Source organism: Pseudarthrobacter sp. S9, assembly GCF_050156545.1.
Taxonomy (GTDB): Bacteria; Actinomycetota; Actinomycetes; order Actinomycetales; family Micrococcaceae; genus Arthrobacter.
Genome location: NZ_CP189576.1, coordinates 1,925,607 through 1,983,277 on the forward strand (window position 1 = coordinate 1,925,607; position 57,671 = coordinate 1,983,277).

Annotated in this window: 47 protein-coding genes and 5 pseudogenes (2 of these 52 cut by a window edge); 24 read left to right on the forward strand and 28 right to left on the reverse strand. The window is 64.5% G+C overall.

The window, feature by feature from the left end; translation table 11 throughout:
- Positions 1–157, forward strand: partial view of a ParB/RepB/Spo0J family partition protein gene (locus ACQCSY_RS09135; protein WP_427135032.1) — the end only. 1,079 nt of this gene lie to the left of the window's left edge; 157 of the gene's 1,236 nt are visible here — the last part of the coding sequence; the start codon falls outside the window, past its left edge; it ends in the stop codon at positions 155–157.
- A gap of 2,011 nt (positions 158–2,168) precedes the next feature.
- On the opposite strand, the pseudogene ACQCSY_RS09140 reads toward ACQCSY_RS09135, so the two are convergent.
- The 6 genes and pseudogenes from ACQCSY_RS09140 to ACQCSY_RS09165 all read right to left on the reverse strand — a co-directional run.
- Positions 2,169–2,992 (reverse strand): annotated as a pseudogene (locus ACQCSY_RS09140) (transposase); the annotation flags it as partial.
- A 3,940-nt stretch (positions 2,993–6,932) separates the two neighbouring features.
- Positions 6,933–7,259, reverse strand: coding sequence for a thioredoxin (trxA, locus tag ACQCSY_RS09145; protein WP_427135034.1), 327 nt, complete (start codon positions 7,257–7,259; stop codon positions 6,933–6,935).
- Between the two features lie 36 nt (positions 7,260–7,295).
- On the reverse strand, positions 7,296–8,252 hold the full coding sequence (gene trxB, locus ACQCSY_RS09150) for a thioredoxin-disulfide reductase (protein WP_427135036.1): 957 nt from the start codon (positions 8,250–8,252) through the stop codon (positions 7,296–7,298).
- A 177-nt stretch (positions 8,253–8,429) separates the two neighbouring features.
- Positions 8,430–10,001: an ABC transporter substrate-binding protein gene (locus ACQCSY_RS09155; RefSeq protein WP_427135038.1), complete on the reverse strand. Its 1,572-nt coding sequence runs from the start codon at positions 9,999–10,001 to the stop codon at positions 8,430–8,432.
- A gap of 172 nt (positions 10,002–10,173) precedes the next feature.
- Entirely contained in the window at positions 10,174–12,216 is a 2,043-nt protein-coding gene (gene murJ, locus ACQCSY_RS09160) for a murein biosynthesis integral membrane protein MurJ (protein ID WP_427135040.1), read from the reverse strand.
- 82 nt (positions 12,217–12,298) lie between these two features.
- Positions 12,299–12,847 (reverse strand): NUDIX hydrolase, encoded by a 549-nt coding sequence (locus tag ACQCSY_RS09165; RefSeq protein WP_427135042.1) that lies wholly within the window; start codon positions 12,845–12,847, stop codon positions 12,299–12,301.
- A 194-nt stretch (positions 12,848–13,041) separates the two neighbouring features.
- On the opposite strand from ACQCSY_RS09165, the gene ACQCSY_RS09170 reads away from it, so the two are divergent.
- The 5 genes from ACQCSY_RS09170 (at position 13,042) to ACQCSY_RS09190 (ending at position 19,183) form a co-directional block, all read left to right on the forward strand.
- Complete coding sequence (locus ACQCSY_RS09170) at positions 13,042–14,568, forward strand: CCA tRNA nucleotidyltransferase (RefSeq protein ID WP_427135043.1); 1,527 nt, start codon at positions 13,042–13,044, stop codon at positions 14,566–14,568.
- Entirely contained in the window at positions 14,569–15,153 is a 585-nt protein-coding gene (locus ACQCSY_RS09175) for a histidine phosphatase family protein (protein WP_427135045.1), read from the forward strand.
- 717 nt (positions 15,154–15,870) lie between these two features.
- Positions 15,871–16,041, forward strand: coding sequence for a hypothetical protein (locus tag ACQCSY_RS09180; RefSeq protein ID WP_427135047.1), 171 nt, complete (start codon positions 15,871–15,873; stop codon positions 16,039–16,041).
- A gap of 243 nt (positions 16,042–16,284) precedes the next feature.
- Positions 16,285–17,751, forward strand: coding sequence for a glycosyltransferase family 87 protein (locus tag ACQCSY_RS09185; RefSeq protein ID WP_427135049.1), 1,467 nt, complete (start codon positions 16,285–16,287; stop codon positions 17,749–17,751).
- Positions 17,744–19,183, forward strand: a complete 1,440-nt coding sequence (locus tag ACQCSY_RS09190; RefSeq protein WP_427135050.1) for a phytoene desaturase family protein — start codon at positions 17,744–17,746, stop codon at positions 19,181–19,183. The genes ACQCSY_RS09185 and ACQCSY_RS09190 overlap by 8 nt, the downstream gene beginning before the upstream one ends.
- A gap of 75 nt (positions 19,184–19,258) precedes the next feature.
- Here the strand turns inward: ACQCSY_RS09190 and ACQCSY_RS09195 are convergent, their stop codons facing one another.
- Entirely contained in the window at positions 19,259–19,960 is a 702-nt protein-coding gene (locus ACQCSY_RS09195; protein WP_427135052.1) for an ABC transporter ATP-binding protein, read from the reverse strand.
- A gap of 69 nt (positions 19,961–20,029) precedes the next feature.
- Entirely contained in the window at positions 20,030–21,127 is a 1,098-nt protein-coding gene (locus ACQCSY_RS09200) for an FtsX-like permease family protein (RefSeq protein ID WP_427135054.1), read from the reverse strand.
- Between the two features lie 186 nt (positions 21,128–21,313).
- Between ACQCSY_RS09200 and ACQCSY_RS09205 the strand changes: the two genes are divergently transcribed.
- The 5 genes and pseudogenes from ACQCSY_RS09205 to ACQCSY_RS09225 all read left to right on the forward strand — a co-directional run bounded on the left by ACQCSY_RS09205 (position 21,314) and on the right by ACQCSY_RS09225 (position 26,922).
- The gene (locus tag ACQCSY_RS09205; RefSeq protein ID WP_427135056.1) at positions 21,314–22,639 is read left to right on the forward strand and encodes a sensor histidine kinase; all 1,326 of its coding nucleotides are present in this window, start codon (positions 21,314–21,316) and stop codon (positions 22,637–22,639) included.
- Entirely contained in the window at positions 22,636–23,292 is a 657-nt protein-coding gene (locus ACQCSY_RS09210; protein WP_427135058.1) for a response regulator, read from the forward strand. The genes ACQCSY_RS09205 and ACQCSY_RS09210 overlap by 4 nt, the downstream gene beginning before the upstream one ends.
- A gap of 129 nt (positions 23,293–23,421) precedes the next feature.
- Positions 23,422–25,420 (forward strand): annotated as a pseudogene (locus ACQCSY_RS09215) (penicillin-binding transpeptidase domain-containing protein).
- A 727-nt stretch (positions 25,421–26,147) separates the two neighbouring features.
- Positions 26,148–26,465: an ABC transporter substrate-binding protein gene (locus tag ACQCSY_RS09220; protein WP_427135060.1), complete on the forward strand. Its 318-nt coding sequence runs from the start codon at positions 26,148–26,150 to the stop codon at positions 26,463–26,465.
- Complete coding sequence (locus ACQCSY_RS09225) at positions 26,419–26,922, forward strand: amidase family protein (protein WP_427135062.1); 504 nt, start codon at positions 26,419–26,421, stop codon at positions 26,920–26,922. The genes ACQCSY_RS09220 and ACQCSY_RS09225 overlap by 47 nt, the downstream gene beginning before the upstream one ends.
- Positions 26,923–26,949: 27 nt before the next feature.
- Here the strand turns inward: ACQCSY_RS09225 and ACQCSY_RS09230 are convergent, their stop codons facing one another.
- Positions 26,950–27,141, reverse strand: a complete 192-nt coding sequence (locus tag ACQCSY_RS09230; RefSeq protein WP_427135759.1) for a hypothetical protein — start codon at positions 27,139–27,141, stop codon at positions 26,950–26,952.
- A 102-nt stretch (positions 27,142–27,243) separates the two neighbouring features.
- On the opposite strand from ACQCSY_RS09230, the gene ACQCSY_RS09235 reads away from it, so the two are divergent.
- From ACQCSY_RS09235 to ACQCSY_RS09245, 3 genes are all read left to right on the forward strand, one after another.
- Positions 27,244–28,515 (forward strand): DUF3100 domain-containing protein, encoded by a 1,272-nt coding sequence (locus ACQCSY_RS09235; RefSeq protein ID WP_427135064.1) that lies wholly within the window; start codon positions 27,244–27,246, stop codon positions 28,513–28,515.
- A gap of 106 nt (positions 28,516–28,621) precedes the next feature.
- Positions 28,622–30,304, forward strand: a complete 1,683-nt coding sequence (locus ACQCSY_RS09240) for an ABC-F family ATP-binding cassette domain-containing protein (RefSeq protein ID WP_427135066.1) — start codon at positions 28,622–28,624, stop codon at positions 30,302–30,304.
- A gap of 74 nt (positions 30,305–30,378) precedes the next feature.
- Positions 30,379–31,575, forward strand: coding sequence for an MFS transporter (locus ACQCSY_RS09245; RefSeq protein ID WP_427135068.1), 1,197 nt, complete (start codon positions 30,379–30,381; stop codon positions 31,573–31,575).
- 97 nt (positions 31,576–31,672) lie between these two features.
- On the opposite strand, the pseudogene ACQCSY_RS09250 reads toward ACQCSY_RS09245, so the two are convergent.
- Positions 31,673–31,987 (reverse strand): annotated as a pseudogene (locus tag ACQCSY_RS09250) (IS3 family transposase); the annotation flags it as partial.
- An 807-nt stretch (positions 31,988–32,794) separates the two neighbouring features.
- On the opposite strand from ACQCSY_RS09250, the gene ACQCSY_RS09255 reads away from it, so the two are divergent.
- Genes ACQCSY_RS09255 through ACQCSY_RS09265 form a run of 3 tightly spaced genes read left to right on the forward strand, consistent with a single transcriptional unit; the run spans position 32,795 to position 35,372 of the window.
- Entirely contained in the window at positions 32,795–33,367 is a 573-nt protein-coding gene (locus ACQCSY_RS09255) for a tyrosine-type recombinase/integrase (RefSeq protein ID WP_427135070.1), read from the forward strand.
- Positions 33,364–34,323 (forward strand): tyrosine-type recombinase/integrase, encoded by a 960-nt coding sequence (locus tag ACQCSY_RS09260; RefSeq protein ID WP_427131104.1) that lies wholly within the window; start codon positions 33,364–33,366, stop codon positions 34,321–34,323. Before ACQCSY_RS09255 ends, ACQCSY_RS09260 begins: the two co-directional genes overlap by 4 nt.
- Positions 34,320–35,372, forward strand: coding sequence for a tyrosine-type recombinase/integrase (locus tag ACQCSY_RS09265; protein WP_427135071.1), 1,053 nt, complete (start codon positions 34,320–34,322; stop codon positions 35,370–35,372). Before ACQCSY_RS09260 ends, ACQCSY_RS09265 begins: the two co-directional genes overlap by 4 nt.
- On the opposite strand, the gene ACQCSY_RS09270 is transcribed toward ACQCSY_RS09265, so the two are convergent.
- From ACQCSY_RS09270 to ACQCSY_RS09280, 3 genes are read right to left on the reverse strand one after another with little or no spacing between them, the layout of a single operon-like run.
- A complete protein-coding gene (locus ACQCSY_RS09270) occupies positions 35,369–36,040 on the reverse strand; it encodes an IS3 family transposase (RefSeq protein WP_427135760.1) in 672 nt (223 codons plus the stop codon). The genes ACQCSY_RS09265 and ACQCSY_RS09270 overlap by 4 nt on opposite strands.
- A 17-nt stretch (positions 36,041–36,057) precedes the next feature.
- Complete coding sequence (locus ACQCSY_RS09275; protein WP_427135073.1) at positions 36,058–36,354, reverse strand: transposase; 297 nt, start codon at positions 36,352–36,354, stop codon at positions 36,058–36,060.
- A gap of 27 nt (positions 36,355–36,381) precedes the next feature.
- The gene (locus ACQCSY_RS09280; protein ID WP_427135075.1) at positions 36,382–36,567 is read right to left on the reverse strand and encodes a hypothetical protein; all 186 of its coding nucleotides are present in this window, start codon (positions 36,565–36,567) and stop codon (positions 36,382–36,384) included.
- Positions 36,568–36,645: 78 nt separating this feature from the next.
- Between ACQCSY_RS09280 and ACQCSY_RS09285 the strand changes: the two are divergent.
- Positions 36,646–37,131 (forward strand): annotated as a pseudogene (locus tag ACQCSY_RS09285) (AMP-binding enzyme); the annotation flags it as partial.
- A gap of 155 nt (positions 37,132–37,286) precedes the next feature.
- On the opposite strand, the gene ACQCSY_RS09290 reads toward ACQCSY_RS09285, so the two are convergent.
- The 5 genes from ACQCSY_RS09290 to exaC form a co-directional block, all read right to left on the reverse strand.
- A complete protein-coding gene (locus tag ACQCSY_RS09290; protein ID WP_427135077.1) occupies positions 37,287–37,568 on the reverse strand; it encodes a hypothetical protein in 282 nt (93 codons plus the stop codon).
- Between the two features lie 61 nt (positions 37,569–37,629).
- Positions 37,630–39,264: a malate synthase A gene (aceB, locus tag ACQCSY_RS09295; RefSeq protein ID WP_427135079.1), complete on the reverse strand. Its 1,635-nt coding sequence runs from the start codon at positions 39,262–39,264 to the stop codon at positions 37,630–37,632.
- A 123-nt stretch (positions 39,265–39,387) separates the two neighbouring features.
- Positions 39,388–40,719 (reverse strand): isocitrate lyase, encoded by a 1,332-nt coding sequence (aceA, locus tag ACQCSY_RS09300; RefSeq protein WP_427135081.1) that lies wholly within the window; start codon positions 40,717–40,719, stop codon positions 39,388–39,390.
- A 114-nt stretch (positions 40,720–40,833) separates the two neighbouring features.
- The gene (adhP, locus tag ACQCSY_RS09305; protein WP_427135762.1) at positions 40,834–41,871 is read right to left on the reverse strand and encodes an alcohol dehydrogenase AdhP; all 1,038 of its coding nucleotides are present in this window, start codon (positions 41,869–41,871) and stop codon (positions 40,834–40,836) included.
- Positions 41,872–41,956: 85 nt separating this feature from the next.
- On the reverse strand, positions 41,957–43,480 hold the full coding sequence (gene exaC, locus ACQCSY_RS09310; protein ID WP_427135083.1) for an acetaldehyde dehydrogenase ExaC: 1,524 nt from the start codon (positions 43,478–43,480) through the stop codon (positions 41,957–41,959).
- 96 nt (positions 43,481–43,576) lie between these two features.
- Here exaC and ACQCSY_RS09315 point away from each other — a divergent pair, with 96 nt between their 5' ends.
- Both ACQCSY_RS09315 and ACQCSY_RS09320 read left to right on the forward strand, forming a co-directional pair.
- Positions 43,577–43,729 (forward strand): hypothetical protein, encoded by a 153-nt coding sequence (locus ACQCSY_RS09315; RefSeq protein WP_427135085.1) that lies wholly within the window; start codon positions 43,577–43,579, stop codon positions 43,727–43,729.
- Positions 43,730–43,968: 239 nt separating this feature from the next.
- On the forward strand, positions 43,969–45,471 hold the full coding sequence (locus ACQCSY_RS09320) for an esterase/lipase family protein (RefSeq protein WP_427135086.1): 1,503 nt from the start codon (positions 43,969–43,971) through the stop codon (positions 45,469–45,471).
- A 24-nt stretch (positions 45,472–45,495) separates the two neighbouring features.
- Here ACQCSY_RS09320 and ACQCSY_RS09325 read toward each other — a convergent pair whose 3' ends face one another.
- Both ACQCSY_RS09325 and ACQCSY_RS09330 read right to left on the reverse strand, forming a co-directional pair.
- Positions 45,496–47,112: a S53 family peptidase gene (locus ACQCSY_RS09325; RefSeq protein ID WP_427135088.1), complete on the reverse strand. Its 1,617-nt coding sequence runs from the start codon at positions 47,110–47,112 to the stop codon at positions 45,496–45,498.
- A gap of 58 nt (positions 47,113–47,170) precedes the next feature.
- Entirely contained in the window at positions 47,171–47,572 is a 402-nt protein-coding gene (locus ACQCSY_RS09330; protein WP_427135090.1) for a hypothetical protein, read from the reverse strand.
- Between the two features lie 339 nt (positions 47,573–47,911).
- On the opposite strand from ACQCSY_RS09330, the gene ACQCSY_RS09335 reads away from it, so the two are divergent.
- The gene (locus tag ACQCSY_RS09335) at positions 47,912–48,106 is read left to right on the forward strand and encodes a hypothetical protein (RefSeq protein ID WP_427135092.1); all 195 of its coding nucleotides are present in this window, start codon (positions 47,912–47,914) and stop codon (positions 48,104–48,106) included.
- Positions 48,107–48,851: 745 nt separating this feature from the next.
- Here the strand turns inward: ACQCSY_RS09335 and ACQCSY_RS09340 are convergent.
- Together ACQCSY_RS09340 and ACQCSY_RS09345 are read right to left on the reverse strand one after the other, a co-directional pair.
- The gene (locus tag ACQCSY_RS09340) at positions 48,852–50,078 is read right to left on the reverse strand and encodes an FAD-dependent monooxygenase (protein ID WP_427135094.1); all 1,227 of its coding nucleotides are present in this window, start codon (positions 50,076–50,078) and stop codon (positions 48,852–48,854) included.
- 13 nt (positions 50,079–50,091) lie between these two features.
- Entirely contained in the window at positions 50,092–51,156 is a 1,065-nt protein-coding gene (locus ACQCSY_RS09345) for a hypothetical protein (protein ID WP_427135095.1), read from the reverse strand.
- Between the two features lie 248 nt (positions 51,157–51,404).
- Between ACQCSY_RS09345 and ACQCSY_RS09350 the strand changes: the two genes are divergently transcribed.
- A complete protein-coding gene (locus tag ACQCSY_RS09350) occupies positions 51,405–51,863 on the forward strand; it encodes a histone-like nucleoid-structuring protein Lsr2 (protein WP_427135096.1) in 459 nt (152 codons plus the stop codon).
- Positions 51,864–52,321: 458 nt separating this feature from the next.
- Here ACQCSY_RS09350 and ACQCSY_RS09355 read toward each other — a convergent pair whose 3' ends face one another.
- The 3 genes from ACQCSY_RS09355 to hxlB form a co-directional block, all read right to left on the reverse strand.
- Complete coding sequence (locus ACQCSY_RS09355; RefSeq protein ID WP_427135098.1) at positions 52,322–52,582, reverse strand: hypothetical protein; 261 nt, start codon at positions 52,580–52,582, stop codon at positions 52,322–52,324.
- A 407-nt stretch (positions 52,583–52,989) separates the two neighbouring features.
- Complete coding sequence (locus ACQCSY_RS09360) at positions 52,990–54,072, reverse strand: IS630 family transposase (protein WP_427134940.1); 1,083 nt, start codon at positions 54,070–54,072, stop codon at positions 52,990–52,992.
- Positions 54,073–54,166: 94 nt separating this feature from the next.
- Positions 54,167–54,733 carry a 6-phospho-3-hexuloisomerase gene (gene hxlB, locus ACQCSY_RS09365; RefSeq protein ID WP_427135764.1) on the reverse strand — a complete coding sequence of 189 codons (567 nt, stop codon included), beginning with the start codon at positions 54,731–54,733 and terminating at the stop codon, positions 54,167–54,169.
- A 178-nt stretch (positions 54,734–54,911) separates the two neighbouring features.
- On the opposite strand from hxlB, the gene ACQCSY_RS09370 reads away from it, so the two are divergent.
- A complete protein-coding gene (locus ACQCSY_RS09370; RefSeq protein ID WP_427135100.1) occupies positions 54,912–56,219 on the forward strand; it encodes a helix-turn-helix transcriptional regulator in 1,308 nt (435 codons plus the stop codon).
- 104 nt (positions 56,220–56,323) lie between these two features.
- Positions 56,324–56,644: a DUF6221 family protein gene (locus ACQCSY_RS09375; RefSeq protein WP_427135101.1), complete on the forward strand. Its 321-nt coding sequence runs from the start codon at positions 56,324–56,326 to the stop codon at positions 56,642–56,644.
- A gap of 75 nt (positions 56,645–56,719) precedes the next feature.
- On the opposite strand, the pseudogene ACQCSY_RS09380 reads toward ACQCSY_RS09375, so the two are convergent.
- From ACQCSY_RS09380 to ACQCSY_RS09390, 3 genes and pseudogenes are all read right to left on the reverse strand, one after another.
- Positions 56,720–57,014: pseudogene (locus ACQCSY_RS09380) on the reverse strand (hypothetical protein); the annotation flags it as partial.
- Between the two features lie 30 nt (positions 57,015–57,044).
- Entirely contained in the window at positions 57,045–57,221 is a 177-nt protein-coding gene (locus ACQCSY_RS09385) for a CsbD family protein (protein WP_427135103.1), read from the reverse strand.
- A gap of 258 nt (positions 57,222–57,479) precedes the next feature.
- A protein-coding gene (locus tag ACQCSY_RS09390) for an Hsp20/alpha crystallin family protein (protein WP_427135104.1) crosses the window boundary here: on the reverse strand, positions 57,480–57,671 show its 3' portion. 366 nt of this gene lie beyond the right edge of the window; only the last 192 of its 558 coding nucleotides appear in the window; its start codon lies beyond the right edge, outside the window; the stop codon is at positions 57,480–57,482.

Sequence of the window (57,671 nt, forward strand, 5' to 3'; positions counted from 1 at the left end):
GCGTCTCGACTACCTGGCGTCGTCGCTGTCTGATCGCCTGGATACGAACGTGAAGATCTCGCTGGGTGCTCGTAAGGGGCGGGTCAGCATTGAATTCGCCAGCGTTGAAGATCTGAACCGCATCATGGATGTCCTGACACCCGGAGCTTCCAGCTAGATCGGCGTTCAAACCGTACTTCCCACTGAGGGCCTGTTTCACGTGAAACAGGCCCTCCGTGCATCTGGCGAGCCGCCTGGTTCTGCGACGGGGCCCTGGTGGTCCACGGACGAAGGCCGCTCCCGGCTCGCCGCGTCCGACCGTGCAGTCGATGATGTGTCATGCGCGTCTAATTCCAGCCAAGCTGTCTCTCCTAAGCGGTGTTGGCGGCATGATGCGCCGCGGATTTTCGGGGTTGAGGCTACTCAGTGGTTGACAGTCTCTCCAAGAGCTGCCGGGACTCGCCCAGCAAGACGTGGGAGCGCCATTGAACTTCCACGTTTCGCGCCCGCTCGCCCTCACAGCTGTAGCGTGTCTCGGGCAACGGGATGCCGCAGGCATCTCGTTGGCCGAAGTGTTCCTGCCTATCTTCAACTCCTGCGCCATCCCTGCAGGAAAATATGTTAGCGAACACCGATGCGCCGACGAACCAATGGCAGTTGGCAACGAGCGCGGTTTTAGCGTTTCACGTGGAACACCGTGCCGGTCGGTCGCGTAGTTGCTGTGCTCTTTGAGGTGCTGCGGGACGAAATCCGCCTCACCAACGAGGGCTGCCACCCGCAATTGAATGATGGGAGCCGACAATTAGACGTGGTCATCTGGTTCAGTTAGTCGGCACCGACTCGGGCAGCAGGCAGATTTCCGAGATTTTCTCGCACCAAGTAGCGGAATCAAGCGGTGCCTCTGGACGATCCGGTGGCACTCGGTCCTAAGCACCAGACCGGCCGGTGCATATTTTCCTCTCCTCCGGAGCTGGCAGCGTGGTGTTTCACGTGAAACAGAGAATCGGGTTTCGCGGAGCGCAGCTTGGAAGGATCACTCTTCCGGGGACTCGTACCGGCTCCCATGGGCTGCGAGTGTGTCGTCCAATGATCCTGCTTGTCCGGGGATGTCACGGGTTCTGGGATCAGTCCAGGCGACCAGCAAGTCTCTGCCACTCCGCCAGAAGTAAGCCGCCGGGACGAATTCGCACGCTGACAGGCAGCGCCGGTGGGCCGGGAAGTGACTGGTCCGACGCCGGGGACGTCCATCAGCCCCGGCGCCAGGGCGTCCACGATTTCGGCCAACGACGTCCGGTTGCGCTCCAGTTCGCCGGTGCGGTGAACGATGGCCAGTGCGAGGCGCCGCGCTTCGGCTCGGGCGACCTTGGCGGCGCGGTCGTCCCGGGTCCGTCCACGGCAGGAGCGGACGGCGTGGATCTGGGTGTCCGTCAGCGCTTTGCGGGCGTCTGCGGGGTGGGCGCACGTCGCAGACAGCGGTGCGGGCGCCCCGAAGTGCACCGGTCAGCCCGGCACTGTACGAGCCTGCTCCTTCGACGGAGACCAGGACCTGTCCGCCGCCGGCACGCCCGTACATCCAGGTGATGGTCCGGCTGATGCCCGGCGGGCTGGCCGGAAACGTCGCCGTGCCGGCAATCTGTCCGGTCACCGACGCCACGATTGCGTAGGTGTGGGTCTTGGCATGCGTGTCCACCCCGACAACATGGGCATATTCTTCGGCCACGATGGTCATTTCCCTCTTTTCCTTCCCGGTGGGTCCCGTGCAGGCGCCGGTCCGGAAGGGTCACGCCGAGACAAATCTCTAACGAGTCACGGCTTGCCGGTTGCGGAAGGTCGGACAGCTTTCTATCAAGCCATCGGAGTGGGCCGGACTGGTGCCACTCACGCCTGCGGACGAGTCAGTCTCAAGGCACTGCCGCATGCCAGGTCAGATATTCGCTGAGTCAGGCACCGCCGGAGTGGAAGCCAGTCTGCCAGCCGGCCCCGGGCCAGCCACCACCCATTAGAGATATTCGCGGGTTGGCCACCGCAGGACGAAGTGTTCGGCTGGAGGTGCCGTTGGTCTAGCAATGTCGGGCGTGGCCGTTGCTGGCTGACCATGGGGGGATCGCGGGTTTACTCAACGCACTGCAAGGAACCGCTCCGCCCGGATATCCCCGGCAGACCGCGCCGGGGATATCCGGGCACGGAATCTAGGAGGTCATTGGACGGGTCTGAGTCGTGCCGGCGGCCAGGGACCAGCACCAGCCCGCGAGTTCCCGGGCGTTGGCGACGTTCGCGATCACGGCACGTTTGCGGCGTTCGAGGTCGCTGGTCCAGCGGCTGTGCAGCCGCCGGTTTCCGGCATGGCCCCGGGTCCTGGCCTCCGGGCTGGCCACCTCCCACCGGGCGCGCATTAGTCTCGACGGCTGGTCATGGGGTCTGCGGCAGTGCCAGGCGGCCTCGACGAGCAGCCGGCGGGCGTGGGTGTTGCCGCTTTTCGTGATCGGGCCCAGCGACCGGGACGCCCCCGAGGACTGCTCGGTCGGCACGAGAGCCAGATACGCGCCGATCGTGGAGCCGGTGCACCGGTCCCAGTCACCGATCTCCACGGCGAGACCGAACACGGCCAGGGTCGAGATCCCGCGCAGGCACTCCAGCGAGCGGACGACCGGGGTGTATTCGCTCTGATAGGCCATCGCCGTGATGGCCTCGTCGAGGCGGTCACGGCAGTCCGGGATCTCATGCATCGCCTCCAGGGAGGAGGCGTGGGTCAGCTGCCGGGCCGGGGCATCGAACTTCTGCCGGCCCAGCCAGAGTTCATGGGTGCCGGTCCAGGCCTTCCCGCCGGAATACACGATCCCCTGGCGCAGCAGGAGCTTGGAGATCCGGTGGCGGGAACGCATGAGATCCCCGCGGGCGTCCTCCCGGGCCCGGACCAGATCCCGGGCGGCTTCCCGGTCCGCCGAAGGGATCCTGACCGGGGTGATCTCGCCGAGTTTGAGCACCGGGCCAAATGCAGCGCATCCTTCGCATCGGCCTATGTCAGTCGTAAGCGAAAATCAACAGGGACCTACGCCCAGCTGCCTGATGCCGACGGTCCGGGGCGCCATGGAGCCTGACTGGACAAGTTGCTGCGTCCCGGCCGCTGTGGAACGTGGCGGCGGTTGCAACGCGGATTTTGTAAGCCACATTGACCCTCCGCCCGGACCCTAGGAAGTGGATGAGGCATTCCCATTGGTCGAAGGGGGGTCGGTCAGTGTCCGCTCCCCCCGCTGTCCCTTCCTCGTCTGCCAGCGGACGACAAAGCGCCCCGTTCCCCAGGCCATCGCAGTAATTAAACGGTCGAATCAGTTCGTGGTCTCTATCTCACTGAGTGTGACCAAAGTAGACAGAGGGTCACGGGGTAGTCCGCGCAAACCACTCCGGTGGCCGACAGCAGCAAGTTCACTTTGAGGTGCGAATGGTCGCCGGTCGGGAGCGGTCTCTCGTCGTGCGCCTGCGGAAACAGGGCTCGGCGTACCGTGCACTGGGTGCTGGATACTGTTTGGCTGGTCCGTCCAGGGCCTGGAGATTTCACCGGGGAGGTCTCCCGATAGGGGTACTCCTCGTAGCCCTCATCGTGGGGCTCATGCTGGGCATGCCTGCTCGCTGCTGCCGCCTTCCGGATCGCTACAGGCCATGGCCCGTCGAGACGCAACTGGAGGTACGGACTCGGAGCGCGCATTGCATGCTGCATGTGACTGTTGCCGGCCACTCCCAGGTCCCCCGGCTGTATTACGCTGCGTCGGAATCGTGTGGGCAGAACATAGAAACCCTGGGCAGGAGGACCAAGAACCATCGCTCCAGTTGTGGTCGAGGGGATCGCGCCCTGTTGTTCGCGCCTGAGCGCTATTGGCTCTGAGACCGGCAAGCCGCTGACAACACCGGGTAGCGGTTCTCAGGACTGCCTATGACTATCCGTCAACCGCCGGTTCCAGAGGGAAAAGGCGGTGGATATGCCGGTGGATATTGCTGTGGATAACTCTGTGGATTAGTGGAGACGATGCCCTGCTCACGCGTGTGGGCTGGGACTCCGCTCGTCGATGACTTGTGGCTGCCCAGTACCGGCCCACCTGCGGATGCTAGTCCGTTTCACGTGAAACATCGTAGGGGCCCTGAACGAGTGCTATGTGTCACGCTCGACTGTGCTTACTAAATCCCCGCCAGCTGGTTAATTTTTGGCCATCCGACGCTGGTTTCAGAGCGCCAGGTCTGTTCTGGCGGTGGACCGTGGTTGTGAGAACAGTCCGACGTGAAGCTAGCGACGTGTCTAGGGATAGAGGAGCAGTCCTCGAATCAGTAGGGCAATCTGCTCGGGGCAGACGAACTACGGTGTGAATAATATCTCAGGCCCTGTGGATAACTATGTGAATAAGTTCTGTGGAGAACTCTGTGTGGACTGTCAGTTGAGGAGGCACTTGTCTCGAGTCAAGGGGCATTGCCCTATCCTCGACTGGGCGGTCTGTTGATGTGTTGCCGGTCCCAAGGCGGCGAAATTTTTGGCCACAGTACACAGCGGCCCTAGTAGGGGCACCCCGGAAGGCAACACGCTGGGGCGTTGGGCCAGTCTGTCAGGGAGCGGCCGGTGGTCGGTTTGAGTGTCCTTGAAACAGGACAAGCGGTGTTCGCATCGTCAGGCCTAGCGTCCAGGCCACTAGCTTCGTCGGGTGTGCGGAGGACTATTCCATAAGGGCTCTACCTGGCTGACTCGAACCGGCAGGGCTGGCTCTCTGTGTCGGGGCGGAGGAATGTACTGGGATCCTCGCTTCCCCGCGCGTCTTCCCCTGATTGATGTCTTCGACGCAGGCCGAACAGCCGGGATGGACAGTTGTGCACGGTGTGCGGCGTTCGAAGACAGCAAGCAGTTCTCGGAGCCCCATACGCTTCCCGGCGCTTCGCGGCCGTTTCCTTGCGTCGTATCTGGGTTCTGGGTTCTGGACACTGAGGTGTCAATGATGGGCCGTTGACGCCGACGTCTCGGGACAGCTGATGTGGGGTGGTGACCAATTGCACCAGGGTTTGACTGGGTCGAAGGAGCGGCGACAAGGGTCCTTTGTGCATCTGAGCGCCGGCCGAGTGCCAGTGCCGGCTACGACTGGGGTGCCTCGGCCGCAGCCCCCCGCCGCTGCTGATTGATGCCATTAGACTCCCCGTGTCGAGACGGCTGTTGTGGACGGCCATCAAATCGCCAAGCCCGCCACTGAAGTCATGACTGGATGCCCGCCGCGGGTCAGTTCTTTCACGGTGTGACGCATAGTCAGCAGTAGCGGTGCTTCCCGAACGCGTTGAAGCGTCCAGCGCGGGTGTTGGGCGGTCCATGTATTCACGCGGTTGTCCGAGGTCAGAGACGCTGGGGTCAGAGGCGCCACCCGTCAGGCGCGCGGGATAGGAGTCATGCCGCAGTTGTCGGCATCTTGCCTCGTGTCGAGACAGTGCACGCGGTGCCGTGTCCAGGATGCGGAGAAGTACACCCGGCCCACGCTCCCCCGGTAAGGTGGACGACCGGTCTTGGCGGATGTTTCACGTGAAACGGCCTCTTCTGCCTTGGCCTTAGGGGTGCAGACATGGGGCGGGGTAGGCCCGGGGTGCATTGCCGTCGGTGGCGCGGCCTTCCGGCTTTAGCGGAGCAGGGGCCCCGAGATGTAGGCCGGGGGTCCTTCTGGAGCGGCTCCTGACAGGCGCAGCGGCTCAGCATGATGCAGGCCGAACTGGTTGTTATGGCGGTCGCGAGCTAGTATCAGCCCCGACCTGCGGACCGTAAGGACCGCCCAAACATGTATCTAATAGTGAAGTATCGATTAGTTTCATTGGACGAATGAATTGCGCTTCGATCCGCTGGCGCCAGCGGAAGCCCCGCCTGAGTCCCGAACCTACAGCACCTCGTGTTTCACGTGAAACACACCGTCTGCGGACGGTTCGTTTCACGTGAAACCAGCTGCTCAGACTGTGGCGCTGGACGCGGTAATGCGTGCGTGGTGCGCTTGGCATGTCCCTCTCCGGTGGCGACTGCAAGTGCGGTCTCCGGCACTTGACCGTTGCGAACGGATCCGTGTTGAAGGACAACACAGGACCTGTTCGCATCTGGTGTTTCACGTGAAACGTTGCGGCCGCCGAGCCACTGTTCCCAGAAGAGCACCCTGACGTAATGCACCCGCCTGATCCGCTCTACCAGTGGGTGTTCTGGGCCTTGAAGCCGCCGATGCAATTCGCAGTTGACCGTCCGCGTTAGCACGGCTGATGGACCCTGGACGGCACACCTCGGACTGCTGCACTGTGTGCGGCCTCGGAAGTCACGCGTTCAGACCCTGGAGCCTGTACACAACGAATAGGGTGCTGCACCATCCCGGACTGTGCAGTCCTTCGTCGCCAGTGCCTGCAGAAGGCCGCGGTCTCCCGTACCTGGGGCTGGCCCAGGCCGTCATCCCGTGCCGTGTCAGCATACCCACTGAGTGCCCGCCCAGGAGAGTGACTCGATGCCCCCGAAAAGGACTCCGCCGAACTGCGGTTCAGATGTTTCACGTGAAACACCACAGTTCGGACTAGAGCAACGGATGGAACCGCAACGTGACCCATCCGGCCGCATATGCAGAGGCAGCCAGTGTTTCACGTGAAACACGGCGGACCCGCCGGATGGCCGCCACCGCCCGTTATGGCCCACCATCGGCCGACGGCTGAGTCGACTCCGAGTCGACTACACCCTCCCCGGATAGACGACAACGCCAGCGCACGAACCAAGACTCCGTCTGCAATTCAGAGCCTATAAACAACCGTCAGGGACTGTCAGTCATCCATTTGCAGCAAATGCGTCGCGGATGGGCATCCCGGTGTAGGCCCCTCGAGCCCCGCCCCCAGGAGCGACAAAAAGTGACCCCCGCTTCCAAGAAGCGGGGGTCACTGTCAGCCAAGCCGTGAACTATGCATTGGATCTGTTGGAACTAGGACAGAACGTCCGCGAATTCCTTTTCGAAGAACTGCTTGGGCCTGGCACCGATCACGGTGCTCTTCACCTGGCCGTCCTGGAACAGGTAGACGGCCGGGATGGAGGTGATGCCGTACTCGGCGGCAATCGCCGGGTTGTCGTCCACATTGACCTTGACGACGTCAACCTTCTCGCCGTACTCGACGGAGATCTCGTCGAGGATCGGACCGAGCTTGCGGCACGGGCCGCACCATTCGGCCCAGAAGTCCACAATGACCGGCTTCTCCGATGCCAGCACATCGGTGCTGAAGCTGGCGTCTGTTACGTCTTTTGCGTTGCTCATAACCTTGTCTCTCTTCAGTTGGTTGCTGCGCGCCGTTTAGGCATGGAAGTCGGCGAGGTAGTGCTCGACGTCGAGAGCGGCCACACAGCCGGAGCCCGCAGCCGTGACCGCCTGACGGTAGCTCGGGTCAATGACGTCGCCCGCGGCGAAGACGCCCTTGAGGCTGGTCTTCGACGTGCGGCCCTCGACGGCGATGGTTCCCTCCGCGGTCAGGTCCAGCTTGTCCTTGACGAGGTCGGTGCGGGGGTCGTTGCCGATCGCCACGAAGACGCCGGTCACGGCGAGTTCCGACTCCGAGCCGTCCACCAGGTTCTTCAGCCGGAGGCCGGTGACCTTGTCCTGGCCGATGACGTCCTCTACCCCGGTGTTCCACACGAAGCTGATCTTCTCGTGGGCCAGCGCCCGGTCCGCCATGATCTTGGAGGCCCTGAGGGTGTCGCGGCGGTGTACCACGGTGACGGACTTGGCAAACTTGGTGAGGAACAGCGCCTCTTCCATGGCGGAGTCACCGCCGCCGATCACGGCAATGTCCTGGTCCTTGAAGAAGAAACCGTCGCAGGTTGCACACCAGCTCACGCCGTGGCCCGAGAGCCGCTTTTCATTCGGCAGGCCAAGCTCCCGGTAGGCCGATCCGGTGGAAAGAATGATGGAGCGGGCCTGGAAGGTCTCCCCTGTCCCGATGGTCACGGTCTTGATGTCGCCGTCGAGGTCCAGTTCGGTGACATCCTCAAACTGGATTTCAGTACCGAAGCGGGCAGCCTGCTTCTCGAAGTTCTCCATCAGGTCCGGTCCCATGATGCCGTCGGGAAAGCCCGGGTAATTCTCGACATCCGTCGTGTTCATCAGTTCGCCGCCGGCGGTAACCGATCCTGCCAGGAGCAGCGGCTTCAGGTTGGCGCGCGCCGTGTACACCGCGGCGGTGTAGCCCGCCGGGCCGGAGCCGACGATGATGACATCACGTACTTCGGACGCGGTGTTTTCTGCGTTGCTCACTGAACGGTGAACCTCTTCCTTTGTCGATGCGCCCGCCTGCGTGGCCGGCCACATGGCACAACTAATACTGGGGGCTGAATATTCCGGTCGAACTGGGCATCACAAGAAGACACCACCATTCAGGGTACCGGCTTGTCGGCGCAGACCGGTGCGAACCGTGTCTTGGTTACGGCCGCGCTACTGTACCTTGATCTCGGCCAGCCGGAGGCCGAAACCGTAGCGGGTCTTGGGTGCGGCAAGCTTTGGAAGCGTCTTGATGGACACGATCACATACTGCGCGGTGACCGGTTCCGGCAGCGGCATGGTCAGATCCGGAGAAGTGAAGCTGTTGCTGCCGACCTGCTTTGCCCCGTCCATGGACGGGCGGTCGTTGGTGAAGACGCTAATGCTTCCGCCGGAGGCTCCGAGCTGGCTCAGCGTGACGGATGAGACCTTGTAGGGGCTCTTCAGCTTGATGACGAGCGGTACCTCAGATGCGAGGCCGCCCCAGTTGTCCGTGGCGAACTCCATGTCCGACCAGTAGCTGGCACCGTTTCCGTCAAAGGTCTTGACCAGGTCGCCGTCGTATGTGCCGGCGAAATCGAAGTTGCCCAAGCGGGTCACGCCTTCGATCGCGGGCGCCCCGGACGCCGGCGCATTGCTGGCGCTCGGTGATGGCTTCGCGGATGACTGCCCTGGCTCGCTGGACGAGGAAGTTCCGGCGACGTGGGGCTGGGGGCTGCTCTTGAAGAGGCTGCCCAGGTTGGTGACGGCAAAGATGAGGCCAACAACCAGGACGGCGGCCAGGAGGCCGCCCACGAGCCAGCGCATGGACCGCGGCTCCCGCCGGGGCTCTTCGTCCTCGTCGTAGTACTCCTCATCCGCCGCGCCATTGCGGGCGGAGGCGGGGAAGTTGCCGGGTGCGCGGTCCACGGTGTCGAGGCCGGCGCCCGCTGCTGCGGCAGACGCAGCTGCGCGGCCCTGCCGGACCCCGTTCCCGTGCTGCTCGGCGCCGGCGTAGTCGTAGTCGTCGTCGGACCACAGGGACACCTTAGGCGCTTCGGTTGCTGCCGGAGCCGCCGGCTCGGCGGGACGGTGCGCAGCGCTGTTCTGGACCGGCTGGGGCGCCGTCGCATGCGGCGCGGCATCCTGAGGTGCGGTCCGGGGGGACGACGCTGCAGCGGCACCAGCAGCGAGTCCTGCTGCGCCGGTCGCCGCAGCAGCGCGGCCGGCACCGGCGGAGGGCGACGACGTCGGCCGCGACGGGACGCCGGCGGGCGGAACCGGCGGGGAAACCTGCTGCTGGCCCGCAGCCGGCTGGTCCTGCCCGTAGTTGATGTACCCGGCGTCGACTTCCTCGTCGTCGTAGAGTCCGTCGTAGGTTTCGGGCTCGTTGGAGCGGGCCTGCCCGAAGATCTCGCTGCCCAGAGTATCGGTGAAGAACGGCTCGACATAGGGAGGGTTGGAGGACACCACCAGGTCCAGCAGATCAGCCGCCGAAGTGTGGTTGGTGATCAGGTAGGTGGTGGAGTCACTGACGCCGAGATCAAGGATCTGCACGCTGCCGGGCCGCTCGCCCGTGGCCACTTCGCGCGCACTTTGTGCGACCTGATCGGCGTTTCCCGGGCCGGCGACAAGGATGCTCACGGGACGGTTCAGTACCTGGTCCACACCATCGAGCACCAGATCCTGGTCATGCGAGGCCAGTACCGTGGCAGTGACCTTGTAACGGCCACCGAGTACTGATCCGACATCGATCGGGTGGGACACGGGCTCCTCCTAGACTGTCCGGGAATTACCGACCCTGATCACTCCGTGAGTGACCGTCTGTCCCCCGGTAAGCCGGTTGACCGCTGGTCTGCAACTCCCCTTGTTAGTCTTCGATCCTAGCCGATGCACTGTCCGCGCCGCGTGAGCGCGGCTGTTCGAAACCGGCCCATCGTCATTTTTTCTTCTTGCGGCCGAACGGGAAATAGGGATTGTGTCCCGCCGGTCCCTGATAGGTCCTGCGTCCCGGCAGTGGAATGTCACCCCGGCCCAGGCCCCCTTGCGCGGTGCTGGGAAGGTCTTCCGCCGGCAGATAGCCGCCTTCCGGCCCTGCAGGTCGCCCGTAGGAGGTCTCGTCCTCTTCCCGGACCTCGGGACCGGCACGGAAGGATGCTGCGTCGAATTCACCGGAGATTCGCGGAATCAGTCCGGTGTCCACGGAGACGGTGGCCCGTTCCGGCCGCGTGCGTAGCGCTGCAGCCGGCGCTGCCGCCGGCCCGGCTGCCGGGCCACGCCGGAGCCGGCCCAGCAGCGGCTGCAGCAGATCCCGGAGTTCCGTGACATGGAAAACCTTGAGCAGGAACAGGTAGACGGCCAGCATGATGGGACCGACGACGACGAGCGTCACCAGCGCGGCGGGCCGGCTGCTCCAGGAGAACCCGTCCGGGTTGTAGCTGCCCAGCAGCCACAAGGCCAGGGCCCCGGCGATGGCGGATCCCAGGGCCGCGTAGCCCATCCGGATGTAGGAGTTGGCGATCCGGGGGCCGTCCAGGTGGCCGAGGAGCCGGCGGAGGAAGAACGCGCTGACCACCACCGAGAGGATGTTGCCGCCGGTGTAGAGGATGGCGATGGCGAAGATGATCTGGTCGAAGGGCAGGAACTGGATGCAGAAGGCAGACAGCACGTTGACCAGGGCCAGGACCAGCTGGATGTAGAACGGTGTGCGAGCGTCCTCGTTGGCGTAGAACACCCGGGACATCATGAAGTTTGCGCTCATGAACGGCGTGCTGAGGGCCAGGATGGTCAGTGTCTGGGCCAGCATGACGCCGTCCTGGACCCGCCCGCCCGAGAAGAACATGCCCAGTGGTCCGGCCAGGGCAAAAAGGGCCAGCGCCCCGAAGACCGTGGCCACGGCCATGGTCCTCAGTCCGTGCGAGAGGGCGTTCCGCAGTTCGGCCCGGTTTCCATCCTGCGAGGCCCGGGTCATCCGGTTGAACAGCACGGTGGCCAGCGAGAGCGCAATGATGGAGTGCGGCAGCAGATACAGCTGGCTGGCCACTTCCAGTACGGCGTTGCCCGGCAGGGTGGCCGCGGCGGGGTCGCCGGCGTGTTCCAGTCGCAGCCGTTCGGCGCCGGGGATTGTGGCGATGCGCATGACGTACAGGAACGCGAGCTGCCCGACGGCGGCGGTGGCCAGCGTCCAGACGCTCAGCCTCGCCGCCTGGCCCAGTCCCACGCCGCGCCAGCCGAAGCGTGGCCGGAGGCCCAGCCGGAGCCGGAACACCGGGATCAGCAGGATGGCAGTCTGGGCAATCACGCCGATGGTGGAGAACCCGGCCACCAGGAAAGTCTGGAAGGATCCCCAGTTATCGAGCGTGTGCGGGTTGGCGACGTTGGCGCCCATGATCCCGATGAACATGCCGAGCCCGGCGATCGCGACGATATTGTTCATGATCGGCGCCCACATGGCCGGACCGAAGGCGCCATTGGCGTTGAGGACCTGCGTCAGCAGGGCGTACAAGCCGTAGAAGAAGATCTGCGGAAGGCACCAGAACGCGAAGGACACCGCAAGGGACTTCTGCGGGGGGGAGTACCCCTGCGTGGTCAGTTCAATGACCGACGGTGCCAGCAGGGTCACCAGCAAGGTCAGCGTCAGCAGCACCACGATCGCCAGCGTCAGCAGCCTGCTGATGTAGTCCGCTCCCCTGTCAGGCGCCTTGCTGGCCTTGATGATCTGGGGGACCAGAACGGCGTTGAAGACACCGCCTGCCACGAGCAGGAAGATCAGGTTCGGCAGGTTGTTGGCGTTGATGAAGGTGTCGTTGACGGTGGAGCCAAGGCCAAGTGCGGCTCCCAGCATCCAGGTCTTGCCGAAGCCCAGGAAACGTGAAACCAGGGTTCCCGCGGCCATGATGGCGCTGGAACGGGCTTCACCGGGGTGGGCGGCTTTGGAATCGGCCGGGCCGGAGCGTGACGGGGTGGGTTTGGCGGATGACATCGTCTTCATCGTCTCACCCGGGCATGGCTTTGCGCGTCATCCCCGGCCGAGGACGGCGGCTTCCGTGCCCCCGGAATTCCTCTCAGCGGTCTTCCGGGAGGACTTCCTTGGCGAGATCCGCGATGCGGCGCTCGTTCGGGAAGGAGAGCCTGCGGGCGAGCTCCTGGATGGGGACCCACGCGACGTCCACGGCCTCTTTGTCGGGATCGTTCTCAATGGTGAGTTCCCCGCCCGTGGCCTGCAGCAGGTAGTGGTGAACGGTCTTGTGGACGCGGTGCCCGCTGACAGTGAACCAGTAGTCGATGCTTCCCAGCGGTGCCAGGATCTTGCCTTCGATGCCGGTTTCCTCCGCGATCTCACGCACGGCGGCTTCCTCGTTGCTTTCCTTGCCCTCCGGATGGCCCTTCGGCAGGCACCATTCCAGGCGTCCCCCGCGGTTGAGGCGGGCGATGATCGCAACCCGCAGTTCGGCGTCGGACGTGTCCACCACGACGCCGCCGGCGGAGATTTCCTCCACCGTGGGGAGTGAGGCCTGTCCCGTGTGCTGGACAGGCGCGACATTGGCACCGATTGCCGACGGCAACGGTGCGTTTGTCCTCCTGCCGGGAGCGCTCGGTACGGGATGGGCCATGAAGTCCACTCTAACGACTCTTGCCCGCTGTTGATGACCTCAACATGGCGGGAAAGTGGACGGCCGGGAAAGTGGATTGCCGCGGTTTCCTGGCTAGTTGGCGCTGTGTCCGTGACCAACCCCGGGATTCTGCGACGGTTTCGGTGTGCTGGCGAGGTTTTCTGACGGGCTTTAGAAACTATGCTTAAGAAACTATGGCGCACGCACATCACAAGATCGACTCCCACACCGTTGATTTCCAGGTGGACCCGGTGGTTCTGGAGCTTGGGCAGCGGTTCGTCGACGCCGGCCACGAGCTGTCCCTGGTGGGCGGCCCCGTCCGTGACCTCTTCCTCGGCCGTGTTTCCCCCGATCTGGACTTCACCACTGACGCGACCCCGGACCAGACGGTTGCGCTGATCAAGAAGTGGGCGGACAACTACTGGGAGATCGGGCGCGCCTTCGGCACCATCGGGATGCGCAAGGGCGGGTTCCAGATCGAGATCACCACCTACCGGGCCGACGCCTACGATCCCGAGTCCCGCAAACCGGTGGTGGCCTTTGGGAATTCCCTGACCGATGACCTCCTGCGCCGGGACTTCACGATCAACGCCATGGCCCTTCGCCTGCCGATGCTGGAGCTGGTGGATCCGTTCGGCGGCGTCCGCGACCTGCGCGCCTCCGTCCTTGCCACTCCGGGACCGCCGGAAACCTCCTTCTCGGACGATCCATTGCGGATGATGCGCGCCGCCCGTTTCGCGGCCCAGCTGGGTGTGACGCTGCACGAGGAGGTCCGCGAGGCCATGACCCGGATGGCTGAACGGATCACGATCATCTCGGCCGAACGTGTACGCGATGAACTGGTCAAGCTCATCTGCGCGTCCCATCCGCGGGCCGGCGTGGACCTCCTGGTCGATACGGGCCTCGCGGAGTTTGTCCTCCCCGAAGTCTCCGCCCTGCGCCTCGAGTCCGATGAGCACCACCGCCACAAGGACGTCTACCAGCATTCGCTCCAGGTCCTCGAGCAGGCCGCCGCCCTGGAAACGGAGGCGGACGGCGCCGTTCCCGGCCCCGACTTTGTGTTGCGGTTTGCGGCCCTGATGCACGACGTCGGCAAGCCGGCCACACGCCGCTTCGAACCCGGCGGCGCGGTGAGCTTCCGCCACCACGACATGGTGGGCTCCAAGCTGAGCGCCAAGCGGATGAAGACCCTCCGCTTCGACAACGACACCATCAAGGCGGTAGCCAGGCTCGTGGAGCTGCACATGCGGTTCTACGGCTACGGCGAGGCCGGGTGGAGCGATTCCGCCGTCCGCCGCTACGTCACTGACGCCGGACCCCTCATGGAGAGGCTGCACCGGCTCACCCGCTCGGACGTCACCACCCGGAACCAGCGCAAGGCGGAGCGTCTCTCGTTCGCCTATGACGACCTGGAAGCCCGGATTGCGGCGCTGCGCGAGCAGGAATCCCTCGAGGCTGTCCGACCGGACCTGGACGGCGGGCAGATCATGGCCCTGCTGGGGCTCAAGCCGGGCCCTGTCGTGGGCCGCGCCTACAAGTTCCTCCTGGAGGAACGGATGGAGCACGGCCCGCTCGATCCTGCGGTCGCCGAGTCCAGGCTGCGCGGGTGGTGGGCGGGGCAGCCTGAAGCCGCCCCGGCAGAAGGCACCTCAGACTTGAGCACTTCAGACGGCGCAGCCGCGGCTGCCGGCGTCGAACATCCCACAACCGAGGAGTCCTAAGTGATTGCACCTTCCAACAGCCCCCGGCCGCAGCTGTGGATCCTGCGGCACGGCGAAACCGAATGGTCCAAAAGCGGGCAGTACACCGGACTCACCGACCTGCCGCTCACCGTGGAGGGCGAGCAGCAGGCCGTCGAGGCACGCAAGGTGCTCGACGCCGTCGACTTCGACCTCGTGCTGACCTCCCCCCTGCGCCGGGCCCGCCGGACGGCGGAACTGGCGGGCTTCCCCGACGCCCAGCAGGAGCCCCTGGCGGTGGAATGGGACTACGGCGACTACGAGGGCATCAGCTCGGACCTCATCCGCAAGGACAACCCGGACTACCTGATCTGGACCCACGGTGTGCCCAACGGCGAATCGCTCGACGACGTCGCCGCCCGTGCGGACAAGATTGTGGCCCGCGTGCTGGAATCCGGCCTGGACAACGTTCTCATCGTCGCCCACGGGCATTTCTCCCGGATCCTGACCGCCCGGTGGCTTGGACTAGACCCCCACGAGGGCCGACACTTTGTGCTGGGTACCGCCAAAGTGTGCACGTTGGGGTGGGATAAAAAGACGCCGGCCATCGTCCGCTGGGGCCTATAAATACTGTTTATAAAGGAACTTCAAAAAACTTTATGAATTCGGTAGTCAAGTGCTGCATTCGTGGTGTACTTTTATTTCTGACCCCAGAGCGACTTGCCGGGGTCACGGCGCGCGTCGCCCGGCCAGTCAGCCGGAGCCACGGCAGAACAGAAAAGGAGGTTGGGAAAATGATTACTTTGACTAGCGGATGGAAGTACGCCATCACCGCAACCCCGGCCTCTGTCGCTGAACCGCGCCCGAATTTCGGACTGACCGTCTCCTGATCCCCCGCTCCCCTTCCAGGTCTCACCACCTGGAACCGTAGCGATAGTGAGGCTGGGACCTTCCTTCAGGGAAGTCCTCTGATATCAGCCTGAACAGGCGGAACCTCGCGGTTGCGCAACATCCCCATAGTTCGGAACCCAGCTTCTTGTTGGGGTTAGCGGCGCTATCGCGTCCAGGGGCCACTCCCCGCCGCGGCGAATAACTCTCAGCACCGGGCATTCACCGCCTAATTATCGCGCCTAATTGTCGTGCCCAAAAAGTTCCCGCCCCCGGCCGACATTCTTTCCTGAATGCATATGGCCTTATTTGCCATGCCCAATTAATTTCCACCTCGACGCATCATCGCCAGAAAGGACCACCGTGACTATCGAAAGCAGCACCCCGGCCCGCCCCAGTACAGCCCCAGTATCCCCGCTGTCGCACAGACCAAGCCACCGACGGGAGGTGACAACAATGATGAAAAAGCTCCACGACGGCCTGACCTTCGCCAGCCTGATCTTTGCCGGCCTGACCTTCACCAGGAAGCCGGCACGCAAAGAGGAGTCCCGGTTCAACGGACAGCTGCTCGACCAGAAGCGTGACGAGGTGTTCGTAGCCATGCGCCAGATCGGCCTGATCCGCTGAGTGCACATGACTTCCGCGGCCGTTCCATCCCGAACCGGAACGGTGCTTCAGGAGGACTGTGCTCATCGAAGGAGGAACCAATGGCTGACATCCGAACCGACACCCAGGGAGCCCACGCGGCCACGCGTGGGCTCCCCCGTTTAAGACTTCCTGGCGAGTCGACTGACCCGACGCGCGCCAGGGGACCCGCAGAGCACCGGCCGGAGCACGAGGGACGGCAGCGGCCCCGGTAAGCTCAAGGTCATGCAGGAGACAAAGCCGCCGGAGCACCGCAAACGGGCCCGACTGGTCATCCCGAGCCGCAGCGACCAGTTGCTACGGAACTTCACGGAACTGATCGGCGGCCCGATGGGCCACCGTTCGGCGCCCGGGATCGTCTCACCAGGATTCTTCACGGTGGAACGGGTGCTCGTCCTGCTCACGGTGCTGGCCGCCCTGACCGGGATCATGGTCAAGAACTATTGCCGCATCAACGGCTGGGAATCGCCCGGCCAGTTCTATGCCACGTGCTACTCGGACTTCCCGGAGCTGTTCCGGAACCGCGGACTCGGCGACGGCGCCTTCCCTTTCGTCACCCACGGAAGCTTCTTCGAATACCCCGTGCTGATGGGGTTCATCGCCGGCGCCACCGCCCTGCTGGTCCCCGGCGCCGGCACCGGCGGTTCCCGCGTCCTGGCCTACTTCGACGTCAATGCCACCCTGATCGCGGCAGTCTGGATCGTCACGGTCCTGGCCACGGCACGGATGACCCGGCGGCGGCCCTGGGACGCGGCGATGGTGGCCCTCGCCCCCGGCATTGTCCTGGCCGGCGTCATCAACTGGGACATGTGGGCCGTCGGCCTGCTGGCAGTCGGCATGTACTTCTTTTCCCGCAACAAGCTCGTGCTCGCCGGGATCTTCATCGGCCTGGGCACGGCAACGAAGCTCTACCCGCTACTGATCCTGGGCGCCATCCTGCTGCTGGCCCTGCGGACCGGACGCATCCGGGCGCTCCTCGTCACCGCAGGTGCCGCCGTCGCCGCCTGGTTGGCGGTCAACATGCCGGTGGCCGCCCTGAACCCGGACGGCTGGAAGTACTTCTACCAGTTCACGGAGGAACGGCCCGCGGGCTACAGCTCCGCATGGTTCGCCTACAACCTCGTGGCCGGCCGGATCGGCTGGGTCCCCCTGCACGCCGACGCCATCAACACCCTGGCCCTGAACCTCTTCGTCCTAGCCTGCGTCCTGATCGGTGTGCTGGCCCTCACGGCGCCCCGGCGGCCCAGGCTCGCCCAGTTGGCGTTCCTGATCGTCGCGGCGTTCATCCTCACCAACAAGGTGTACTCACCCCAGTTCGTCCTGTGGCTGATTCCGCTGATCGCCCTCGCCCGGCCCCGCTGGCGGGACTTCCTGATCTGGCAGGCCTTCGAGGGGCTGCACTGGGCCGCCGTCTGGATGTACCTGGGACAGGTGACAAGCGGCGGCGTCGCCCAGCACAACATCGACATGCCGTACTACGTTCTGGCGGTGGTCTTCCACATGCTCGCCACGGCGTACCTGATGGCGCGGGTGGTCTGGGACATCTGGGACCCCGCTTATGACGTCATCCGCCGCCATGACATGGACGATCCGCACGGCGGCCCCTTCGACGGCGCCCCGGACTGGCTGCGGCTGGATCCCCTGCGGCCGTCGGCTTCCCTGCTGCCCTGGAGGGCCACGGCCGATGCCTGACGTCGCCGTCGTCGGCTCCGGTCCCAACGGGCTGGCAGCAGCGGTGACGATGGCGCGGGCCGGGCTCAAGGTGCACGTGTACGAGGCGGCCGCCACGCCCGGCGGCGGCCTGCGCACCTCCGAACTGATGGAGCCCGGCCACTTCCACGACGTCTGCTCGGCGGTGCACCCGATGGCCCTCGCCTCGCCCTTCTTCCGGCAGTTCGACCTGTCCCGTCGAATCCGGCTGGAAGTGCCTGAGGTCTCCTACGGTTCTCCCCTCGACGGCGGCCGTGCCGGGCTGGCCTACCGTTCCCTTGACCGGACCGCTGCCGGGCTCGGGCGCGACGGCGGCGCGTACCGCCGCCTCATGGCGCCCCTGGTGCGCCGGGTCGAGGGCATCACGGAGCTGACCCTGAACCAGCTCCTGCGGGTGCCGAGGGAGCCGGTTGCGGCGGCCGTGTTCGGGCTGCGGACGCTGGAACAAGGCTCACCGCTGTGGGGTGCGAGGTTCCGGGAGGAACTGGCCCCCGCCCTGCTCAGCGGTGCCGCGGCGCACACCGTCGCACCGCTTCCGACGCTGGCAGCCGCAGGGGCCGGCCTGATGCTGGGCGCGCTGGCACACGCGGGCGGCTGGCCGATTCCGGCGGGCGGATCCGCCGCGATTGCCCGGGCCATGGTCGCGGACATTGAGGCCCACGGCGGCGTAATGGAGACGGGGGTGCGGATCGGGTCCCTGGCGGAACTTCCTCCGGTCGACGCCACCCTGCTGGACGTGGCGCCGCCGGGGCTTCTGCGGCTCGCGGACGGACGGTTCCCGGCACGCTATCGCCGCGCGCTGGAGTCCTTCCGGTTCGGGAACGCAGCCTGCAAGGTCGACTTCATCCTCTCCGGTCCGGTGCCCTGGGCGGCGCCCGGGCTGGCCGACGCCGGCACCGTCCACGTGGGCGGCACGAGGGCTGAGACGGCCGAGGCGGAAAGCCTCGTGGCCGCGGGCCGGCATCCCGCCCGCCCCTTTGTGCTGGTCTCGCAGCCGTCCCGCTTCGATGCCGGTCGCGCTCCGGCCGGCAGGCACATCCTCTGGAGCTACTGCCATGTTCCGGCCGGATCCACCGTGGACATGAGCGAAGCGGTCATGACGCAGCTGGAGCGCTTTGCCCCGGGATTCCGGGACCTCGTGGTCCGGTTCAAGGTGACGACGGCGGCCGGGCTGGCCGTGTACAACGAGAACTACGTGGGCGGGGATTTCAGTGCCGGCCTGATGGACCTCCGGGGCCTGCTGCGGCGCCCGGTACTGAGCCCCGTTCCCTGGCGAACGCCGCTGCTCGGCATCTACCTGTGCTCCTCCTCGACACCGCCGGGCCCAGGCGTCACCGGGATGCCCGGCTTCCACGCGGCAAGATATGCCCTCAAAGACATATTCGGTCTGCCTGTTCCCGGCCTCGGGTATTAGGCAGGCCTTCGCCGGGGCGGCGGGGTTCCAGGCGTCGGGGGCCCGACGTCGGTTGTCGGGCGTTGTCGGGCAGCGTCAGGGCAGGGACGGGCTCAGGGCCCGAACTGCCGCGAGTCGGCCGTCGCGCATGCTCGCCACCGCGTCCGTCAGCGGGACAAACTCCGTGTCGTGGGTGACCATGACGGTCGCCACCTTGAACTCATCGGTGACCTGCCGCAGCAGTCGAACGATCGCTTCGCTGCGGTCGTGGTCGAGGGCCGCGGTGGGCTCGTCCACCAGCAGCACAGCGGGGCTGCCCATGAGTGCCCGGGCAATGTTGACGCGTTGGCGCTGTCCGCCGGAGAGCTGATGCGGCCGCTTCGCCAGGGCCGGGCCGAGACCGAAGAGCTCCAGAAGTGCGGTCGCGCGCTCCACGGCCGCCCTGGCCGGCTTGCCGCGAACGTGGTCGCCGATCACGAGTTGCTCGACGGCGGTCAGCGAGGGCAGGAGGTTGGGCTGCTGGAAGATGATGCCGATGCTGTCCCGGCGCAGGGACGTGCGGGCGGCATCGGACAGCCCGCCGGCGTCCTGTCCGTCGATCACCACGAGACCCGCCGACGGCCTGACGAGAGTGGCGGCGACGGCCAGCAGGGAGGACTTGCCGGAACCGGAGGGGCCCACGAGGGACAGGAACTCGCCCGGCCGGACCTTGAGGCTGACATTGTCCAGGGCCTTGAGGGTGCCGTCTCCGTCCGGGTACTCGAGCGTGACGTTGACGAGGTTGAGTGCAGTCTTCACTATTCATGCCTTTCAAGGAATATTACGGAGGCCGGGCAGGCGTCCAGGTGCTGTATCAGGACCGCGAGGTCAGTTGCCGCCGAGGGCGATGAGCGGATCGACGCGCGTGATGCTGCGGACGGCCAGCGCAGCCCCGGCAAGGCCGAGGAGCACGACGCCGGCCACGGGCAGCAGCGTGGTCAGCGGCGTGACCAGGAAGGGTGCGGCCGGGGAAGCCAGGAAGCCGCCCACCACTCCTATTCCGCCGCCTCCCGCCGCGCCGGCAAGCAACACAATCGCGGCCTGCACCATGGCGTCCTTGAGGACGTACCCCGAGGATCCGCCGAGCGCTTTCAGCACGGCGATGTCCCGGGTGCGATGGACTGTCCAGACCGTCAGGAAGGCCACGATCACCAGCGCCGAGATCCCGTAGAGGAACGCCTGCATGAGCAGCAGCGAGCCGTTTTCGCTCTTGTAGGAGCCCAGGGCCTGGAAGGAGCCGTCCCGGGTTGCGCTGACGGTGCCGGCCGCCGTATTGGCGGCGTCGACGTCAACCTTGGCCCCGGCGTCGGACGTCACGGCGATGACCGTTGCGACGGCTTCGCTTCCTGTGATGTGCGCCAGTTTCCGCCAGTCGGCCAGCGCGGTCCAGACGACGCCGGTATGCGAGTACCACTGGTCCGGAACCACGGCGGACACGGTCAGCTCGGTTCCGCCCACGGTGGCACGGCTGCCGACGCTGAGGTCCAGTTCCTTCGCGAGGGTGGCGCCGACGGCGACGGTGCCCTCGGTGAGCGGGACGGGGGCCAGCGAAGAGTCGGCCTCGGTGCCGAAGAGCGCGACGTTGGCGGTCCCGGCCGGGACACTCCCGGCGCCCAACGCCTGGAAACGGCTCTGGCTGATCCCCAACGCCTCGGCCCGGGCGACGCCGTCGCGTGCGGCCCACCCGGCCTGTTGCGCGCGGGTGACCTCGGATTCCGTGAAGGATGTCTTGGGGCCGCTTCCGGCGGGGGCGCCGAAGACGATCTGATCTGCCGGGAGGGCGGCGATGGCCGACGTCGACTGGTTGCCGAGTCCGGCGGTGAGTCCGGAGAGCATGACGAGCAGGAGGGTGATGAGGGCGACGACCCCGCCCATGAGGGCGAAGCGTCCTTTGGCGAAGCGGATGTCGCGGATAGCGAGAAACATGGATGTCCCTTTCCAGGGGTTCGTGGCCTTGTCCAACTCTCCCGCTGCGGCGCGGTCCTGCCATCGGACGGCCGGTTGAACAGCCGGAGCCGCGTGGAGGATCCGCCGGTCAACCAAAAGGTTGATCGCCGCGCGGGTGCTTCGTTTTCGCCCCGAAGCGCCCCTGCCCGGCACTACGCTGGAGCCATGGACGGCAAAGCTGGGAGTGCGGACGGGGAGTCCAGCGGGGCGGCCGTGATCCTGCGGGTCCTGCGGGTGAGCCTCCACGTCGGCTTCGCCGTGCTGCTTCTCGTGGCGCTGGTCCGGCTGCTCAGCGCCGGATTCGAGCGGCCGGAGCGGCTCACGCTGGGCCTCCCGCTGGCTCTCGCACTGGCGCTGGCCGCCGTCTACCTGCTGGGGACGGTGCTGGAGAAGCGCCACTCCACGGACCCGTCCCGCTTCGATCCGAAACCTTTCTCCGTGTGGTGGCTGGGCCTCGTCAGCCTCCTCTGGCTGCTGCTGATCGGGACCAGCGCCGACTTCGTGTGGCTGGCCTTCCCGCTGTTCTTCCTGCAGTTGCACGTGCTGCCGCGGCAGCTGGCGATTCCGGCGATCGCCCTCAGCACGCTGCTGGTCATCCTGGCGCTGTGGTTCCACGGCCGCGGGTCTGCCGACGCCGCCCTTCAGGTGCCGATGGTGCTGGGACCGGTGTTCGGGGCAGCCTTCGCCGTGGTCACCGGGCTGGCGTACCGGGCGCTCTACCGGGAGGCGGAGAACCAGCGGCTCGCGGCCGAGGAGCTCCGCCGCACGCGCGCCGAACTCGCCCGCACCCAGCACGACGCCGGCACCCTCGCAGAGCGCGCACGCCTCGCCCGCGAAATCCATGACACCCTCGCCCAGGGCTTCTCCAGCATCGTGCTGATGGGCCGCTCGGCTGAGAAGGCCCTCGACGACGGGGACACTGCCAGGGCGCGGGACCGGCTCCGGACCGTGCAGGACACCGCCTCCGCCAACCTGGCCGAGGCACGCAACTTTGTCCGCGGGCTGCAGTCCCCCGCACTCGAGCAGAGCTCGATCGTGAACAGCCTGCGCCGGCTGTGCGAAAAGACCGAAACCGAAGCCGTCGCCCGCGGCGCCGGACTGCGCTGCCGCCTGGACGTTGAGGGTACGCCGGTGGAGCTCCCGAATCCTTACGAGACCACCCTCCTCCGGGCCGCGCAGGCGAGCCTGGCGAACATCTGGGTCCATGCCAGGGCCAGCACCGCCGTCGTTACGCTCTCCTTTCTGGGGACGGAGGTGGCGATGGACATCTACGACGACGGCACGGGTTTTGACCCCGAGGCGGCGGCCGGGCTTCCTGCCCGCCCGGACGGTTCCGGCTACGGGCTGAAGTCCCTGCGGGAACGGGTCGCCGCGCTGGCCGGCAACCTGGACATAGAATCCGCGCCGGGTGAGGGAACCGTGGTGGCCATCCGGCTGCCGCTCGAAGTCGGCGGGACGGCCGCCGCGACTGCAGACAAGGACGGGCAATGAAGGACATCCGGGTGCTCCCGGTGGATGACCACCCCGTGGTCCGGGCCGGGTTGAGGGCCATGCTGGGTGATTTCGAGGGAATCACGGTGGCCGCGGAAGCGTCCGACGGCGGTGCCGCGCTGGCTGCGCTGAAGAAACTCCATACCCTGGGCGAGGCCGTGGATGTGGTGCTCATGGATCTCCAGATGGGCGCGGGCATGGACGGCGTCACGGCGACCGGCAGGATCAAGGCGGGAGAGGCCGGGCAGCCGGCCCCTCCGGTACTCATCCTGACCACCTATGACTCCGACGCCGATATCCTCGCGGCCGTGGAAGCCGGGGCCAGCGGCTACATGCTCAAGGACGCGCCGCCCGAGCAGATCCGCCAGGCGGTGCTCTCCGCCGCCGCCGGCCAGACGGCGCTGGCTCCCGAGGTCGCCGCCCGGCTCATGGGCAGGATCCGGAATCCGGAGCCGGTCCTGTCCACGAGGGAGATCCAGCTGCTGGAACTGCTCGCCACCGGACTGGGCAACCGGGCCATCGCGAAGCAACTGTTCATCTCCGAGGCGACCGTCAAGACCCACCTGGTGCACATCTATGGCAAGCTCGGCGTGGACAACCGCACCGCCGCGATCTCCGTGGCCACTCACCGCCGGATCATCCGCCGCGCCTAGTTGGCCTGCCAGCCTGGAACGGGACGATCCCCCACGGAAGCTCATGAACCGAACCCTGGGAGCGGGCACATGTCCGGGCAAGCATTGTGTGACAAGGGTTTTGTCCGCGGCTCGGGGCATAATGGCGCGATGGGGAACTTATCGAAACTTTCACTTGCCCTTGCGGGGCTTATTCTTGGCGCCTCCCTGGTGGCCTGCGACGACGGCCGGGCCGGCGCTGAGGGTGCGGCGAAGCAGCTTGCCTCCTCTGTTGCAGCGCTCGACGTCGGCTCCGTCGCCTTCGACGGCAAGGACGCCGCGGCGGCCAACGAACAGCTCAAAGAGGTGTTCAAGGCATTGGAGCCGGACAAACCGTCGGTGGAGGCTGGAGAGCTGAAGCTGGACGCCGACACGGCGAAGTTTCCGCTCAACTACAGCTGGAAGGTGGGTCCCGATGAGTGGAAGTACAGCGTCTCGGCCCAGCTGAAAAAGTCGGGAGACAAATGGCTGACCGTCTGGAATCCGGGCATGTTGGTACCGGACCTGGCCGACGGGGAAGTCCTCAGCAGATCAACCCAGTCGCCGCCGCGGGCGGCCATTCTCGGCGCCGGGGACGTCCCGCTGGTCACGTACCGGCCGGTGGTCAACGTCGGCATCGACAAACCGCAGCTCGGCGGGGCCGACGCCGCGGACTCCGCGACGAAGCTCGCCCAGCTGGTCGGCGTGGACCCGGCCGCCTATGCCAGGCAGGTGGCGGCAGCCGGTGCCGAGGCGTTCATTCCGGCCATCACACTACGCGAAGACGGCAGCCGGACCATCACCGACGGGCAGATTTCAGCGATCCCCGGCGGGCGGGCCGTCAAGGACTCGCTGCCGCTGGCGCCCACCCGCACCTTCGCGCGGGCCCTGCTCGGCACCGCCGCCGCGGCCAGTGCGGAACAGATCGAAAAGTCCGACGGCGCGCTCAAGCCCGGGGACACCACGGGCACCGGCGGCCTCCAGCAGCAATACGATGCCCAGCTGCGCGGCTCTGACGGCATCGTGATCCGGGCACAGAAGGCCGGTCTCACGGCGGCGGAAATCCAGACGGCCTCCCCCGACCCGCGGCGGGTCGTATTCCAGGCCGCGATCACGGCCGGGACGCCGTTGAAGACCACCCTGGATCCGAAGCTGCAGCAGCTGGCGGAGGATGTCCTGGCAAAGGTTGGTCCGGCGTCGGCCATCGTGGCACTCCGGCCTTCCAGCGGTGCCGTGCTCGCGGCCGCTTCGGGGCCCGGCAGCAACGGCTACGACACGGCCATGCTGGGCCAGTACGCCCCGGGCTCGATTTTCAAGATGGTGGATTCCCTGGCCATGTTCCGCAATGGAATGACCCCGGATTCCAAGATCGACTGCCCGCCCACCCTCACCGTGGACGGCCGCACCTTCAAGAACGCCGAGGGCTACCCCGCGTCCTCACTGGGTTCAGTGACCCTCCGCGATGCCTTCGCCCACTCCTGCAACACGGCCTTCATCAATGCCCGGGACGGCGTCGGCCAGGCGCAGCTGGAATCCGCTGCCACGTCCCTGGGTGTCGCCGCCGAGGCGCCCGCGCTGGGGGCCGCGGCCTTCCTCGGTTCGGTCCCGGGCGCGGCCGAGGGCACCGAACATGCCGCCTCGATGATTGGCCAGGGCAAGGTGCTGTTGTCCCCGCTGGCCGCGGCCGTCATGGCAGGCTCGGTCGCCAAGGGGGCGCCCGTCTCGGCCCAGCTCGTGCAGAATCCCAACGAAGGCGTCGCCGCCCCGGTCGGCACCGCGCCCGCCACGTCGTCCCCGACGACGGCGGGTGCCACCCCGTCGTCGTCCGCCGCCGCCCCCGCCAAGACCTCCGGCACACCGGTGACCGCGGCGGAAGCGCGCTTCGCTGGCCGACATGATGCGCGCCGTCGTGACCTCCGGGCATGCCGGTTTCCTCGCCTCCGTCCCGGGCGCGCCCGTAGGCGCCAAGACCGGCACGGCCGAATTCGGCACGGGCAACCCGCCCAAAACCCACGCCTGGATCGTGGCAATACACGGAGACCTGGCGGTCGCCGTGTTCGTGGAGGACGGCGGACTCGGCGCGACCACTTCCGGGCCGCTGCTCAAGGAGTTCCTCACCGCCGCCGGCTGAGCACCCACCGGCCCGTGACGCAAGAACGGACGCTCCCTAACATCGTGTGAGGGAGCGTCCGTCCTTTTGGTGCGGAACGTGCCTGTTGCCGGAGGCGCCCCTTTAGGTGACCGTCCCGAGGCCTTGCGGCGACTTCATCGAGACGGCCGCCCGTGACAAACCACCGCATCCCGGGAAATCTTCCGTCGTGGTGTGAAAGACAGCTGCTGCGGCGGCCCCTGTCATGTGCAGTCGCTGGACGTAGCTCTCGCTTCACATTGCCAGTTCCGTCGATGCGAACGCGTCACGGAACGGGTCCCAGATGTCCGCGTAAGTCGCCTTCCTACGTGCTGATTCTTCGTGTGTCCGCCCGCGCTGGGTCCGCCGTCCGGGGCCGTTCCCGGCAACGGGTTACGTGCGGTTTCGTGCATGACCGCGGCACTTATGGCTCGGATTTATCTCTGCTCTGATGGTGGACACGAGCTGGCCGGCACGGTCCGCACCATCGAATCCAGAAGGAATCCGCTATGAAAACCCGTCTCTTACCTGCAGGACTTTTCTCCGCACTGGGCGTGGCTGCTGCCCTGTCAGTCTCGCTGGTGGTGTCCGGTTGCAGCGGCCCGGCGGCGGCCCAGTCCCCGGCTGGGAAAGGCCCCGGTACGCCCGAAGTGACCGAACTCCGTTACGAGGTTGGGCCAACAGCGTCACGCTGCCCGAGCTGGCCGAGGACCTCGGCTATTTGGGGAACGTGAAGCTGAACTGGGTGGGCAACACCATCAGTGGACCGGCGAGCATCCAGTCGGCCGCGACAGGAGCCACGGACTTCGGCGGCGCCTTCTCAGGGGCTGTCGTCAAGCTCATCGAAGCCGGTGCCCCGGTTACTGCGGTGATCAACTACTACGGGGAGGACGAGAAGACGTTCAACGGTTTCTACGTAAAGGAGGACAGCCCGATCCGGAATCCACGGGATCTGATTGGCAAGAAAATCGCGGTCAATACCCTGGGTGCCCACTCGGACGATGTTCACCCACTTTGGCTACCTGCTGGGCCCGGCCATGGAGGATGAGACCGAAGGGACAACGGAACTGCTGGCCGCCTATACCCGACGGTTCATGGAAGACGCCCGTCGGGCCGCCCGGGAAAGCCGGTTTCTCGACGGCATCCGGGCGGAGGCCGGCATCCAGGCGCAGCTGGCCGAGGCGATGGCTGGCTTCGATGCCCTGATCTGTCCGGCGTCGGCGGTTGCGGCGCTGGACGCTGACGGCATGTACCTGGACGGGATCGACGCCAACGGCGAGCGGCTCGAGCACTACTGGCAGGGGCATATGACTGCGCCCTTCAACATCACCAACCGCTGCCCCGTGCTCGCGGTGCCGAGCGGAATGGCCGATTGCGGCATCCCTACGGGCGTGCAGATCGTGGGACACCCCTTCGACGACGCCACGGTCTTCGCGGTTGGCGCCGCCGTCGAGGTCCTGCTGCCATGGGCCGGCCGCCGGCCGGGCATTCTCACGACGGCCTAGCCTCCGAGTACTAGAGTCGCGTTGAGGTTACCTGCTGAGGTCCAGCTTGGTTCCCACGCCCTTCTCGAGTGCCTTGTCGTAGAGGAGCCTGCCGATCGCCAGATCCTGGAGTCCGATGCCTACTGAATTGAACAGGGTGATTTCATCCTCGCCGGTTCGACCAGGATTGGCGCCGGTCGCAACATCGGAGCTCCCACAACCCAGGACAGTGATTCGAATGGCTCAAAATGCTCCGAAGGCGCAAGAAGCCGTCCCAACAAAGCAGCTGATCACCCGGAAACATTGGGTGACGGTGGTGGCGCTCTCTCTGTCATCATCTCCGTGGCAGCGGTCCTCATTGGCACGCACAAGTTTCAAATGGGCCCCGCCGCAGTGGTCCTTTTTCCCATTATTTGGGCTGTCGTCATCGGCGGGCTCGTAGGCACGCAGCGCATCCGCCCGCTTTCCGGATCCAGCCGTGCCGTAGCCACGCTTCTGCTCGAAATCGGGATCATCGTTTTCCTCGCCCGGCTTGGCACCCAGATCGGCCCCTCACTGGGAAAATTCGCGGAGATCGGCCCGGCAATCCTGCTGCAGGAAGTGGGCCACATCTTCGGAACCGTGATCATTGCCCTACCCGTCGCCGTGGAGCTGGGACTTGGCCGTGTAGCCATTGGCGCCAAGTGGTCCATCGACCGCGAATCCTTCCTCGCTTACGCCATCCAGAGGTTCGGGGTCCGTTCCGGTGAGTACAGGGGAGTCTTTTCCGTGTGGTTGCTCGGCAGCCTGTTCGGCGCAGTATTCATCTCGCTGCTCGCGGGGTTCCTCGGCGGCCTGAATATCTTCGATCCGCGGGCCCTCGCGCTTGGGCTGGGGCTTGGTTCTGCGTCCATGATGCTCGGTGGCGTAGGTGCGCTGTCCCTGCTATATCCCGAGCAGGCCGGTGAAATCATGGCACTGGCAGCACTCTCCAATCTGGTGACCAACATCGTGGGATTCTACGCAGGTGTTTTCCTCTCCCTGCCTATGTGCCGCGCCCTCTACAGGTTCTGGAACCGCGTACTGGGGAAGGATGACGATGGCCGGTCAACCCGCAAAGCGCAACCCAAGAACCGCCAGGCCAATCCGGCCCGTGCGGAAAAGCCGGTCCAGCTTGCCGTCGAAATCGATCCGCCGCTGAAGATCACGCCAAAGGTCACGATTCTCGCGTATGCAATCGTGGGGGTATCGGCCTTGCTAATGAACTTTGTGGGAACCACGAACTTTGCCGGATCGGACGTCCTCGGGATACTCGTCCTGCTGCTGCTCACAGGATTGTCTTTCCGGCTGTCCCGCCTGCTGCCATCGGTCCCTTCGAGCGTGTGGGTACTTGCCATCACCACGATTCTGACTGCACCGATCCTGCCGACGGCCGGTCTGATTGCCGGGCTCACCGGGAAACTTGACGTGATCCTGATCGGCCTGCCGGCCCTCACGCTGATCGGGCTGACAGTCGGCCGCGACATCGGTGCCCTGAAGTCGTTGAGCTGGAAGATCGTTGTCGTCGCTCTGCTGACGTATAGTGCCTCGTTCATTGCAGCCGCCGCCCTGGGGCAGTTGGTCCTGGGCATCTAGCACTTAACCGCCAAAGGGGCAGGCCCTGGACGCCGCCGCCAGCTGAGCCGGAGCCCTTCAGTGCCGCCAAAAAGTCCGCGGCGCCCGGCGTGGGAAGATTGAACGCGTGGCTCATATTGACATATCCGGCATCGACTACTTCCTCTCCGACGGCACCCAACTGCTCAACGGGGTGACCTTCAAGGTCCCGGACGGCACCAAAACAGCCCTGATCGGGCCGAACGGCACCGGCAAGACGACGCTGTTCCGGATCATCTCCGGCGACCTCGTCCCGGATGAAGGCGTTATCGGCCGCTCCGGCAACATGGGCATCATGCGTCAGTTCGTGGGCCAGGTCCGGGACGACTCCACCGTCCGCGACCTGTTGGTCTCCGCCGCCCCGCTCGCCCTGGCCGCCGCCGCGCGCGCCGTGGACGAGGCCGAACTTGCCATGATGGAGCACGACGACGAGCCCACGCAGATGACGTACGCCCAGGCGATCGTGGACTGGGGGGACGCCGGCGGCTACGACGTCGAGACCGTCTGGGACGAGGTCTGCATGGCCGCCCTGGGCCTGCCCTTCGACCGCGCCCAGCACCGCCCGGCGTCGAGCCTCTCGGGCGGCGAGCAGAAGCGCCTGGTCCTCGAGGCCCTGTTCGCCGGCCCCGACGAACTGCTGCTCCTCGACGAACCGGACAACTACCTCGACGTCCCGGGCAAGCGCTGGCTCGAGGCCAAACTCAACGAGTCGAAGAAGACCGTGTTCTTCATCAGCCACGACCGCGAACTGCTGAATAACGCCGCCGGCCGCATCGTCACTCTCGAACCGGGCATTAACGGCGCCGGCGCATGGGTCCACGGTGGCGGCTTCGGCTCCTACGTGGAGGCCCGCGCGGACCGCAACGCCCGATTCGAGGAACTGCGCAAGCGCTGGGACGAGGAGCACGTGAAGCTCAAGGAGCTCGTCAACATGTACAAGAACAAGGCCGCGTTCCGCTCGGACATGGCCAACCGGTATCAGGCGGCCCAGACGCGCCTGGCCAAGTTCCTCGAAGCCGGGCCGCCAGAGGCCCTGCCCATCGAGCAGAACGTGAGGATGCGGCTCAAGGGCGGCCGGACCGCCAAGCGCGCCGTCGTGGCGGAAAAGCTTGAACTCACCGGCCTCATGAAGCCCTTCTCCACCGAGATCTGGTTCGGCGACCGCGTGGGCGTACTGGGCTCCAACGGCTCCGGGAAGAGCCACTTCCTGCGGCTGCTCGCCACCGGCGGCACGGATCCGGAGCGCGAGCACCTGCCTGTCTCCGAGGTGGAGATCGCCGAGGTCCCGCACGAAGGCACCGTGAAACTCGGCGCCCGCATCCGGCCCGGATTCTTCGCCCAGACGCACGTGCGCCCGGATCTGCTGGGCAAGACCCTGCTGGAGATCCTGCACCGCGGCGACGAGCACCGCTCTGGGCTGGGCCGCGAGGCCGCGGCCGGCGCCCTGGACGGCTACGGTCTGGCCGCGCAGTCGGAGCAGAAGTACGAATCCCTCTCCGGGGGCCAGCAGGCACGCTTCCAGATCCTGCTGCTGCAACTCTCCGGCGCCACCCTCCTGCTGCTGGACGAGCCCACGGACAACCTGGACCTGCACTCGGCCGAGGCGCTGGAACGGGCGATCGACCACTTCGAAGGCACCGTCCTCGCCGTCACCCACGACCGCTGGTTCGCCCGGACCTTCGACCGGTTCATGGTCTTCGGCTCCGACGGCAAGGTGTACGAGTCCGCGGAACCCGTCTGGGACGAAAAACGCGTGGAGCGCGCCCGCTAGAACTGAGCTCCTGCAGGTTTGGTGCGGAAAGCGAGCCGGCGATCTCACCGCCGGGCCGTCGATAGAGTTGGGGCATGACGTCGATCCCCCAAACAGCCAGCGCGGCGCAGCTCAAGGCCGCGGCCGCGGCAACTTTCCTCGTTTTCGGGATCAACGGACTCGTGTTCGCCAGCTGGGCGGCACGGATCCCGGCGGTCACCGAGATCCTGCACATCACCTCCGGGCAGATGGGAACCCTGCTGCTGTGCGTGGCCATCGGCTCGCTGATCGCGCTGCCCACCGCCGGGTTAGTGGTGGGCAGGATCGGGACGGCCAACGCCGTGCGGGCGGCCGGGCTCGTGGCCGCGGCGGCCGGCGTGGGGGTGGCGCTGTCCCTGCTGGCAGCATCGGTTCCGGGGACCGCCATTGCGTTGTTCTTCTTTGGCATTGGCATCGGCTTGTGGGATGTTTCCCAGAACATTGAAGGTGCCGACGTCGAACACCGGCTTGGGCGCACCATCATGCCGCAGTTCCATGCGGCCTTCAGCGGCGGCGCCTTCGTAGGGGCCCTGATCGGCGCGGGCCTGTCAAACCTCGGTGTCGGGCTGCCGGCGCACCTGCTGGTCATCGCCGTGGTGGTGGCAGTGCTGACCACCGTGGCCCCGCGGTACTTCCTGCCGCACCACCCGACTCCCGCTCCGGCGGCCGGGGCCGCAACAGGGCCTAGGCAAGGCTCGGCCTGGCGGGACGGGCGCACGCTGCTGATCGGCGTCGTTGTCCTCGGCGCCACCCTGACCGAAGGCGCCGGGAACGACTGGATCGCGAAGGCCGCCGTGGACGGCCTAGGGGCCTCGCAATCCACGGGCGCCCTGCTGTTTGCGGCCTTCGTGCTGGCGATGACCGCCATGCGCCTTTTCGGGGGCCGGGCGATCGACGCCTACGGCCGGGTGGTGGTGCTCCGTGCCAGCATGGCCGCGGCCGCTGCGGGACTCGGGCTTTTTGTGCTCGCCGGTAACATCTGGCTGGCCACCGCCGGAGCCGTGCTCTGGGGGGTGGGGGCCGCCCTCGCGTTCCCGATGGGAATGTCGGCTGCAGCGGATGACCCCAAGCATGCCGCAGCCCGAGTGTCGGTCGTCTCCACGGTCGGTTATGTCGCATTCCTCGCCGGGCCGCCGCTGCTGGGATACCTTGGCGACGGCACCGGGATAAGGCTGGCGCTGCTCGTTATCGGGGTTCCGATCCTGGGCGCCTTGCTGCTCGCCGGTGCCGCGAAGCCCTTGCCCGCCAGGTAAGGAGCCGTCCGGCGTTTCCAGTCTCCTGACTCGGATGTCGCCTTCATGCAAAGCTGCGGTCGTCAAGTTCTTGAGACAGTTTCGTAGTTGAATCGGACTACGCGGCCAGGGGTTCCTGGTCGCGGGTTTGATGGGTGGCAAGGGCCGTTGCCGGGGGAATGCCGCCGGCCCGCCGGTTTGGGCGGCGGCGGTTGTACCAGCCCTCAATGTATTCCATGACGGCGGTCCTCGCGGCAAGCCTGCTGCCGAAGGTGTGATGGTGGTACATCTCGGTCTTCAAATGCGAGAAGAAATTTTCGGCGACCGAGTTGTCCCAGCACACCCCGACGGCTCCCATGGACTGGGTAACACGGTTCCCTGCGCACCATTTCTGAAATTCGTCGGAGGTGTATTGGGAGCCGCGATCGCTGTTAAGCCGAATTCGGCTTAATAGTGATTATGCCGGGGAAAACGTTAAGCCGAAGAAGGGCGGTGTGGCCCCGCGGTTCCGGGGAACGCCGGCTTGTTCCTCGGCTTATGATTTGGGTTTCGTTCGTCACTAGTGTGCCTCGTATCCATCTTCCTAGTGAAGGGAAAAGGTTATGGGCATGATGGTGAAGGAGATCGGTGTGGCGGTTGTCGCCGCATTGGAGGCTGCCGGCTACATGGGCTCGACGATTGGCCAGTATCGTAAGTCGATTCGGGTGTTGGAACGCCTGGCGCAGAAGCAGGGTGGTGTGTATACGCCCGGGTTGGGGGCTGAGTTCTCGGCGATGACGACGAGTCCGAGGACGGGCAAGTTCAGTGCGCAGCGTCGTTTTGATTACAGCAGATTGGTGAGCGTATTCGACTCCTACGTGTTCACCAGGACGGTGGTCCTTGTGGCCAGGAAACGTTCCGGGGGCGGGAATGGCCTGAAGTCGGGCGAGTTCATCACTCTGATGGCTGCCTGGTCCGATGAGATGGAGCAACGGGGCCTGGCCGTGGCCACCCGCGGCTCTTACGGTCGCATGGCCCGCGATTACCTGGTCTATTTGGAGGCGGCCGGCGTTACGTCCTTGGATGTGGCCGGCAGCGCCAGCGTGTATGGATTCCTTGACTCGCTGCTAGGCAGGTGGGCGCAGTCAGCGATGTGGTCGGTGGCATCGAACTTTCGTCCCTTTTTGAAGTTCACGCGGCGCCGTGACCTGCTTGATGCCCTGGCCATGGCCAATCCCAGGCGCCACCATGGCATGGCATCGTGCCGACCCTCAGCGACGCTGATGAGCAGTTCGTTGTTCGCGCCTGCACTGAAGGGAAGGTTTCTGCACGGGACGCGGCGATCACGCTGCTGGCGCTGGTGCCGGGCCTGCGCGCGTGCGACATCATCGCCCTGCACCTGGGCGACATCGATTGGCGGGGTTCCACGATCGGGATCGTGCAGGCCAAGACCGGCAACCCGCTGACACTGCCGCTACTTCCCATGATCGCCGGGAAGCTGGCCGACTACGTCCTGAACGAGCGGCCGGCCTCAGGGGATGCACATGTATTTTTACGCTCGGTGGCCCCGCATGTGGCACTGGCAGAGCACGCATCAATCTACGTGGTGACGACGAAAACCTTCAGGGCGGCCGGGGTGAAGGACGTGAAGGCCGGGACCAGGGCCCTTCGCCATAACGCCGCCTCCAGACTCCTGCGCGCGGGAACGCCACTTCCAACGATATCGGCCGTGCTTGGCCACGCGAGCCAGGATTCCACGACCGTGTATTTGAGCATGGATGCAGAACACCTGCGCGCGTGCGTGCTCCCACTGCCACAAGGGGCCGTGAGATGAACGGGCACGGATTCACCAGCGCGTTCGCCCACGACCTTGACCGATACCTCGCATTCAAGGAAAGCATGGGCTTTCACGGGCAGTCTCGCGTCTGGTACCTGAGGGATTTTGACAAGTATTGCTCCGACCGTGGGCTGGAGTGTTTTGACCGGCCCACCGTTGAGGGGTGGGTCATCGCCAAGCGGTCACACCAGACAATCCCGCATTGGTCATGGATGTCCTACATCAGGGATTTTGGCCGATGGATTCGCATCAACGGCAACGAGAACGCGTACGTGCTTTCAGAGCAGTGGAAAGCCGGATTCATTCGCACCCAGCCTTACCTGCTGACGAGGGAGGAGGTCACGCTGTTCTTCCAAGCCGGCGCGCAGCTTCAAGTCGCATCGCCGTGGAAGTGGCAGGCCGTCGCGTTCTTCGCCCTGATGCACTCCTGCGGGCTCCGGACCTGCGAGGCCCGCCAGCTCACGACCAACGACGTGGACCTGACCGGCGGTTTCATCGACGTGCAATGGTCTAAAACCAACCGCAGCAGGCGTCTGCCCATCACCGGGCAGATCAGCGCCATCCTCGCCGACTGCGACCAGGCATCGCGGAACGCGGTCGGCAAGGAACGAGCCGCGTTCTTCGTCTCCGGCGCCGGCACCCCGGTGACACCGGCAGCCGTGGGGGTTGCATTCAACAGGATCTGGGACCTGGCCGGGCTGTCACGGGCCACTGCGGGCAAACGCCCGCGGCCCTATGACTTCCGCCATCACTTCGCTTACACGAACATCGAACGATGGATGGCCGGCGGCATCGACGTGGACTCAATGCTGCCGTACCTGTCCCGTTACATGGGCCACGCCTCACTGGATAGCACCTACTACTACATCCACACCTCCCCGGACTTCATGAACGCCTACGCCGGGATGGCCCGTGAAGGCCAGTGCCTGCTGCCAGAGGTGGGATTTGAATGAAACGCGACAAGAACGCGCTCCCGAACTTCTTCGGATACGCCAGAAACTACCTGCACGACTACATGCCCAAGGTCAGGGCGATGTCCCCGAAAACCGTCGAAGCGTACAGGATCTCCCTGGAATGCTACGTCGGCTACCTCGTCGCCGAAAAGGGCATCCAACGCAAGGACATCAGCTTCGATCATTTCGAAAGGACGTTCCTCAAGGACTGGATCGTCTGGCTGCGCGAGACAAAGAAATACCAGCCCAGGACCGTGAACCTGCGCCTGACTGCCATCAAGGCATTCCTGGCCAACGTCTCGCAGGAAGACCTCGGACTGGCCGCGCTCCATGAAGCCGCCAAAACATTGAAGGCACCACGCCAACCGAGAAAGCCCATCGAGTACCTTGAGGAAAAGGAAACAAGAGCGATCCTTGCCGCTTTTGACGGTTCAAGCGTGAAAACCCGCCGGAACCGGATGCTGCTCATACTCCTCTATGACACCGGTGCCCGCGTCAGCGAGATCACCGCCCTCACGCTCGGGAACCTGGCCCTGACGAAGCCGGCCCACCTGACGCTGACCGGCAAAAGGGACAAAAGCCGCCTCGTCCCGTTAGGCGATAAAACCGTTGAACACCTCAAGGTCTACCTCAATGAGTTCCACCCCAACCACAGCAGGCTGCCCGCGACCCGTCCGCTGTTCAACAGCCTCCACCTCGGAGTAGCGACGCCGCTCTCCGTGGACACCGTCTCGGCAGTACTCAAGAAAGCCGGAGACACCGCCAGGGACGCCTGCCCCTCAATCCCCGCCAAGCTCAATTGCCACATGCTGCGCAAAACAAAGGCCATGGACCTCTACAAACAAGGCATCCCGCTGCCCATCATCATGCAACTGCTCGGTCACGAAAGCATGAGCACCACCTCAGCGTTCTACGCGTTCGCCACCCTCGAGATGATGAAACAAGCCATGAACGCCGCCACCCCCGCCATCAGCCGGTCAGACGGGGAATGGCTCAGCGAGGAGAAACTGCAAATGCTCTATACCCTCAGATATCCCGCGAAACGCTAAGCCGAGGAACAAGCCGGCGTTCCCCGGAACCGCGGGGCCACACCGCCCTTCTTCGGCTTAACGTTTTCCCCGGCATAATCCGAGTGAAAAACGACTGCTCCCTCCGCGAAGTACCCGTGGTCGCGGGCCATTCCCAGTGCGTCGGTACACAGCCTGGCGCGCATGTGATCGGCCATGGCCCAGCCGATGATCATGCCCGTGCACAGGTCTATCACGGTGGCCAGATAGAGCCACCCCTCGCCGGTGCGCAGATACGTGATGTCCCCGCAGAGCCGGGTCCCGGGCGCCGTGGACGTGAAGTCCCGCTTGCCGTCCTGATCGAGCATGTGGTTGCGGATATGCGCGGTCTTCGCCTGCGGGTCCTGCACGGTGGTCTGCTTCCACGCCCTGGTGCGCACGGCCCGCAGGCCCTGCTCGCGCATGATCGCGCCCACCGTCGGGGCGGAGACCTCCACCCCCTTGGCATTGAGCATCAGGGTCAGCTGGTCACGGCCGGCACGGCCTCGTTCCTTCTCGAACAACCCGGTAACCTCGGCGACCAACTGTTCGTGCCGCACAGCCCGCGGCGAGGGGCCGGCCGGGTTACGCCACCGGTAGAACGAGGCCCGGGAGACCTTCAAGGAGCGGCACAACCACGCGATCGGATGGTTCGCCTTCTCCGCTTCGATGAACTCGTAGAAATCCTCTACCGTTGCTTCGCTGCAAAGAAGGCGCTGACTTTTCCCAGGAACTCAACGTCCTGTTTCAGCTTGGAAATCTCAGCCAGAGCCTTCTGGTGCTCCTCCCAGGACACGGGCGTCTTCTCCTCGCCGGCGGCGAACCGTTCCGGATGATCCTCCCGGAACTTGCGCACCCAGTTCCCCAGCGTGCCCACGTTGACCCCGATATCGACGCACACCTGCGCGATCGGACGGCCAGAGGAAATCACCAGCTCAACGGCTTCATCCCTGAACTGCTGCGTATATTTCTTGCGGACGGTCATGCGAGAAAAGGCTCCTAACAAGCTGTCTCACAAAACCATACGGCCGCAGGTGTGGTCCCCGGCGTCGTAGAGCTGTTGGGCGTGGTAGGCCTGGTCGGGGGTGAGTTTGGGGCGTCTTCCTCCGGTTCGTCCGCGGGCGCGGGCGGCCGCGAGGCCGTCGCGGGTGTTGACGATGATGAGTTCCCGTTGGAGTTCGGCGAGGACGGAGAGCATCCGGGGTCTGGGTAGTAATGGAACGGGATCGTGCGCTAACTAAGGGTCCATCCGTTCCATTACCACCCAGACCCCTACTACGCCACAGGTGACTCCGGATACCAGGATGAAGACGGGTACCTCTTCGTGATGGGGCGGACCGATGACGTCATCAATGTCGCCGGCCACCGGATGTCCACCGGATCCATGGAGCAGGTCATCGGGCAGCACCCTGCAGTCGCAGAGTGTGTGGTCATTGGTGTGTTCGATCCGTTGAAAGGCCAACATCCCAGCGGATACGTGGTCCTGAAATCCGGCGTAGACATGGCCGAGCCGGTACTGGTCCAGGAGCTGATCGCACTCGTTAGGCGGGACATCGGCGCCGTGGCCGACTTCAAGAACGTCACCGTCGTGGACGCGCTGCCCAAGACCAGGTCAGGGAATATGCTCCGCAAGACCATGAGGCAGATCGCAGACGGCGAAGAGTACGTGATCCCCTCCACCATCGACGATGCAGGGGTCATTGACCAGCTGATCGGGAAGCTGCGGCCCGCCAGCGCCGGAAACCCTCGCGCGCGGGATTGAAGCGGGATCAGCCCCAAGTTGCGCCTGATGAAGGACCGTCCGGGCATCGTTGAGGACGCCGGGTTATGCCCAGTGTGGTCAGGCGGAGCCCCTGGACCCGCTCAGGGCTGTCCACACCGGGTGTAACCCGGCGCAAAGCCGCCCTCCGCCTCGCTTCAGGCACCCATGCGGGCGTCCGCTGCGCCGCCGGCTGCGGGGTCCGGTGCCGCGTGGCCAGCCCGTCCCAGCATTCGTACATCTTCGGTGCCCAGGCCACCCGGGCGCGGGAGGGCTTGAGGCCCACGACGCCGCAGCACGCCGATGACGCGTTCATTGTCATCACTGCGGCCAGCGCCCTGGGCCCGGGCGAGCAGGCGGCGGACGAGCTCTTTGCGGCCGGCATTCAGCAACACGGCCTGGGTGCCCTTGCCGGACACGGGCGGACCAATAATCAGCATTCTCGTCATCGTGGGACCCCTCGCATCGGCCGGTTTCCGGGCCGGCGCCTGAAACGACGGCTCAGCCCGTGGTGTCAGGTGCCGCGCCTTCGTCCAGATAACGGGCGTAGGCCGGGACTGTGAGGAAGGCGGGGAACTCCTCGCCCAGGGCGACCTCTTCGAAGACTTCCCGAGCATCCTCGAACCTGTCCCCGTCAAAGCGGTCCAGCCTGTTGAATTCCTCTTCGAGCATGGCCTGGACCGTGCCTGCCGTGACGATTTCGCCGCGGTCCGTGATGGCGTTGGCATAGACCCACTGCCAGATCTGCGAGCGGGAGATCTCGGCGGTCGCGGCGTCCTCCATCAGGTTGTTGATCGCGGCAGCCCCGTTGCCGCGCAGCCAGGATTCGATGTAGCGGATGCCGACCTCGATGTTGGTGCGGATGCCGGTTTCTGTGATGGTGCCGTGCAGGCCGGCGATGTTCAGTAGGGCCCTGTCATCCGGGATGACGTCCTCGCGGGTGCGGTCGAGCTGGTTGGGGCGGTCGCCGAGCACGGCGTCGAACACCGCGCGGCACACCGGCACCAGGTCCGGGTGTGCCACCCAGGAGCCGTCGAAGCCGTCGTTGGCTTCACGGGTCTTGTCTGCCCGGACCTTTTCGAAGGCGATGGCGTTGGCTTCCTCGTCCTTGCGGTTCGGGATGGCGGCGGCCATGCCGCCGATGGCCATGGCACCGCGGCGGTGGCAGGCGCGGACCAGTTGTTCGGTGTAGGCGCGCATGAACGGCGCGGTCATGGTGACCTGGTCACGGTCCGGCAGGACGAAACGGGGCCCGCGGGTGCGGAAGTTCTTGATAATGGAGAAGATATAGTCCCAGCGTCCGGCGTTCAGGCCTGAGGCGTGGTCCCGCAGCTCGAACAGGATCTCCTCCATTTCGAAGGCCGCGGTGATGGTCTCGATCAGGACGGTGGCGCGGATGGTGCCCTGGGGGATGCCCAGCAGGTCCTGGGCCAGGATGAAGACGTCGTTCCAGAGCCGGGCCTCGAGGTGGTTCTCGATCTTCGGCAGGTAGAAGTACGGGCCCTTGCCCTGGGCCAGGAGGCGGCGGGCGTTATGGAAGAAGTACAGGCCGAAGTCCACGATCCCGCCGGCAACCGGCTTGTTATCGATCAGCATGTGCTTCTCGGGCAGGTGCCAGCCCCGGGGCCGGACCACGATCGTGGGCAGTGTCCCGTCCGGGCCCAGTTTGTATTCCTTGCCCTCCGGGGAAGTGAAGTCGATGCTGCGATCCAGCGCGTCGATCAGGTTAAGCTGGCCCTGGATGACATTGCGCCAGGACGGAGTGGAGGAGTCTTCCATGTCCGCCAGCCACACCTTCGCCCCGGAGTTCAGCGCGTTGATGGTCATCTTCTTATCAACAGGCCCCGTGATTTCCACGCGGCGGTCCTCCAGCCCGGGGGCAGGCGGGGCAACCCGCCAGCTGCCGTCCTCGCGGATGTGCGCCGTCTCGGGCAGAAACTTAGGGTCCTCGCCGTTGGAAATCTGCACCCGCCGATGCAGCCGGGCCTGCAGGAGCTCCTGGCGGCGCTCCGCGGTCGCCTTGTGCAACGCTGTGATGAAATCGAGCGCCTCCGTCGTCAGAATCTCCTCCTGACGATGAATCGGCGCGGCGGTCAAGGTGATGCCATTGAGCGTGATGCCACTGGACCTTTGCATGCTGTTCATCGGAATCCCCCTGTATCTGCGGTAACGGGCGGTTGCGGAGGAACGTATCGGGACCGAAAGGCTTCGATACAATCCGCCCTGGCTCGTGCCCTGCTGCTTGACCGCCGGAGTTCTTTAGTGGAACTGATCTGCTTCGGTGGAACCGTCCAAGGCCAGTGTGGATGCGTTCGGGTTGAGCGCGGTAGCGATGTCGTCGAAGTAGCCGGTGCCGACTTCGCGCTGGTGCCTGGTCGCGGTGTAGCCGCGGGATTCGGAGGCGAATTCCTTCTCCTGCAGCTCGACGTACGCGCTCATGCCTTCACGGGCGTAACCGTGGGCGAGGTCGAACATCGAGTAGTTCAGGGCGTGGAAGCCGGCCAGGGTGATGAACTGGAACGTGAAGCCCATCGCGCCGAGTTCACGCTGGAACTTCGCGATCGTGGCGTCGTCCAGGTGCTTGCGCCAGTTGAACGACGGCGAGCAGTTGTACGAGAGCATCTGGTCCGGGAACTCGGCCTTTACGGACTCGGCGAACTTGCGGGCCAGCTCCAGGTCCGGCGTGCCCGTTTCCATCCAGATGAGGTCGGAATACGGGGCGAAGGCCTTGGCACGGGCAATGCAGGGTTCGATCCCGTTGCGGACCTTGTAGAAGCCTTCCGCCGTGCGAACCGGCGCTCCCCCTTCGCGGAGGATGAATTCCTGGTCGCGCTCGTCGACGTCGGAGGTGATCAGGGTTGCTGCCTCGGCGTCGGTACGGGCGATGACGACCGTCGGGGTGCCGGCGACGTCGGCCGCCAGGCGGGCCGCGTTCAGGGTCCGGACGTGCTGCTGGGTGGGGATGAGCACCTTGCCGCCGAGGTGACCGCACTTCTTCTCCGACGCGAGCTGGTCCTCCCAGTGCACCCCCGAAGCGCCGGCCTGGATCATGGACTTCATCAGCTCGTAGGCATTCAGCGGACCGCCGAAGCCGGCCTCGGCGTCGGCAATGATCGGCACCATCCAGTCCTCGACGGTCTGGACGCCCTCGGCGAACTCGATCTGGTCGGCGCGGAGCAGGGCGTTGTTGATGCGGCGGACAACGGTCGGAACCGAGTTGGCCGGGTACAGCGACTGGTCCGGGTAGGTGTGGCCCGAAAGGTTGGCGTCAGCGGCTACCTGCCAGCCGGAGAGGTAGATCGCACGGAGGCCGGCCTTGACCTGCTGCACGGCCTGGTTGCCGGTCAGTGCACCGAGGGCGTTGGTGTACTTGCCTTCCTTGTGCTCCTCGGTGAGCTGCTTCCACAGCTTCTCCGAGCCGCGGCGGGCCAGCGTGTGTTCCTCGGAGACGCGGCCGCGGAGGCGGACGACGTCGGAGGCTTTGTAGTCCCGGGTGACACCTTCCCAACGCGGGTTGGATGCCCACTCAAGCTCCAGGGCCTGAGCAGCCTGAGCTGCGGCGTAATGGCCGGTGTCTGCTGACTGCGTCATTGAATTGCCTTCCGGAGTATCTAGTCTTTTCGTGGTTATGGAGAGTGCCGTGGACATCCTGAGTTCCACGGTACGCGTTGGCAACGCCCCCGGCGAGAGTCTCCCGGGGCGGCGTTACCGGCCTGCGGGTTCGGGGCCTGCTCGGTACTTGATGACGACCCGGCCGTCGATCTTGCCGTGCTTCATCTCGTCCAGGACGGCATTGATCTCGCCCAGGTCCCTGGTCGAAACCGTGGGGTGGATCTGGCCGCGGACGTAGAAGTCCAGCGCTTCCTCCATGTCCTGCCGGGTGCCGACAATGGAGCCGCGAACGGTAAGTCCTTTCAGGACAATGTCGAAGATCGGTGCCGGGAAGTCACCCGGCGGCAGGCCGTTGAAGACGATGGTTCCGCCGCGGCGTGCCATCCCGATGGCCTGGCCGAAGGCCGAAGGGTGCACGGCTGTGACCAGGACGCCGTGGGCGCCGCCGGTTACCCGCTGGACCACCTCGACCGGGTCCTCGCGCAGGGCGTTGATGACCAGCTCGGCGCCGTGCTTCTTGGCCAGGGCGAGCTTGTCATCGGCAATGTCGACGGCGACCACACGAAGGCCCAAAGCCTTGGCATACTGCACCGCAATATGGCCCAGTCCGCCGATACCGGAAATCACCACCCACTGGCCAGGCTTCGCCTCGGTCATCTTCAATCCCTTGTAGACGGTCACACCCGCGCACAGTACGGGCGCGATCTCTACCGGGTCCGCCCCTTGGGGAAGGCGGGCGGCGAAGCGCGAATCGACCAGCATGTACTGGCCGAAGGAGCCGTCCACGCTGTAGCCGGCGTTCTGCTGCGATTCACAAAGTGTCTCCCAGCCGGTGCGGCAGTACTGGCAATCACCGCAGGCTGACCAGAGCCAGGCGTTGCCCACCAGTTCGCCGACCGTCAGGTTCGTCACGCCCTCGCCAACGGCGGTGACCCTGCCGACGCCTTCATGGCCCGGTATGAGCGGGAGGGTGGGCTTGACCGGCCAGTCGCCTTCGGCGGCGTGCAGATCGGTATGGCAAACGCCGCTGGCGACGAGCTTCACCAGCGCCTGGCCGGGGCCGGGCCGGGGCACCGGAACTTCCTCGATGCTGAGCTCCTTGCCGAATTCCTTGACTACAGCGGCTTGCATGGTCGTCATCTTTGATGTCCTTGGCTGATAGGGATTTAACTGCGGCAGAGGCCGCCGGGAGCGCCCGGACCCGGGGTCTGGTTCCTTAGAAGAAGCCGAGCTTGTTCTCGGAGTAGCTGACCAGCAGGTTCTTGGTCTGCTGGTAGTGATCGAGCATCATCAGGTGGTTCTCACGGCCGATGCCGGAGGATTTGTAGCCCCCGAAGGCCGCGTGCGCCGGGTAGGCATGGTAGTTGTTCACCCACACACGGCCGGCCTGGATGTCGCGGCCTGCCCGGTAGGCGGTGTTGCCGTTTCGCGACCACACGCCGGCACCGAGTCCGTAAAGGGTGTCGTTGGCGATGCTGATCGCGTCTTCGTAGTCGGTGAAGCGGGCCACCGAGACCACGGGTCCGAAGATCTCCTCCTGGAAAACGCGCATCTTGTTGTGACCCTCGAAGATCGTGGGCTGGACGTAGAAGCCGCCGGCCAGGTCCCCGCCGACTTCGGCCCGGGCCCCTCCGGCGAGGACGGTGGCGCCCTCCTGGACCCCGATGTCGATGTAGGAGAGGATCTTCTCCAGCTGGTCGTTGCTGGCCTGCGCCCCCAATTGGGTGTCCGTGTCCAGCGGGTTGCCCTGGATGATTTTCTGCGTCCGCGCCACGGCGTCGGCCATGAAGGAATCATAAAAGGAATCCTGGACCAGTGCCCGGGACGGGCTGGTGCAGACTTCGCCCTGGTTGAAGGCGTAGAGGGTGAACCCTTCCAGCGCCTTGTCATAGAAGCTGTCGTTCTCCTGCGCCACATCAGCAAAAAAGATGTTGGGGCTCTTGCCTCCCAGTTCCAGGGTCACCGGGATGAGGTTCTGGCTGGCGTACTGGCTGATCAGACGGCCCGTCGTCGTCTCGCCCGTGAAAGCGATCTTGCGGATCCTGGGCGAGGACGCCAACGGCTTCCCCGCTTCAACTCCGAAGCCGTTGACGATGTTCAGGACGCCCGGGGGCAGCAGATCCGCAATCAGTTCCGCGAGAACGAGAATGGAGGCTGGCGTCTGCTCGGCCGGTTTGAGGACGACGGCGTTGCCCGCCGCCAGCGCCGGGGCCAGCTTCCAGACAGCCATCAGGATGGGGAAGTTCCACGGGATGATCTGGCCCACGACGCCCAGCGGCTCGTGGAAATGGTACGCCGTGGTGTCCTCGTCGATCTGGGACAGCGAGCCTTCCTGGGCGCGGATAGCGCCGGCGAAGTAGCGGAAGTGATCCGCGGCCAGCGGAATGTCCGCGTTCAGTGTCTCGCGGATGGGTTTGCCGTTGCCCCAGGTTTCGGCAACGGCCAGCATCTCCAAATTCTCCATGATCCGGTCCGCGATGCTGTTCAGCACCAGCGCCCGATCCGCCGCCGACGTCTTGCCCCATCCCGGAGCGGCCTTATGCGCGGCATCCAGCGCCAGCTCAACGTCCGCCGCGGTGCCCCGGGCCACTTCGGTGAATTGTCTGCCGTTTACGGGAGAGCTATTCTCGATGTACCGGCCGGTGGTAGGGGCAACCCATTCCCCGCCGATCCAGTTCTCGTATCGGACCTTGAACTTGACTTTGGAACCTTCTTGACCGGGCTGCGCATAAACAGTCATCGTTAACTCCTTCAGGCAGAACAGGCGTCTTCGTCCTGATGCCACGTTAGAACTAGCGCGACCACGTTGCAACGTACTTAGCTAAGGGATCAGCGCATGCAGATCGACGCCGAAGAAGGCTACGAGCGGCCAGAGGAGGATGGCCGCAAGGCCATTCAGGATATTGCCGGGGATGTTCCAGGCCGCGAGGTATCCGTGGGTGGCGGCGACCACCAGACCGATGGCCAGGAAGCGGCGTGCGGTCGTTAAGGCGCTCCGGAAACACCCACGGTTACGTCAGGAGAGCCCAAAATCTAGCGGTTAGTAGCGGTCTGCGGCAGTTGCCAACACGGCGAACCACGCCGCTACGCGGAGGTTTTCTATGAGTCATCGCGTTCCCCGCTCTTGTTGGCATCTTCAAAAGCGCGCACACTTAAGGTTTCCATGGGTTCCCAGTAGCGGCGTCGGGCATCGTGGCCTCCCGCCAGCTTGAGCAGGGAGGCTGCGTTATGGGTCAGCGACTTCCAATAATCTACGTTCGCGGGTTTGCTGGCGGCCAGAATGCCATTGATGATGCAGTGGATGACCCGTTTTACGGATTCAACGAGGGCTCCACCCATATCCGGGTGGGTGCCGGAGGGCAGCCTCGCTTCTATCAATTCGAGGGGCCCCTGCTGCGGTTCCTGAAGGAACAGGATTACAAACTGTCGATCGCGGGGAGCCAGCAGCAGGCCCTGTTGACCGCAACGCCCGGGGAACTGGCCCCGGATTCCATCTGGATCTATAGGTTCTATGACGCGGACTCGGGTACATTCGGGCCCGCTCCGCAGCCTTACGACATAGGTCAGGCCGCTAAAGGCCTGGCCGCCTTCATCGCCTTGGTGCGATCAAAGACGCAGGACGGACCTCCCGTGTATTTGGTGGCCCATTCAATGGGCGGCCTCATCTGCCGGACGGTGCTGCAACGTGAATTGGACGACCCGAACGGGGCCGTGTCAAAGTTGTGCACCATCGGCACCCCTCATGGCGGCATCGATCCCCAGATGGGCGGCCCGGTCGGCGGGTGGATTATGGACAAATTTGGGCCCATGGGATCGCAGATCTTTACTCCTGATCATATGCAGCAGTACATGCTGCGGGATGATCACGAGCTGGCCGCAGGCATCAATCCGCGGACGGGGCAGTGGGATCCCCGGCGGATGGTCGGTGAATTCTCTCCGCACAGGGTGCTGAGCATCGTGGGTACCGACTCTACGGACTATGCCGTCGCTCAAGGGTTATCGTCGGCGGTGATGGGAGTCCAGAGTGATGGCCTGGTGGCCATCCGCAACGCCTATGTCTACGGCTCCGCGCGGGCCTATGTTCACCGCTCCCATTCTGGGCGGTACGGGCTGGTCAATTCAGAGGAGATGTACCAGAACCTGAGCCGGTTCATTCTCGGTGGACTGCGGGTAGAAGTCGGACTGCACGGACTCAACTTCGCCGAACAGGCTGACCGCATCTGGCAGGCGGAGGTGCGGGTGGCCATCCAAGGCATTCCGGTCCTGATGCATGAACAAACGGCAGAGCATTACTGTCCGGTCGATCTGAACGCTGAGTCCAAAGAAATCTCGACACCCGTTTCGCCGGTGCCCCTGGTGACAATTTTCCTGCAGCCGAAAACACAAAACACCTGCCGGTACGCACTGGACCTGAAGGTCATGTCGTTAAAGGAAGACGGCGGCATCCTGGGTTTCGGAGACCATCTGGAGCAAATCGGGGACTGGGAAGACACCCTGATAGTCGATGTCCAGCTCGGCGGGAACGGAACAGCCCAGAGGCTCACCTGGCAATGGAACAGTACCCTGATTGGCAGAATTGCTGACCAGAGTGAACTGACCAATCCGCTGACGTGGGAGCCCGACAACACTGGCGAGAGCGAATGGCACGTCGTCATTCAAGTCCCCGATGCAGCAAAGACCCTGCTTGGCGGAGATGCACGGTTGGAACTGCTAGCCAGTTCGTGGGATTAGAGGAACGATTCTCTTCGTCTGCTGTCAGGGCGTTGCCTTGATGGCGGCCAACAGGGCTGTGCCGTCGGGGCTGCCGAGTCCCGTGCAGGGGTCCCATCCGGGCGAGGCCTTGTAGGTCCCGTTGTTTCCGGTGATGATGTCGCGAAATCCTGTAGCTGAGGCCGACTTGTGGTTGTACAGGATGGGTTGAATAAGGCCGAAGTGGCGGTTGGTCGCCTGGGCAAAGCGCGCGATGAGTGCCGCCCAGAGCGGTGCGACGGCGCTGGTTCCGCCGATGACCATGTCCCTTCCGTCGACCCTGACCTTGTATCCGGTCTGGGGGTCGGCGACGCCACTGACGTCGGGAACGCCGCGGCCGGCTGATGCAGGCGTTGGTGTGGGGGCCGGCTTGTGGTGTCGCGCATGCGCGGCGAGGCCGCTTTGCCAGGTTGGGGCAGCGAATGCGTCGCTGTATCCGCCACCGGTAGCGGAGTGGGGTCCGTCATTCCAGACGGTCTCTGCGGTGACGGTTCCGGCGGCGGGGTCGGCTTCCAAACGGGTACCCCCGCAGGCCAGGACGTGAGGGCTTGAAGCCGGGAAGTCGGCGTGGTCCTTTCCGTCGGTGACCCCGTCGGTGCTGCCGTTGTCGCCTGCGGCGGCGGTGACTGTTACGCCCAGGACTGCGGCGTCGGCAAAGGCCTGGTCGAAGGCGGTCCGTGCCTGCGCTGTCCAGGCGTCCTCGCTTTGGCCCCAGCTGATGCTGATGGCCGCGGGAGCCGGGGCTGCGTGCGAGGCATTGATGATGGCGTCGAGGAACCCGGCGTCGGTGTTCGGGGCGAAGTAGACCAATATGTCCGCTTTCGGCGCGAGGGCACCGATGACCTCGACGTCGAGCAGCACTTCGCCGTCTGCGCCATTAGGGTCCTGGCCGGGCTTGTTGGCGCCATTGTCGACGCCGACGGCCGTGATGCTTGGGGAGGTGATGCCCAGGCCTTGGAAATAGGTGTCCAGGTCTGCCTGGTCGTAGCCGCCGCCGAGTTCGATGATGGCAATGGTTTGGCCGGTGCCGTCAGTTCCTTCCGGGAAGTTGTAGATCCTCCCCAATTCGGGCGGGGTGTAGCTGGCGCCGGCCGAGGCGAGGGGGATCGCATGGAATTGTGCGCGGGCCTGGGGCCGGTCATCAAGGCCCAGCACAGCCGTGATGATTCCGTCCAGGGCTACTGGGACCTTCAGGCCTCCGGTGCGGTGCCGGTGCGTGACGTCGTGGCCATGGGGTCCGCTGCTGGTCACCTCCTCCAGGGTGGTGCCGAAGATCCGGCTTAGCTGTTCGACGGTCCCTGCCAGGCGCAGCCTGCGCGAGGCTGCGTCAGTTTCGGTCACTTGGGCCCCGAGGCGGGTGAACGTGTCGGCGGCAAGTTCGAGATCTGCAGACGAGGCGCCGTGGCGGGATGCCAGGTCTTCCCGGGACAACGGGGAGGCGAAGGCCGAATCCGGGATGGGCGCCTGTCGGCGCAGGATCACGGTCACCTCGATCTTGCGAGACGGATCCACAGGCCCGAGGGTTGCCTGGATTCCTCGTGCGGCAGGACGCTCTGATCCGGGCAGCGGGACACCGCTGTCCGTCGAGGATGTGGCGCTGGCGGCGTTGTTCGGGTCAGTCATGGGATTCTCCGATCAATGATGCTGGAATATTTGTGTCCGGCCGGTTCCGTCCCGAGGATCAGGGCGTTCCTCTTTTGAGGGGTACATCGTTGGGCGGGGGTAGGCTACCGCCGCCTCGCAGGACCCGACGGGCGACGGGGCTGGACACACCTGTCGCGGGCGCCGGTAGCGGGGAATGCACTGCAGTGGTTTCAAGTAACGCACCGGTAAGTGCCAGGTAAGTGTAGAACGGCAGCATCGTCGTCGTGTCGAATTGGGTCTGGGTCGCCTTGTGCCGGCCGGTGAGCCAGTTGTAGTAGGCGTGCCGGTCGTGGGACTGGTCCGACGCCGGTGGGGTGGGCTGGAGTGGCCAGTCCGTGGCCACGTTCGCCCGGTAAGGGGCCAGACCCCGGAAATAATTGTCCGTCGTCTGGTTCTCCTGGACCATTACCACCACACGCTTGACCAGGCTGGTTGCCATGACATCACCTTTCCTCGGCCTGGATGGCTTTGGCGCTGATTGGCTATAAGGATGATTATGCCAAGGCCCCACGCGCAATGGTCGGATTTAGGCGACCTAAAATTCACCTACGTGGTCGATGTTCAGGCCCGGGGTGCCCGGCTGAGCCCGATGCTGCGGCGATTATCCAGGCCCATGGGGAACATCGGAACGAAAACCATCGGTAGCGCTGCCTGGGGGATTCTGTGGCTTGATCGAACGGCTTTGGGGACCCGACGATGAATGAGGGGTTGTGCAGTATTAGTACGGCCGTTGGCGCCAAGGCTTTTCTGCGCGCACCCAGGGGATATTCTGATCGCCATGGAAAGCTGGGCTGGCAACACTGTGGCTGAGAGCGACGAGGCAGAGAAACCATCGACCAAGAGGTGGGTTCGCTACACGATCCCGGTCATGGTCGAGGCTGACTGCGAGAAGGATGAAATCACGCGGATCGTGGCATTGCCCGACGAAGCGAGGGAAGACCGCGACGACAGCGGCCATTTTCTTTTTCTATGACGAACAGTTCGTCCGACAATCCGTTGACGGGCAGATCGAGGCACATGCCCTCTGGGTCGCCAATCCGCCGTCAGGGTCACTGCCAGGTCCGCCCACGAACTGGCCCGAAATGTACGACTGGGAATTCGGCTTCAGCTTCGAAGACGACAAGGACGACCTCTACGAGGAAATCAGTCCCTACGCAGACCGGGTTACAGGCGGGTTCTGATTCACCGCATTGCCCCTGAGGACACCTTCAGGAGCACGGGGCCTACAAACTTGGCGGCTCACGACACCTTCAGGAGAACTGGGCCCACGTAGCGCTACCGATGGTTTTCGTTCCGATGTTCCCCATGGGCCATCCACGCCGGCGAAGGTGCAGCCGGCATTGTATTCCAGGCTGAGCTGGCCATAGAGGGTGTCAAAGTCGGATTCGATCCATTGGCGTTTCCCGCTCTTCACCACATCAAGAGCCCCGTCCTCAGACGAGGCCGCTTTCAAAACTAGCTTGGTGAAGACAGCAATTCGAGTGACGCGGGCCGCCAAATTCGAAAATTTCCCGCTGGCGTTCCCCAAACGGACGGACGGTGGCCAGCTTGCATCTACAAGCTGAGAACCAGTGGTTACGTGCCTCCACGCGGCCTTAGAGTACGATTTTTTCCGTTTTCTGAAGCGGCCCCGAGTACACGGAAGCGGCCCGCCTTGCGCCGAGTGCGGGGGAGAGGTCGTTTCTGAACGGCCGACGCCGGGAGAGGAGGGAGCCGACTCAGCGGGCCGTGGGGTAACGGACGAGCTCAATCGACGCGAGGGCGCGAGCCGGGCCGCCCTGCAGTGCACTGATCCCGCGTTGCACCCGAGCAGGCAGCCGGGGGAAGACCCTCAACATCTGCGCCGCCAGCCAGACCTCGCCCGGTGCCCGCGGGATCACCCTTCTGAGTACTGCCGGCCCGATGGAACGGCTGCGCAGGATAGGCTCGCGCATCCGGCTCTCGTAGTTGCGGAAGCCGCGGGCTGGGTCGGCGCGCTCGGATGACAGCTCACCGGCCAACACGTAGGCGCCGACGACTGCGAAGGTCGTCCCACCGCCGACTGCTGCGCCGGGACTGTAGCCAGCGTCGCCGGTCAGAGTGACCCTGCCCTTGGACCAGCTGGACATCCGGATCTGGCTGATCGAGTCGAGGTAGAAGTCGCCGGACTGGTCCATCTCGTCGAGCAGCCGTGGGATCTCCCATCCTTCGTCGCCGAAGACGAGCCGGACCAGGTCCTTCTGCTGGTTCGTGTTTCCGTGGTCGTAGACGACCTCAACCGGCCGGCGGAACAGGAGCACCGCCCGCGCCTGCCCCGTTTGGTGCACCGGGTAGATTCCGACCACCTTGCCGGGCATCGTGTATATGCGCATTTGGCCCACTAGCCCGAGGTAGTTGGGCAGGCTGAACACGGAGAAGTAGCCGCCGAGATAGCGCCGGAACTGGGACTCCTCGCCGAAAGCAAGCCGCCTGACGTTCGAATGCAGGCCGTCGGCGCCGACCACGACGTCAAACCTCCGCGGTGCTCCATGCTCGAACTCGACGGTGACGCCGTCCCCCGAATCGCTGATCGCCGAGACCGAGTCGCCGAAGACATACTCGACTCCGCCCATGGTGACCCGGTACAGCATCGCCGCCAGCTCGCCACGCATGATCTCTACCGCGCGCTCCGAGATCCCCTTTGTGATCGTGGCGTAGTCCACATCGATCGGGGACCGGTTGGGACGCTCGAACGTCAGCACGTCGGTCCGGGTTCGAGCGTCGAGGATCTCGGGCAGGAGACCCATCCACTCGGCGATGTCCACGGCAGGACCAAACAGGTCCACGGCATGGCCCCCCAAGCTCGCACGAAGGCTCGGCGCCTGCTCGACGACCGTGACGTCACACCCGTAACGCTCCAGCCAGTACGCGGCCACTGGCCCCGCAATACTGGCGCCCGAGATCAGCACCGAAAACGGTCGAGGCATCTCGCACACCTAGCTATGCCGAGGGCGCGTTTTGATGGTCAGACAGAAGGCCTATCGACCCGTCTTCGATCCGAAGCAGATCGGCCACCAAGAAGAACGTCCACATCAGGCAGGACTCCGCTTCCACGAGGGAAACCTCATCGTGTACGCCCTTGCTGGATAGGGAGTTGAGCTTGTTCAGGCGATGGCCCAAGCCTTCGACAGCCTCTTCGACAAGTCTTACATGCGTGTTCCGGCCAAGGCGATCGATAGCGAATTGCATGAGTCGATTCAGGAACTGCTCGTTTCCCAGGTCGCGTTCTTTGCCGTCCAGGCCCTTGATCTTCTTGTTCGTCGCGGGGTACAACGAGTCTGCCAATGATTTGATCATTCGTCGGCAACTTGCCAAAGCCTGCGCGAATCCTTCCGATGTTCCTTCGGAAATGCGTTGTTCAGCGGCTCGGTACTTCTCTAGGGCGTTTGGAGAGATTGTCTTCAATCGCTCTACAACGTACGCCTCTCCTCGAGTGAAAAGCGTGGATTCAGTCTGACCAGTCAAAATTTCGGATTCCGCTGCTACCAGGTAGTCGTGGAGGCGTTGACGGACTCGGCTGATGATGTTTTCGAGTGAAAAGATCTCCGGCTGCAGCGCTGCGCCAGCCTTAGCGAGCTTTTCTAAGTAGAAGTAGGCATCGACTTGGGTCAGGTATTGCGCCGCTGCGGGGTCGCCGGCAGCGGTTCTAAGCTTGTCGATGAGCCGTTCCAAACTGTCAATGGAATTGGTGTTAATAACGTCCTTGCCGCCTCCCATGGAGCGGTTGTGCACGTAGCGCGCAGCGCACCCTTCGATGACAGTGTTGGCTTCTACGTCGCCAAGAAGGGTTCGCAGCTTCTCATCCATGGTGGTGTCGCGCTTTGCCTTGTGGGTAGCACCGCCATCGAATGTCTCTAGGTGGCAGGCAAGAACGACGGCGTAATCACGTCGCAGCGACGCGATGCGAGTGGTTTGCCGGACCAGCGAGCTGACTGAAGTTCCTGGCTGGTCCGCGGCGTCAAGCGCCCGCCTCACGAGGTCCAAAATGTAGCTCTGTTCTGACATGTCAACAGCCTTTCGTTCGTCCTGCAGCTCAGCGTACAGATTGCGCAAATTTCTCGTGGCATCGGTGGTGGGCAACGGTAGATTCCCGAGGGACTCCGAAAAGCCATATCAGTCAAAAACGACCCTATTTGGCTGCCTGGGGAGCGCACCCGAGGACGCCTCGAAAATGGCTCATTGACGCGGTCAGAACCCGACTCCGAAAACAAACTCGGTCGAAACTTGTTGAGCACCGTTTTTGACGCTTTACCATGAGTCCTTGGGAGGGCGCCGGATCGACGTCGAGTCCGTCAACGCCCAGTCGCTCGGCTCGATCTGCTTCCGACGGTTTGCGGAGGCCACCCGCGGGGTTAGTGAGTTCAATTACAACGGCGTCTGTGGATCGAGCGGGACGGGGCCCAAAAGATAGGCTCATATATGGGGGACGCAAGCATGAAGCGACCAAGGAACAGGACCCCAGGGCTCGAAAAGTACACGTCCAGCTGGTCGACGACATTTCCGGTGAAGAAGCCCAGGAGACAGTTACCTTCGCTCTCGATAGCGTGGACTACGAAATCGACCTCACCGATGTAAACGCAGCAGAGCTGCGGGAACAGCTCAAGGGATACATCGCCCACGCCCGGCGTCTCAGAGGTGCTTCAGTCCGCCGCGGTCCGAAGACTGCGTCCATCAGCCGTGAGGAAACTCGAAGAATAGGGGAATGGGCATAGGCCAACGGATACACGCCCAGCGCTAGGGGAAGAATTGGCCAGGACATCATGCAGGCCTACGCCGCGCGGCGCAAGGGTGACCGCGAAGTAATTCGACCGTCGCGTGGGAACGAGCCCTAACACTGCTGCACCGACCAGCCTGGAATTGCGTCTGTTCCCTGCAGTGCAAAAAATCTGCCCGGCAGATTTTCCGATTGAGGATCATCGGCTCGACGAGCCGTAACACCGGCAGCGACGACGCTGCGCCAACAGGTTTCCCTACGAAGAGGGAAAACCAGGCGGCACCGGCTCATAACGGTCGCGCCCACTTTTAAGCGGCTGGCTCCAATATAGAGAAGCGGGGACCGTGTCGGGCACTGGGCGCGTTCGCCATCTCCTTCACGGCCCGCTGACTGGCACCGAATCGTGCTAAGAGAAAACCGCCGGAAGCACCTTTGATGAAATAGCCCCGGGGGTGCCTAGGGCTCGACGAGCATCAGGATAGTTTCCGGGCGGACGCCGTCGAATTTCATCGCGTCGGCCCCGGCCTCGGACTCGAGCATTCGCTGGAACGTGTCCATGTCCGGGACTTCGACGATCAAGCCGACACGGTTGGTTTTCGCCGGGTCGACGAAGGTTCGAGCCGTGATGCCCAGGGGCCCGAAGAGTTCCTCCCGTCGTGGTGAGCTGAGCCAGTGGTCAACGTCGTCGACCTCGTGGAAGATCATTATTGTTGCCATCTTCGCCTTCGCTTTCTGAAGTTGCGCCAGGAGCCGGATCGGAGAAGAACCGCGTGGGAAGCTCCTGATCACGCTGAACGTACCACTGCCTCAATTGCGGCGATAGGGCGATAGGGCGATAGTAGGGAGGAGAAATCACGGTGCGGCCTCTCAGAGGGGAGACAGCCGGGAAGATGCGGAGATAGTGGAGCGGACGCTGATGACAACGGGAAAGCCGGCAATGCCAGTGGGCTTCACCTGGGCGCCGGGTCCATCAAAACCGAAAACAGGCCTACGACGCGGTGCAAGGCTGACCGCGAAGTTTCCGGCGGTGTTCCGCAGCGCGTCGACAAGGGCGGGCCCCCAGGCTGCCCACTGGCCGGCCGAGTGATCTTTTGCATGTCACAGACGACAATTACTGTGGATCGCTAGTGTTCCGTGTTAATGGTTTGTTTGCGTTTCATCTTGCCCAGGAGATAGTCCGCTGACTTGGTCCAGGTGAATGGTTTGGCGTCCTGGTTGTAGTTCGCGATGTAGCGTTCCATGGTTTCTTCCAGCTCTTTCACGGAGCTGAATGTCCCGCGTTTGAGGCACTGGCGGGTGATGATCCCGAAGAAGATCTCCACCATGTTCAGCCAGGAACAGCTGGTCGGAGTGAAATGCAGGCTCACGCGCGGGTTTTCGGCCAGCCAGTCCTTGACGTTCTGGTGCTTATGGGTCGCGTAGTTGTCGCAGATTACATGCAGCTCAACCCCGGGGTGGGCGACGGCGACTTGGCCGAGGAAATCGACGAATTCAGTGTTGGTGTGCTTTGGGTAGAAGGCGTTCGCGCTGAGTTTGCCGGTGAGGACCTCCAGGGCGGCGAACAAGGTGGTGGTGCCGTTGCGCTTGTAGTCGTGGGTCTGCTGCAGCGGGTGCGTCGGGGACAGCGGCTGGTCCGGGCCGGTGCGGGACAGGGCCTGGATCTGGGTTTTCTCATCGATGCTCACGACCACCGCGTTTTCCGGCGGGGACATGTACAGGCCCACCACGTCCCGGAGCTTGAACTCCAGGGCGGGGTCGGTGGAGAACTTGAACGTCTCGATCCGGTGCGGCTGGATTTTCCAACGGCGCCAGATCCGGGCCACAGAGGAGAATGAGATGCCGTGGCGTTCGGCCATGATGCGGGCGGACCAGTGCGAGATCCCCAGCTCGGCCGGCGGCTTCCCGTCGTTGGTCAAGGTGTCGGCGATCAGGGCGAGCTCGTCGATCTCCCGCTCCCGGCCGGGGCGGTGGACATCGGACAGGGCCTCGATCCCGCCCTCCGCGTAACGGTTGCGCCACTTCAAAACCGTGGGTGCCGAAAATCCGGTGATCTTCTCGATCCGGATATTCGGGATCCCTTCGGCAGCCAACAAGACCGTGCGCGCCCGCAGGGCGACCGCCGCGGTGGATGATCTCCCACGAGTCAGCGCCTCCAGAGCTCCCCGGTCCCCTTCACGCAATTCCAATGCCCTTGCCAGATACACCATGGATCAAGTCTGACAAACAACCAGACCCAAAGAAATCAACGACACGCTACAATAGCTACTTGCAGTTTCATGGTGTGCTTTCTTGTTGAGGGGTCTATTCGAGGTTTGCGTGGCGGGGCCACAGTTCTTCCGCAGGAGTGCCGCGGATGTCCCAGAGGATCTGGAACACGGCTTCGGTGACGAGCAACAGGGTCTGTTCGAACAGGCTCCCGGAATACTGCCGGGAGATGCCCGCGCCGTGGTCCGTTTTCCGGGCGGCTGCAATCACGAGCACGTGGTCGGAAAGGCCTGCCAGGGACGACGTCGGATCGGTTGTGTAGGAAACCACGCTGGCGCCCACTCCGGCCGCTGTACTTGCGGCCTTGACGACGGTCGACGTCGTTCCGGATCCCGAAGCCGCGATCAACAGATCTCCGGCCTCGATGGCCGGGGTGGTGGTTTCTCCTACTACATGCACGGCGAATCCGAGATGCATGAGCCGCATCGCGGCCATTTTCAGAACGAGGCCACTTCTGCCGGCCCCTACGAAGTAGATCCGGCGCGCGTGCCTTATCCGCTCCACCAAGGGGCTGGCGGCCGCTTCGTCGATCCCGTCAAGCACCTTTCCGATTTCCCCGGTGACGAGATCAAGGTACCCGGGCAGGCCCGGGCATTTATCCATCAGCAAAGTCTCCTGGGTCACTGCGTAGCTCCTTCGTCATCACGTTCGTCATCACGCGGACGCCATGTCCACCCCTCCATTTTTCTGGATCACAAGGGTGGGTAGTACAACCAAATATGACGGTTTGACCCACCCGTTTGGGTGGGTATAGCGGGCGGTGAACGGGTAGGCTACCCGGGTGACTATTACTGACCCGATGCGGCATCTTCAGGAGCTCGCGGGCGGGACGGCGGCGCTGCTTGACGCCGTCCACGACGTCATGTCTTCGCCGCTCGTCCACCTTGCAGACCGACTTCATGCCGCCCTCCGACGCTACGTTGGCCACCGGGCACTGGTAATTTTTACGGAAGACTGCACTGGGCGCCCGCAGAAAAAAGCCGGCGACGAAGCGATAATCTCCCGGGTCACAATCGGCGAACTCGACAATTTGCGAGCCATCTTGACGCCACCGAATCCGTGGAATCCGTGGCTCGGTGTTGCCAGCATCGCCGGGGAGGATCGGTCCGTACTCGCGATCACGGCATCGTCCGCTGCCCTGCTCGTCCTGGTGGGCCCGGAGCTTTCTCCGGATCCGGAAGTGTCAGAAGCCGCCCTGGTACTTGTTGCACTTCTGTGGCAACTGGCGGCGGCACGAATACAGGAAAAGATTTCCGAGGCACCGCCGGCGTATCTGGTTGAGTCGCGGGCTGCCTCCGCCGAACGGGCCCGCATTACGGCGGAGATGACAGATCACCACGCTACGGCCCTGGAGACGATACTGGCCGCGCTCAGGTCTGACTCCCTCGACGACCGGTCCGGCCGCAGGGCAGCAACTGAGTTGGCGTCTGCCGCACTCGTGAGGCTTCGAACGTCGAGCGACAGAACTATTTCCATGATTGACGAACCCGTCGCCACCGCATTTGCACGGCTCCGCGATGATCTGCGCCCGCTCGTCCGCTTCAACGGTTTTGACATTCAATTCGTGGAACCGCCCGCAGACGGCCGCGCGTTGCCGGGCGAGATCGCCCACGCTGCCCGGGCAGTCGTCAGGGGGCTGGTCCTCGCGATGGGCGAACAGCCTGAGGTGAAGCGCCTGCGCATCCAGTGGGACTGTGACGGCGAAAATCTCTTGATTGAGGTCCGCGATGATGGGCCGGGCCGGCTCTCTGCCGACTCGTCAAACATCGCCGGAATGACGCAGCGGGTCAGCGCCCTGAACGGCAGAATGTCCGTCAGCGCGATGCCCGGGTGGGGATCTGAAGTGTCGGTCGCGATGCCGCTGGATCCGCCCGCGCTGAACCGCACCGACACCTCCCAGTGGACCCTGGCTCCCCGGGAAATCGAGGTTCTGGATCTTCTGTGTGCCGGAAAGCCTAACAGGGCCATCTCACGGGAACTGAATATCAGTGAAAATACGGTGAAATTCCACGTCCGCAACATCTTCAGGAAACTCGGCGTCTCTTCGCGCTCCGAAGCCGCCGCCCTCGCCCGTGAAGGCAGGGTCTGAGACGGGCCCCGCAAGGGCCGCGAGGCGCCCCGCGCGGCTGCGAGGCGCGGACGGCAACCGCGGCCCATATCCGCGGGCGTGCCCGCCCACGTAGGCTCGGAGGCGTGGATATTGTCGAATTCTTGTCCGAACGGATCAGGGAAGACGAAGCGGCGGCGCGGAAGCTGCTGAGCGACAACTCGGTCTCCGAGTCCGGCAAGTGGTACGAATGGCGCCTGCTCCGCGAGTGCGAGTCAAAACGGCGGCTCATCGGCATCATCGAGTCCGCTCGGCAGGCCGTCCTGACCACGATGGTCAGCAATGAGTCCGGGGACACTCAATGGATTCCGGACGTGATCGAGTGGACCACCCTTTCCTTGAACGCGCTGGCCTTGCCCTACGCGGACCACCCCGACTTCCAGACCGGCTGGCAGCTGTCCTCATAGTGGGCGCCGGGCGCCGGGCGCGGGGACGTCGGCGGTCGCCGGGTCGGCATGTGGTGCCTTTCCTTGTCTGCGCGATCAGGGGTTCTGGACGCTGGAGGCCTGGCCGGAGCCGGCGACTACGGTGACCGGGCGCTCCTCGGCCGGTTGTGCCGGCTCGGTGGCGGGAGGCGTGGTCTTGACCTTGAACCGCTTTCCGAGGGTGCTTCCCCGCCGCTGCGGTTCTTGTTGAAGATGTCGAAACCGACGGCAAGAACACCAAGCCCTTGATGAGCTGCTGGTAGCCAGTACCCAGCCCGAGGATGGACATGCCGTTGTTGAGTACGCCCATGATGAGGCCGCCGATCATGGCACCCGCCACGGTTCCGATGCCGGCCGCGCCCCAGTCCTCTGGTCTTCCGGATCAGTGTTTTTTGAAGGCGTCTTTGACCTTTTCGCCGGCCTGCTTCAGGTCGGATTTGACTTGGTGGCGTTTGCCCTCGGCCTTCAGCCGGTCGTTGCCGGTGGCATCGCCCGCCGCTTCCTTGCCCTTGCCGTGGAGTTTCTCGGCAGCGTTGTGGATCTTGTCACCCAAACCCATGGTGCTTGCTCCTTACTTGGCCGCCCCGCCGACGTGAATGCCGTTGGAGCCGACAGTTTCATTGTAGGGACGAACTCGTCAAAAGGTCAGAATGGAATCCCAGTCCGCCAAGCGCGATGCTGACCTCCGGAAGGCATCGCTGCCTGGGTGGCTACGATGAATTTCGGCGCACGGAACGAAGAGAGGGAGGGCTGGTGGTGTTGCCCTGCTGCGGCGGCGGCGTACGTCACCGCTGCGTTTCAGGTCCGGATGATCGGGTCAGAATGAGGATCCCGCCGGCGGAGTGGGCGGTCGGTCTGGATCCGGTGGTGAGGGGAAGGCCGGCGCCGGCGCGGTGGCTTCGCTTGTGGTGTCTGTGGTCCCCAGGCCCGTGGCGCCGCCCCCGCCGGCCGTTGTGCCCGGTGCGTCGGTGCGGTTCACCGGAATTTTCCGGCCGGGAGTGGAGTCCTG

Bases quoted from the DNA above. Each gene is read 5' to 3' on its own strand.
- trxA (WP_427135034.1), bottom strand. From the start codon at position 7,259: ATGAGCAACGCAAAAGACGTAACAGACGCCAGCTTCAGCACCGATGTG.
- murJ (WP_427135040.1), bottom strand. From the start codon at position 12,216: ATGTCATCCGCCAAACCCACCCCGTCACGCTCCGGCCCGGCCGATTCC.
- ACQCSY_RS09165 (WP_427135042.1), bottom strand. From the start codon at position 12,847: ATGGCCCATCCCGTACCGAGCGCTCCCGGCAGGAGGACAAACGCACCG.
- ACQCSY_RS09170 (WP_427135043.1), top strand. From the start codon at position 13,042: ATGGCGCACGCACATCACAAGATCGACTCCCACACCGTTGATTTCCAG.
- ACQCSY_RS09180 (WP_427135047.1), top strand. From the start codon at position 15,871: ATGATGAAAAAGCTCCACGACGGCCTGACCTTCGCCAGCCTGATCTTT.
- ACQCSY_RS09185 (WP_427135049.1), top strand. From the start codon at position 16,285: ATGCAGGAGACAAAGCCGCCGGAGCACCGCAAACGGGCCCGACTGGTC.
- ACQCSY_RS09190 (WP_427135050.1), top strand. From the start codon at position 17,744: ATGCCTGACGTCGCCGTCGTCGGCTCCGGTCCCAACGGGCTGGCAGCA.
- ACQCSY_RS09200 (WP_427135054.1), bottom strand. From the start codon at position 21,127: ATGTTTCTCGCTATCCGCGACATCCGCTTCGCCAAAGGACGCTTCGCC.
- ACQCSY_RS09205 (WP_427135056.1), top strand. From the start codon at position 21,314: ATGGACGGCAAAGCTGGGAGTGCGGACGGGGAGTCCAGCGGGGCGGCC.
- ACQCSY_RS09210 (WP_427135058.1), top strand. From the start codon at position 22,636: ATGAAGGACATCCGGGTGCTCCCGGTGGATGACCACCCCGTGGTCCGG.
- ACQCSY_RS09225 (WP_427135062.1), top strand. From the start codon at position 26,419: ATGTTCACCCACTTTGGCTACCTGCTGGGCCCGGCCATGGAGGATGAG.
- ACQCSY_RS09245 (WP_427135068.1), top strand. From the start codon at position 30,379: ATGACGTCGATCCCCCAAACAGCCAGCGCGGCGCAGCTCAAGGCCGCG.
- ACQCSY_RS09260 (WP_427131104.1), top strand. From the start codon at position 33,364: ATGAACGGGCACGGATTCACCAGCGCGTTCGCCCACGACCTTGACCGA.
- ACQCSY_RS09265 (WP_427135071.1), top strand. From the start codon at position 34,320: ATGAAACGCGACAAGAACGCGCTCCCGAACTTCTTCGGATACGCCAGA.
- ACQCSY_RS09275 (WP_427135073.1), bottom strand. From the start codon at position 36,354: ATGACCGTCCGCAAGAAATATACGCAGCAGTTCAGGGATGAAGCCGTT.
- ACQCSY_RS09280 (WP_427135075.1), bottom strand. From the start codon at position 36,567: ATGCTCTCCGTCCTCGCCGAACTCCAACGGGAACTCATCATCGTCAAC.
- ACQCSY_RS09290 (WP_427135077.1), bottom strand. From the start codon at position 37,568: ATGCTGATTATTGGTCCGCCCGTGTCCGGCAAGGGCACCCAGGCCGTG.
- aceB (WP_427135079.1), bottom strand. From the start codon at position 39,264: ATGCAAAGGTCCAGTGGCATCACGCTCAATGGCATCACCTTGACCGCC.
- aceA (WP_427135081.1), bottom strand. From the start codon at position 40,719: ATGACGCAGTCAGCAGACACCGGCCATTACGCCGCAGCTCAGGCTGCT.
- adhP (WP_427135762.1), bottom strand. From the start codon at position 41,871: ATGCAAGCCGCTGTAGTCAAGGAATTCGGCAAGGAGCTCAGCATCGAG.
- exaC (WP_427135083.1), bottom strand. From the start codon at position 43,480: ATGACTGTTTATGCGCAGCCCGGTCAAGAAGGTTCCAAAGTCAAGTTC.
- ACQCSY_RS09315 (WP_427135085.1), top strand. From the start codon at position 43,577: ATGCAGATCGACGCCGAAGAAGGCTACGAGCGGCCAGAGGAGGATGGC.
- ACQCSY_RS09320 (WP_427135086.1), top strand. From the start codon at position 43,969: ATGGGTCAGCGACTTCCAATAATCTACGTTCGCGGGTTTGCTGGCGGC.
- ACQCSY_RS09325 (WP_427135088.1), bottom strand. From the start codon at position 47,112: ATGACTGACCCGAACAACGCCGCCAGCGCCACATCCTCGACGGACAGC.
- ACQCSY_RS09330 (WP_427135090.1), bottom strand. From the start codon at position 47,572: ATGGCAACCAGCCTGGTCAAGCGTGTGGTGGTAATGGTCCAGGAGAAC.
- ACQCSY_RS09335 (WP_427135092.1), top strand. From the start codon at position 47,912: ATGGAAAGCTGGGCTGGCAACACTGTGGCTGAGAGCGACGAGGCAGAG.
- ACQCSY_RS09340 (WP_427135094.1), bottom strand. From the start codon at position 50,078: ATGCCTCGACCGTTTTCGGTGCTGATCTCGGGCGCCAGTATTGCGGGG.
- ACQCSY_RS09345 (WP_427135095.1), bottom strand. From the start codon at position 51,156: ATGTCAGAACAGAGCTACATTTTGGACCTCGTGAGGCGGGCGCTTGAC.
- ACQCSY_RS09350 (WP_427135096.1), top strand. From the start codon at position 51,405: ATGAGTCCTTGGGAGGGCGCCGGATCGACGTCGAGTCCGTCAACGCCC.
- ACQCSY_RS09355 (WP_427135098.1), bottom strand. From the start codon at position 52,582: ATGGCAACAATAATGATCTTCCACGAGGTCGACGACGTTGACCACTGG.
- ACQCSY_RS09360 (WP_427134940.1), bottom strand. From the start codon at position 54,072: ATGGTGTATCTGGCAAGGGCATTGGAATTGCGTGAAGGGGACCGGGGA.
- hxlB (WP_427135764.1), bottom strand. From the start codon at position 54,733: ATGGATAAATGCCCGGGCCTGCCCGGGTACCTTGATCTCGTCACCGGG.
- ACQCSY_RS09385 (WP_427135103.1), bottom strand. From the start codon at position 57,221: ATGGGTTTGGGTGACAAGATCCACAACGCTGCCGAGAAACTCCACGGC.